The sequence below is a fragment of the Pseudomonas sp. MLB6B genome, assembly GCF_054508135.1.
Genome location: NZ_CP199313.1, coordinates 2,161,784 through 2,218,621 on the forward strand (window position 1 = coordinate 2,161,784; position 56,838 = coordinate 2,218,621).

A 56,838-nucleotide genomic window follows, 5' to 3' on the forward strand; every position below is an offset into this window, starting at 1 on the left:
GTGCGCAGCAACTGGCGAGCGCCGAGGCCGAGGCGGGCCAGCAACGTGCGCAGCGTGGCGGCGTCGGGCGGCGTTTCCAGGTAGCGCACTACGGTCGGCGCAAGGCCCCGGGCTTCGAGCAGCGCGAGGGCGCTGCGGGATTTCGAACAGCGGGGGTTATGATAGAGCGTCAGTTCAGTCATGACGGGGACCACAGGCAGCTGGAAATGCCGGCTAGTCTAACCGCTCATGCTGACCCACAGGCTGTTAACTTCGAGAAGGATTGACCCATGGCAAGGCGTTTGGCAGTGGCACTGGCCATCACCGCGAGCCTGTTGCTCGCCGGTTGCGGTGCGGACTATGGCGTGGACCAGAACGGCAAGACGGTGAAGACCGAACAACTCGACGGCCACTGGCTGGTGCTCAACTACTGGGCCGAATGGTGCGGGCCGTGTCGCACCGAGGTGCCCGAGCTCAATGCCGCCGCCAAGCAGTGGCAGGCGCAGAACGTCAAGGTGGTCGGGGTGAACTTCGACGGCCTGCAAGGGGCCGATCTGAAGGAGGCGGTGAACGCGCTGGGCATCGAGTTCACCGTACTGGCGCAGGACCCGGCCGAACGCTACGAGCTGCCCCGCAGCGAGGCCTTGCCGGTCACCTACATCATCGACGACAAGGGCAAGGTGCGCGAGCAGCTGCTCGGCGAGCAGACCCTCGAAGGCTTGCAAGACAAGCTCAAGGCGCTCAAGGGCGGCGCCTGAGCCCGCGTCCCCAGTGACGGCGCCCACGCGGCGCCGTCAGCCTTCCTCAGGCCAGAAGCGCAAGGCCTTGCCATCGTCCAGCCAGAAACGCACCTGCCCCTCACTCGACGTATCCCAGCGCTGCACTCGCTCCAGCGCCTTGAGAAAGCGCCCTTCCTGTTCCATCAGCGCCGGTGCGCACAGCTTGCGCGTGCTGCCCACCGGACCGAAGTGCAGTGCCTCGCCTTGCAAGGTATAGGGCGCGAACCAGTGGTTGCAGCCGGCATTGCCATACGCCCGGCCATCGCCACCCAGGGTCAGGCTGAGGTGGCTGTAATCCATGAGCGGGCGTTCGCCGATCCATTCCAGGGTATAGGCCTGGTCCTGTTGCAGCGGGGTGGGCGCGCTGGCGCAGCCGACCAGCGTTGCTGCCATCAACGCAACGGCCGCCAACGCTTTCACGACGCGCTCGCCTGGCAGCGTGGGCAGAGGTGACGCTCGCCTTGATTGCTCCAACCCAGCTCTTCGAGACGTGCATTGGCCGCTGGCTGACGCGCCGTGTTGCCCAGGGAGGAATCCACCGCGAACTCGAGGTTCAACGAAGTCTGGCAGCCGTCGCACTCGACCTGCCAGGTCAGAATCTCCAACTCCTTGAACGCCGGGCCATTGGCTGTGGCCACCCACTGCCCCTGCGGGTTGATCAGGTGGCGCACGGTCTGCACCGTCAGGCGCATGGACAGGGTCTTGCTGCCTTTGAGGCTGACCAGCAGGACATCGTCCTTTCTGATCGAACCGCCATTGCCGGTGACCTGGTAACGGCCCGGCACCAGTGCGCGGCACTCGATCAGGGTGTGTTGCGGGTTGAAAAGGGTGTAGCGGAAATCGTGCTCGACCATGGGTCCTCCAGAAATGCGGCGTATCCTAGCATCAACCCTCGACCAGATTCTGCGGATTGCCTGCCGCCCAGCCGATGATGTTGGCCAGGGTGGTGCCGGCGATGGCGTCCAGCGCTTCACGGGTGAGGAACGCCTGATGGGCGGTGACGATCACGTTGGGGAAGGTCAGCAGGCGTGCCAGCACATCGTCCTGCAAGGGGTGGTCGGAGCGGTCCTGGAAGAACAGCTGCGCTTCTTCTTCGTAGACGTCCAGCCCCAGGTAGCCCAAATGGCCGCTTTTCAGCGCCTCGATCAGTGCTGGGGTGTCGACCAGCGCGCCGCGGCCGGTGTTGATCAGCATGGCGCCGCGCTGCATCTGCGCCAGGGTACGGGCATCGATCAGGTGATGGCTGTCGGCGGTCAGCGGGCAGTGCAGGCTGACGATGCGCGACTCGCGCAGCAGCGCGTCCAGCGGCAGGTAGCGGGCGCCCAGGGCCAGCAGGCGTGGATTGGGGTAGGGGTCGTGGGCGAGTATCTGGCAGCCGAAGCCGGCCATGATGCGCGCGAAGGCCTCGCCGATCTGGCCGGTGCCGATCACCCCGACGGTCTTGCCGTGCAGGTCGAAGCCGGTCAGTCCGTGCAAGGTGAAGTCGCCTTCGCGGGTACGGTTGTAGGCACGGTGCAGGCGCCGGTTCAGGGCCAGCACCAGGGCCACCGCATGCTCGGCCACGGCGTGCGGCGAGTAGGCGGGCACGCGCACCACACTCAAGCCCAGGCGCTCGGCGGCTGCCAGGTCGACATGGTTGTAGCCGGCCGAGCGCAAGGCGATCAGCCGGGTGCCGCCCACAGCCAGTCGTTCGAGCACGGCGGCGTCGAGTTCGTCGTTGATGAACCCGCACACCACCTCGAACCCATGCGCCAGCGCAGCGGTATCGAGCGTCAGGCGAGTGGATTGGTAATGCAGATCCAGGGACAGCCCGGTGCCGGCGCGGGCGAAGCTTTCCTGGTCGTAATGCTGGCTACTGAACAACAGCACGCGCATGGGCGGCGCTCCTTGTGGCAGGGACAGGCCGGCGATGCGCAGGCCTCTCGGAAAGGTGAGCGGTTCAGGCGTCCAGATGCGCCTGGGTCGCGAGACGACCGATGGCCCGGTCCAGCTCGTCGAGGGCCTGCATCATCTGCGGGTGTTCCTGCTTGAGCAGGGTTTCGCTGCGCTGGCAGGCCGCGCGCAGCTGTGGCACGCCGCAATAGCGCGTGGCGCCGTTCAAGCGGTGCACACGCTCGATCATCGCCTGCCGATCGCCACTTTCACGGGCCTGGCGGATGGCTTCGCGGTCGCCTTCGAGCGAGGCCAGGAGCATGGCCAGCATGTCCGCCGCCAGGTCCGGCTTGCCGGCTGCGAGGCGCAGGCCCTCCTGGGGGTCGAGCACTTTCAGTTCGAGGTTGTCGGGAATGCGCTCCTGGGCGCGCTCGGGGGGCGGGGTGTCGAGGCTCAGGCCGGTCCATTTAAGCACCACCTGGGCCAACTGCCGTTCGCTGATGGGTTTGGTGAGGTAGTCGTCCATGCCGCTGTGCAGCAGCGCGCGCTTTTCGTTGGCCATGGCATGGGCGGTCAGGGCCACCACCGGCAAGGGCGGCTGGCCCAGGTCGGCCTCGCGGCGGCGGATCCGTTCGGTGCAGGCCGGGCCGTCCATGCCGGGCATCTGCACGTCCATCAACACCAGGTCGAAATGCTCTTCGTCGATGGCGCTCAAGGCCGCCTGGCCGTTGTCCACGGCCACCACCATGGCGCCCATGTCTTCGAGCAGGGTCTGCACCAGCAGCAGGTTGGCCGGGTTGTCGTCGACGCACAGGATGCGCGGCAGTCGCTGCCCGGTCAGGGGTTGCGAGGCCGGCCGCTGCTGATGCCGGGGTTGCACCAGGTCCAGCAGCACCCGGCGCAGCTTGCGCGTGCAGGCCGGCTTGGACAGCAGCTGGCCGTGGCCCTCGCTCAGGTGCGACTGGTACAAGCCCTGCTCGGTGGTGGGGCAGAACACCAGGCACTGGCAGCCGTGGCGCTCCAGCTGGTCGTTGATCAGGCCCAGTTGCTCGGGCGCCAAGCTGGCCAGGTTGATGCCGAGCACGGCGAACTCGAACGGCTTGCCGGCCAAGGCGGCCGCTTCGACGGCCTGGGTCAGGTGCTCGAAACTGCCGAACTGGGTCACGCTCAGGCCACAGTCCTGCAATTGATGCTCCAGCGCCTGACACGCCAGTTCATGGCTTTCGACGATCGCCACGCGCCGCCCCAGCAGGGCCTGCAAGGGCGCCTGGTCGATGTCATCGTGGGCCTTGGGCAGGGTCAGGGTGATCCAGAACTGCGAACCTTCGCCAGGCGTGCTGTCGACGCCGATCTCGCCGCCCATCTGCTCGATCAGGCGCTTGGAGATCACCAGGCCCAAGCCGGTGCCGCCAGGTTCGCGCGACAGTGAATTGTCGGCCTGGCTGAAGGCCTGGAACAGCGTGCGCACGTCGGCCGGGGTCAGGCCGATGCCGGTGTCGCGCACACTGATGCGCAGCTGCACGTTGTCTTCCTGTTCGTCTTCGAGCATGGCGCGGACCGCGATGGTGCCCTCGCGGGTGAACTTGATCGCGTTGCTCACCAGGTTGGTGAGGATCTGCTTGAGCCGCAGCGGGTCGCCGACCAGCGATAGCGGGGTATCGCGGTAGACCAGGCTGACCAGTTCGAGCTGCTTGGCGTGGGCCGCGGGCGCAAGGATGGTTAAGGTGTCCTGGATAAGATCGCGCAGGTTGAAGGGAATGCTGTCGAGCACCAGCTTGCCGGCTTCGATTTTGGAGAAGTCGAGGATCTCGTTGATGATGCCCAGCAAGTTGCCGGCCGACTTCTCGATGGTGCCAAGGTAGTCCTGCTGGCGCGGGCTGAGTTCGCCCTTCTGCAACAGGTGGGTGAAGCCCAGGATGCCGTTCAGCGGGGTGCGGATTTCGTGGCTCATGTTGGCCAGGAATTCGGACTTGATGCGGCTGGCCTCCAGGGCCTCCTTGCGCGCCATGTCCAGCTCTATGTTCTGGATCTCGATGGTTTCCAGGTTCTGCCGGACGTCTTCGGTGGCCTGATCGACGTTGTTCTGCAGCTCTTCGTGGGCGCTGTGCAGGGTCTGCGCCATGCGGTTGATGCCGGCGGCCAGCTCGTCCAGCTCGTGGCTGCCCATGGCCGGCAGCCGTTCTTCGAGGTTGCCGTCCTTGAGCTGGTTGACGGCGTCCTTGATGCGCTCCAGCGGCTGGTTGATGGCGCGGCTCATGCGCATCGCCAGCAGTACCGTCAGGCTCAGGCAGGCGAAGATCAGCAACATGCTGGTGAACAGGTTGCGGTAACCGCGCAGCAGGGTGCCGTCGTGGGACAGCTCCACCTCGACCCAGCCCAGAAGGCGCTCGGCCTCGGCTGGCACCGCGTCGGTGACCAGGTCGCGGTGGTGGCCGAACACCGGCATCAGGTAGCGGGTGGCATCCTTGCCGCTGCGATCGAGCAGCTGAGTACCGCTGCCGCCGCTGGGCGGCGGGTTGATCATGCTCGGGCCGGCGTGGGCCAGGCGCGTGCGGTCCGGGGCGAGAAAGGCTACGGCGCGCACGTCGACCTGCTCCAGCGCCTCGGCGGCGATGCGCTCGAGCTGGGCGCGCGCCTGGGTGTGCCTCGCCAGGGCCGGTGCGGCGAGCGGCGCCAGTTGCTCGGACACCAGCTTGCCGCGTTGCAGCAACTGCGTGCGCAGTTCGGCCTGCTGTTGCCAGTTGAAGTAGATGCCCAGGACCAGCGCCATCAGGCTGGCGGGGAGCAAGGCGAGGATAAGGACGCGGCTTCGTATTCCCAGACGATCGAGCACATTGTTCTCCTGTATGTGCCAGCGCAAGCAACGCGCTGCGAGCGCAAAGGTACTCCCGCTGGCCGAGGCTTGCACTGATTTGTGCCAGGGCCATGGGAAAGGCGGCAGGCGCGAACGAAACCCCACCGTGCGCATATAGCCAGCTGCTATAACCTCCAACCATTGCGAGATATGGCCTTGGCAGCTTTGCCGGTATGATAGGCGCCCCCTGTCGCCCGGAATGCGAAATACGCCATGACCTCGCAGTACCCAACCATCGCCGATTGCGTCGGCAATACGCCCCTGGTTCGTTTGCAGCGTCTGGGCGGCGATACCAGCAATACGCTGCTGCTCAAGCTCGAGGGCAACAACCCGGCAGGCTCGGTCAAGGACCGGCCGGCGTTGTCGATGATCGCCCGCGCCGAACAGCGCGGTCTGATCAAACCGGGCGACACCCTGATCGAAGCGACGTCGGGCAACACCGGCATCGCGCTGGCCATGGCTGCCGCGATCAAGGGCTACAAGATGATCCTGATCATGCCCGACAACTCCACTAACGAGCGCAAGGCGGCCATGACCGCCTACGGTGCCGAGTTGCTGCTGGTGACCAAGGAAGAGGGCATGGAAGGCGCCCGGGATCTCGCCGAAAGGCTCCAGGCCCAGGGCCGTGGCCGTGTGCTGGACCAGTTCGGCAATGGCGACAACCCCATCGCCCATTACCACGGCACCGGCCCGGAAATCTGGCAGCAGACCCACGGCAGCGTGACCCACTTCATCAGCTCCATGGGCACCACCGGCACCATCATGGGTTGCTCGCAGTACCTCAAGGAGCAGAACCCGGCCGTGCAGATCGTTGGCCTGCAACCCATGGACGGCTCGTCCATCCCTGGCATCCGCCGTTGGCCCGAGGCCTATCTGCCGACCATCTTCGATGCCAGCCGCGTCGACCAGGTACTGGACATGTCCCAGGAAGAAGCCGAGCAGACCATGCTGCGCCTTGCCCGCGAAGAGGGCATTTTCTGTGGCGTGTCCTCCGGTGGTGCGGTGGCGGGCATGTTGCGCCTGTCGCGCGAGCTGGAAAACGCGGTACTGGTGGCGATCATCTGCGACCGCGGTGACCGCTACCTGTCCACCGGCCTGTTCGACGCGCCGTGATGTCGAAGAAGAAAAGCAGCGGCGGCCTGCGCTTCCAGCCCACCGGGGGCGAGCGCGCCACGCAAGTGCCCGTGGGCAAGAAGCAGCGCCTGGACATCCAGCGCTTGGCCGGTGACGGTCGCGGCATCGCCTTCCATGAAGGGCGCACCTGGTTCGTCAGCGGCGCCCTGGCCGGCGAAAGCGTCGAAGCGCGGGTGCTCAACGCGCGCGGCAAAGTGGTCGAGGCCCGCCTGGAGCGGCTGTTCGAGGCCAGTGCCGAGCGCCGCGAAGCGCCATGCCGGCATTTCGATCGGTGCGGCGGCTGCAATTTGCAGCACCTGCCCCATGCCGCGCAATTGGCCCTCAAACAGCGCACCCTGGCCGAGCAGCTGCAACGCGTGGCGGGCCTGCAACCCGAGACTTGGGCCGAACCGCTGGCGGGACCGGAATTCGGCTACCGCCGTCGTGCCCGCGTGGCCGTGCGCTGGGATGCCAAGGCGCGCGAACTGCACGTAGGTTTTCGCGCCGAAGCTAGCCAAGACATCGTCGCCATCGAAGAATGCAGCGTGCTGGTACAGCCTTTGCAGTCGATCCTGCGCCATTTGCCGACCGTGCTGCGCAGCCTGAGCCGGCCGCAGGCGCTGGGCCATGTGGAGTTGTTCAGCGGCACGGCCGAGGCGGTGCTGGTGCGCCACGTCGCACCGTTGCCCGACGAAGACGTGCAGCGTCTGCAGGCGTTTTGCCTGGAGGCCGGGGCGCAACTGTGGTTGCAGGGCGAGGGCGAACCTGTGCCATGGGTGGCCGATACCCGTCTGGGCTTCAGCCTGGAACCCTGGCGGTTGCAGCTGGCCTGGCGCCCGGGCGATTTCGTGCAGGTCAACGCCGCGGTCAACACGGCGATGGTCGCCCAGGCCCTGGACTGGCTCGCACCGCAGGCGCACGAGCGGGTGCTCGACCTGTTCTGTGGCCTGGGCAACTTCGCCCTGCCGCTGGCGCGCGTGGCGCGTGAGGTGGTCGCAGTCGAGGGCGTACAGGCGATGGTCGAGCGTGCAGCGGCCAATGCGCGTCACAACGAAGTGCATAATGCAGCGTTTTTTCAGGCCGATTTAACCCAGCCTTTGGCCGGCGCCGAGTGGGCAGCCGAGGGCTTTTCTGCGGTACTCTTGGACCCACCGCGCGACGGTGCCTACGAGGTTGTGCAACACATCGCACAGCTCAAGGCGAAACGGTTGGTTTACGTCTCTTGCAATCCAGCCACCCTCGCGCGCGATGCTCAGGTGCTGGTCAACCAGGGGTACCGGTTAACGAGAGCCGGGATTCTCGACATGTTTCCTCAGACGGCGCATGTCGAAGCCATGGCGTTATTCGAAGCGGGCTAGCCAGTCTGGCCCCTCGGCGTGTCGTCCAGGGAATGGACGGCGCGCAGGTGATAGCCAGCGCGCCCGTGCGGCGCGCTGTATGGAAAGGTAGAACACAGATGGTACAGGTGAGAGTGCACCAGCCGGTCAACACCGACGGCACTATCAATCTCGAAGGATGGCTGGATCATGTAACCAGCGTCGATGCGGCGCTCGATCGCAATGAGCTGGCCCAGGCCTGCGAATTCGCCCAGACCGTCGAGAAGAACGGCAACCCGGCCAAGCATTCCTGGGCCGATGGCACCTCGAGTTTCCAAGCCGGGCTCGAAATCGCCGAAATCCTTGCCGACCTCAAGCTCGACCAGGACTCGCTGGTCGCGGCGGTCATCTACCGCGCGGTGCGCGAGGGCAAGGTGACCCTGGCCGAAGTCGGCGAACGTTTCGGCCCCGTGGTGGCCAAGCTGATCGACGGCGTGCTGCGCATGGCCGCCATCAGCGCCAGCCTCAGCCCGCGCCAGTCGATGGTGCTCGGCTCGCAGGCGCAGGTCGAGAACCTGCGCAAGATGCTCGTGGCCATGGTCGACGACGTTCGCGTGGCCCTGATCAAGCTGGCCGAGCGCACCTGCGCGATCCGCGCGGTCAAAGCCGCCGACGACGACAAGCGCCTGCGCGTCGCCCGCGAAGTGGCCGACATCTATGCGCCGCTGGCCCACCGCCTGGGCATCGGCCACATCAAGTGGGAACTCGAAGACCTTTCTTTCCGCTACCTCGAACCCGAGCAGTACAAGCAGATCGCCAAGCTGTTGCACGAGCGCCGGCTCGACCGCGAGCGCTTCATCAGCGACGTCATGGGCCAGTTGCAGAACGAGCTGCTGGCCACCGGCGTCAACGCCGACATCAGTGGGCGGGCGAAACACATCTATTCGATCTGGCGCAAGATGCAGCGCAAGGGCCTGGAATTCAGCCAGATCTACGACGTGCGCGCCGTGCGCGTGCTGGTCCCGGAAATCCGCGACTGCTACACCGCGCTGGGCATCGTGCACACCCTCTGGCGGCACATTCCCAAGGAGTTCGACGACTACATCGCCAACCCCAAGGAGAACGGCTACCGCTCGCTGCACACCGCGGTGATCGGCCCAGAGGGCAAAGTGCTGGAAGTGCAGATCCGCACCCACGGCATGCACGAAGAAGCCGAGCTGGGCGTGTGTGCGCACTGGAAGTACAAAGGCACCGACGTCAAAGGCGGCTCCAACCACTACGAAGAGAAGATCTCGTGGCTGCGCCAGGTGCTCGAGTGGCACGAAGAGCTCGGCGACATCGGCGGCCTGGCCGAACAGCTGCGCGTCGACATCGAGCCGGACCGCGTCTACATCTTCACCCCCGACGGCCATGCCATCGATTTGCCCAAGGGCGCGACGCCGCTCGACTTCGCCTACCGCGTACACACCGAAATCGGCCACAACTGCCGCGGCGCCAAGATCAACGGGCGCATCGTGCCGCTCAACTACGTGCTGCAAACCGGCGAGCAGGTCGAGATCATCACCAGCAAGCACGGCAGCCCCAGCCGCGACTGGCTGAACTCCAACCTGGGTTACGTCAACACCTCGCGGGCACGGGCCAAGATCGTCCATTGGTTCAAGTTGCAAGCGCGCGACCAGAACGTGGCGGCCGGCAAGACCCTCATCGAGCGCGAACTGAGCCGGTTGGGCTTGCCCCAAGTGGACTTCGAACGCCTGGCAGAAAAGGCCAACGTCAAGACCGCCGAGGACATGTTCGCCGCGCTCGGCGCCGGCGACCTGCGGCTGGCGCAAATGGTCAACGCGGCTCAGCAATTGCTCGAACCGGACCGCAGCGAGCAGGTCGAGCTGATCACCCGCAAGCCCACCAGCCGCTCCAGCAAGCGCGGCGACGTGCGTATCCAGGGCGTGGGCAACCTGCTGACGCAGATGGCCGGCTGCTGCCAGCCACTGCCAGGCGACGCCATCGTCGGCTACATCACCCAGGGCCGCGGCGTCAGTATCCACCGTCAGGACTGCGCTTCGGTGCTGCAACTGGGTGGCAAGGAGCCGGAGCGCATCATTCAGGTCAGCTGGGGGCCGATTCCGGTGCAGACTTACCCGGTCGACATCGTGGTGCGCGCCTACGACCGACCGGGGCTGCTGCGCGACGTGTCGCAGGTGCTGCTCAACGAGAAGATCAACGTGCTGGCGGTCAACACCCGTTCGAACAAGGACGACAACACCGCGCAGATGTCGCTGACCATCGAGATCCCCGGCCTGGACGCCCTGGGCCGCCTGCTCGGGCGCATCTCGCAGTTGCCCAACATCATCGAGACGCGGCGTAACCGCACGCCCTGAGCCCAGGCGGTCGCTTGCCCGGTCGGCCCTGTGGGCGGCCGGGCAACGCTGCCGTGAAGGAGTAGCGCCATGACCTATACCTTGCCTGACCTCCTGCACCTGATGGCGCGCCTGCGCGACCCGCAGCACGGTTGCCCTTGGGACTTGAAGCAGGACTACGCCAGCATCGTCAAGCACACCTTGGAAGAAGCCTTCGAAGTGGCCGACACCATCGAGCGTGGCGACTTCGAGCATTTGCAGGGCGAGCTGGGCGACCTGTTGTTCCAGGTGGTGTATTACAGCCAGCTGGCGCGTGAAGAAGGCCGTTTCGAGTTCGACGGCGTGGTCGACGGCATCACCCGCAAGCTGATCCGCCGCCACCCCCATGTCTTTCCCACTGGCGAGCTGTATGCGCCGCTGGACACCCCACACCTGAGCGAAGAGCAGGTCAAGTCGCGCTGGGAGGCCATCAAGGCCGAGGAGCGCGCGCAGAAGAGCGTGCCTGAGCAGCTGTCGCTGCTCGACGACGTGCCGGCCGCGCTGCCGGCCCTGTCGCGCGCGGCCAAGTTGCAGAAGCGCGCGGCCACCGTCGGCTTCGATTGGCCGGCGGCCCTGCCGGTGCTCGACAAGGTCCGCGAAGAGCTCGACGAAGTGTTGCAGGCCATGGCCGATGGCGATGCCGACGCGCTGGAAGACGAACTGGGCGATCTGCTGTTCGCCACGGTCAACCTGACGCGCCACCTCAAGCATGACCCTGAACAAGCGCTGCGTCGCGCCAACCGTAAATTCGAACGACGTTTCCGTTTCATCGAGCAGGCATTGCGCGAGCAGGGCCTGCCGATCGAAGATCGCACCCTCGACGAATTGGACGCCCTCTGGGGCGAGGCCAAACGTCAGGAAAAGAACCTGCCCAGCTGCGGCTGAGTCGATGCATAAGTGAGTAGACACCCATGAGCCTTTCCCTTCGCGACCAATTGCTCAAAGCCGGTCTGGTCAACCAGAAACAGGTTTCCCAGACCAACAAGGCCGAGAAAAAACAAAAACGCCTGGTCCACAAAGGCCAAGCCGAAGCCGATGACACCCAGCAGCGCCTGGCCAAAGAGGCCCAGGCGGAAAAGATCAAGCGCGACCAGGAACTCAATCGCGTCCAGCAGGAAAAGGCCGAAGTCAAGGCGCGCGCCGCCCAGGTCAAGCAGTTGATCGAGGCGACCCGCCTGCCCAAGCTGACCACCGAGGATTACTACAACTTCGTCGACGACAAGAAGGTCAAGCGCATCGCGGTCAACGCATTGATGCGCAGCAAGCTGAGCAATGGCTCGCTGGCTGTGGTGTCCCATGGCGGCGGTTACGAGGTGATTCCGCGTGAAGCGGCGGTGAAGATCCAGGAGCGTGATCCGCACCGTATCCTGCTGCTCAACACCCATGTCGAAGAAGCCGACGAGGCGGACGATCCGTACGCGGCGTACAAGATTCCCGACGACCTGATGTGGTGAGGCGCAGCTAGGTCTGGGTCTGGGTTGCCAGGGCAACACGCAATAGGGGTAGGCCGGTGTTCCGGTCTACCCCTATTGCGTTCAGTCATGCGTGTGCAGGGTCAATGCGTTTCGTCGCGCTGACGCTCCTGTTCGGCCAATTCGTTGCGGTACTGCTGGGCCTGCTGTTCGTCGTGGAACATGCCGACCAACTGCCCTTGCTGGTGCACATCCCAGATACGCACGCCGGCAGCCAGACCTTCGTGGGACATTTTCGACTCGTCGCGTTCGGTTACTTGAACTGTCATCGTCATACTCCCCTGTGGGTGGATTGCGACATTGTGTCGCACACCCCAGTTATAGGGTCCGATAGCAGCCTAAGTAAATAAACGCGCGATTAAACATCTTTCATGCAACCGCTCTGGCTCGGCTTGTGTCGCCACGCTGCTTCAGCAAAAGCGGGGCGACTGTACAAGGCTGGCAGGTGAGGTATCAGCGCATGTCAGGCAGACGCGCCTGGTTGCGCACTTCGGTCTTGGCGATGGCCTCAGGGGGCAGCACGATCCGCTGTTTGCTCAACAACTCGCCCATGTTCGCCAGAATCCGGTACATCGAATACTCCTCGGTGTAGCGCACTTCGGTGTAGCGGCGATTGGCGTTGTACAGCTCGTTCTCACTGTCGAGCACATCGAGCAGGGTACGTTGGCCCAGGCCGAACTGGTCCTGGTAGGCCGCGCGCACGCGCTGGGTGGTTTCGGCGTATTCCAGGGCGCTCGGGATCTGCTTGCGGGCGTTGTTCATGGCGTTCCACGACAGGCCCAAGTTCTCGTTGATTTCGCGCAGGGCGTTGTTGCGGATGTCCATGGCCTGGTTGATCTTGTAGGAATCGGACTGCAAGCGGGCCTTGTCGCTACCCCCGCGGAACAAGTTGTAGGTCAGCTCGACCCCGGCCTGCCAGTCGTTGTTGCTGTGGCCGCGCTCGCCGCCCTGGTTGTTGTTGGCGCCGGTGGCCAACACCGCGTCCAGGCGCGGATAGAACGGCGACTTGGCCACTTCGTATTGCTTCTCGGCCGACTCGACGTCCGCCTGCGCCGACTTCAGGTACGGGTTGTTTTCCAGCATGCCTTGACGGGCTTCGTCGAGGGTTTCGGGCACGATGGGTTTTACGGCAGTCGGCGCTTCCAGTTCGTCGGGCTGCACGCCGATGATGCTGAAGAAGTTGACTTCGGCATCCGCCAGATCGACCTCGGCGGTGTCCAGGTTATTTTCGGCGAGGGCGCGACGGGCGTGGGACTGATCGAGGTCGGCGGTGCTGCCGATGCCGCGTTCGCTGCGCAGGCCGATCTGGTCGTTGACGCGCAGGTGCGCTTGCAGGTTGTTCTTGGCCAGGGTCACCAGCTCGCGGCGCTTGAGCACTTCGAGGTAGACCTCGATGGCGCGCAGGGCAACGGTTTCTGCAGTGGCCTGGGTGTAGTAAGCCCGGGAATTGGCCACGGCTTGGGTGCGGCCCACTTCATTGGCGGTATTGAAACCGTCGAACAGCATTTGCCGCAGGCGCAGCTCGGATTGGGTGTAGTTCAGGGTTTCTTTATTGTGGTTGCGTGAACCGTCGGCGTTGAAACCGCGGGTATTGTTGTTGTCGGATCGTTGGCGCCCATATCCCGCCACCAAATCCACTGTGGGGAAGTATCCACCGCGGGCGAACTTCACGTCTTCGTCGGCCGACGAGCGACTATTACGGTATTCGCTGACTTCCGGATGTTTGTCGACCGCACTCTGAACTGCCTCGGTGAGCGACATGGCCTGCACCGACGCGCCTGTGGTGGCGAGCAAAATGGCAATGGTGAGCGGGGCTAAAACGCGCATGGGGTACTTCTCCCTAGATCTCGATTTGTCCAATATTCGCCAGAAAAATGGCGCAAAAAATGAGTGTAACCGTTTCATGTTTGTAACATCACAGCTAAGAACATACGACGCCGGAAATAAGAAGATTTTGGCATAACTATTGTTCCAAAAAAAACTTACACCATTGCGCTAATTCGCGACATTGTTTCTTTCAGTCTGAACGCCAAGTCTCTGTAAAACACGGTTTTCCGGCGTCAATTAAATTTTCCGTAAATTTGCAGCTGAGGATACAGGGGAGGACGGCGAGCACGGAATTGGGGCGACAGAATATTGTCACCTGCACCCGAATTCACGTACTCGTTGAACCTGCCGCCGGGGCGTTTTTCCCCGGCCATCGCAGCGGTAGCCAGGCCTTAGCGCCGGGCTGCTCCCGAAGTACCTGGCAACCCTTGATGCGAATCAACCACAGCAAGGGAGCAGTGTGCCATGGCGAAATCGATCGGTGTGGTCAGCCAGGTCATCGGAGAGGTGTTTGCAGTAGGTGCTGACGGCGCGCGGCGCCTCTTGATCGAAGGCGGTCGTCTGTACGTCGGCGACCAGTTGGAAACCGGAGTCGAAGGCGCAGTTGCGGTACGCCTGGACAACGGTGCGCAGTTGACGCTTGGGCGTGACAGCAGCCTGCTGTTGACCGCCCGGTTGCTGGATGACGCCGTGCCCGACATCGTCAGTCCTGACGCGCTGCCGAGCGAGGCAGCGCTCGCCGACGTCGTGCGTATCCAGCGGGCCATCGCCGCTGGAGCTGACCCCAGCCAGGAGGCCGAGGCTACTGCGGCCGGCGCGCCGCAACCGCTGGGCGGCGGCCATAGTTTCGTGCTGCTGACCGAAGTCGGCGATCGCGTGGACCCTGAGATAGGCTTCCCCACGGCGGGGTTTGTCTACCCGCCAGAGCCCGGCGGGCGTGAGATAGGTGGTCGCGACAACGGCGGTCGCTACCGGGATGGGCCACCGCTGTCGCCCCCCGACAGCCCAGGCACTGAGACACCCCCCGATTCAGGCACGCCGCCAGGCCCCGGCCCCGAAACGCCTCCCGATCCAGGGACGACACCTGGTCCTGGGCCCGAAACGCCTCCCGATCCTGGAACGCCTCCCGGTCCTGGGCCCGAAACGCCTCCCGACCCCGAAACACCTCCTGGCCCGGATCCGCAGCCGCCCCAGCCGCCGACCGATCATCCAGTGAGCCTGCGCGGTCTGGACATTGAACCAGCGGAACTGCTGCTCGACGAAGCCAATCTGCCGCAGGGTTCGGCCAGCGACGGTGCCGCGCTGACCCAACGTGGCAGCTTCACCGTGGTTGCCCCGGACGGCGTGTACGACCTCAGCGTCGGCGGTTTGGTGGTCATTGCCGCAGGTGTCGTGACAGGTGTCGGCCAATCGTTGGTGACCGCGCTGGGCAATACGTTGACCGTCACCGGCTATGACGCGCAGACGGGCCAGGTCAGCTACAGCTACACCCTCAACGGCGCGGACCGTCACCCCGATGGCGGTGGACGCAACACGCTCAGCGAGCAGTTTCTGGTGCGCGTCAGCGATGTCGATGGCGACACGGCCAGCGGTAGCCTGGACGTGATCGTCCGCGATGACGTGCCCACAGCGGTCGACGATCTCGACCCTGGTCTGGCCACTCCCACGGTCACGCAGCTGACGGGCAACGTACTCGACAACGACGTGCAAGGCGCCGACCGGGTCAGCGACGGCCAGCCCATCGTCGGCGGCACCTTCCAGGGCACCTATGGCACCTTGGTTCTGGCCGGCGACGGCAGCTACACCTATACCCTCGACTCCAACGCCTCGGCCTTCAAGCAACTGCCCGGCGCAGGGCGAGGGGTCGAGGTGTTCACCTACACGCTGCGCGATGCCGATGGCGACACCAGCAACGCGACCCTGACGCTGAACGTGCTGCGCCCGGACAACCCCGTGCAGCTGCAAGGACTGGATGTGCAGGGCGGGGAGCTGACGCTGTTCGAGCGCTATCTTGCCGACGGCAGCAGCCCCGATCCGGCCGCGCTGACCCAGACGGGCACGTTCCGGGTCGACGCGCCGGATGGGTTGTACAGGCTGAAGGTGGGCAGCATCGACGTAGTGAGCGACGGCGTGGCAGCCGGTTTTCCGCAAACGATGCTCACTGGATTGGGCAATCGTCTGACGATCACCGGCTACGATGCCGACACCGGTGTGGTCAGTTACCGCTATACCTTGCAGGACAACGCGACGCATCCGACCGGGAACGGTGCCAACGACCTGCAAGAGCAATTCAGCGTCATCGCCCAGGACACCGACGGCAGCACGGCGACCGGTAGCCTCGATGTGAACATCGTCGACGACGTGCCCCAAGCGACTTCCGATTCTGCCCAGGTGCGTGAAGGGGGAACGGTTAGCGGCAACGTGTTGCTCAATGACATCGTTGGCGCCGACGTGCGTACCGATGGTCAATACGTGGTGGGCGTCAGGGCTGGCAACGACACCAGTACTTCGGCTTCGGGCCAGGTAGGTGTTCAGGTGCAGGGCCAATATGGCTTCCTCATCATCGCCGCCGACGGCAATGCCACCTACCACGCCAACCCCAATAGCGTGGGCAGCACAGGCGGCCGTGACGTCTTCGTCTACACCATCCGCGATGCCGACGGCGACGAAAGCACTGCTACCGTCACGCTCGATGTCAGGGATAGCGGCTTGGTGGCGTGCCCGGATTGGGACATCAAGGTCTACGAAAAAGCCTTGGATTTGAACAAGGACGGCAACGACCTAGCCCCCGGTACCGTAACTGGCAGCAACCCTGGTTCCCGTGGCGAAACCGATACCGGCTCGCTGGTTGGCGCAGTTTCAGGCGGAGTAGGGGCGCTGACCTACAGCTTGGTCGGCAGCGCTATTGGTCAGTACGGCCAGATCCAGATTCAGCCGGATGGCACTTATACCTACACCCTGACCTCCACACCGAAAACACCCGGCAGCCCCAACAATGGTCCGGACATCCAGACCGAAACCTTCACCTACCAAGCCACCGACGGCAACGGCAACAACGTGACCGGCAATATCGTGGTGCGCATCGTCGACGACGTGCCTACTGCGCATTGCGATTCGGCCCAGGTGCGTGAAGGCGGTACGGTCAGCGGCAATGTGCTGCTCAACGACATCATCGGCGCCGACGTGCGTACCGATGGTCAATACGTGGTGGGCGTCAGGGCTGGCAACGACACCAGTACTTCGGCTTCGGGCCAGGTAGGTGTTCAGGTGCAGGGCCAATATGGCTACCTCACCATTGCAGCCGACGGCAATGCCACCTACCACGCCAACCCCAATAGCGTGGGCAGCGCAGGTGGGCGTGACGTCTTCGTCTACACCATCCGCGATGCCGACGGCGACGAAAGCACGACGACTGTAACCTTGGATATCAGGGATAGCGGTCTGATCGCCTGTGCGGACTGGGACATCAAGGTCTATGAAAAAGCCCTGGATTTGAACAAGGACGGCAATGACCTAGCTCCCGGTACTGTAATCGGCAGCAACCCTGGTTCGCGTGGCGAAACCGATACCGGCTCGCTGGTTGGCGCAGTTTCAGGCGGAGTAGGGGCGCTGACCTACAGCTTGGTCGGCAGCGCTGTTGGTCAGTACGGCCAGATCCAGATTCAGTCCGACGGCACCTACACCTACACCCTGACCTCAGCACCAAAAACACCCGGCAGCCCCAACAACGGTCCGGACATCCAGACCGAAACCTTCACCTACCAAGCCACCGACGCCAACGGCAACACTGTGACCGGCAGTATCATGGTGCGCATCGTCGACGACGTGCCCACAGCCCACTGCGATTCGGCCCAGGTGCGTGAAGGCAGTACGGTCAGCGGCAACGTGCTGCTCAACGACATCATCGGCGCCGATGTGCGTACCGATGGTCAGTACGTGGTGGGCGTCAGAGCCGGCAACGACACCGGTACCTCGGTTCTGGGCCAAGTCGGCACGCAGGTACAGGGCCAATATGGCTTCCTCATCATCGCCGCCGACGGCAATGCCACCTACCACGCCAACCCCAATAGCGTGGGCAGCGCAGGTGGGCGTGACGTATTCGTCTACACCATTCGCGATGCCGACGGCGACGAAAGCACCGCCACCGTCACGCTCGACGTAAGAGACAATGCGCCACCCCTGTGCGGCATCGCCTACGCTCAGGCGGCGCCCTTGCTTCTCGACCGTGCGGAACTCGCCAGGCCCATCGCGCGCGGCGATTTCGTCAGTACCCCCGGCAACCTGAGCGCCGTCTTGGTAGTGGCCGGGCTGCTAGGCGCCGCACAGGCGCACGAGCAGGCCGACCCGCAGCGTTTCACCGTGGATTTGCACCAAGGTGAACGGCTGAGCCTGAAGCAGGAGACGACCAGCGGCGAGGTCTCGCTGGCTTGGCAAGACCCCACTGGCCAAACCCACACCCTCGACGAACATGGCCAGTTCGTGGCAGCGCACGATGGCATTTACAGCCTGTTGGTTTCCAACACGGTCGACAGCGGCGCGGGCCATGTGCCGCAGGATTATCGCCTAAGCCTGGTGCTCGACCCTCCGACCCTGGCCGAGCAAGCCACGCAGCCGCTCGCCAGCCCGGCGGACGCGCATTCGGCCGCCGCCTTTGTCGCCGTAGCAGCGGCCGCCCACCCGCAATCGGCCGAGGCGAACGGCGCTGCGCAAGGTACCGAGATCGCCGCCGCGGCCGTGTACCCTGCCACGGGCGAACCCCTAGCCAGCACCCTAGGCGCCAGCGAGTTGCCTGAAGGCAGCGAGGTGTATGCGACCAACGCCCAGCCGGCAGGCACCGGCGCAACGGCCGATTCCTCCGGCGCACAGGCCAATCCGAACGCCGCTCGGCACGCAGTTGCACTGATCGACTTCGACGACGACAACGGTTTATTCGGCAGCAGCGATGGCACGCCGGGCTCACAAGGCCACGCGAACGGCATTGCTAGCGTCGACACCTCGGTCTGGCACCCCGTCGATGTAGAGGGGGCGCTTTCTGACGACGCGCTCGCCAGCACGCACCCGCTGGATCTGTCGCAGCTCCTGCAGGGCGAGGACGAGGGCGCCGATTGGTTGGAGGTTTACCTGCATTCTTCTGCTAGCGATGCGCCGCCGCACACCCGCGATCCGCTGCAAGCGAGCACCGAGCAGACGAGCCAGCCCGACCATCACCTGGCACCCCCATCCACGGTCGAGGCCACGCACCTGATCACTTCGGACAACGCAGCGCTGCTCAACACATTGTTCGGGACCTCACCGCCGCCGGTCGACAACGTTTGAGGCCCTGCGGGCGTTGTCAGGCCGTGCGCGGTTTGAGGATCAGCAAGGTCAGCAGACCGGCGACGATGCCCCAGAACGCCGAGCCGACCGACAGCAGGGTGAAGCCCGAGGCGGTGACCATGAAGGTGATCAGCGCCGCCTCGCGCTCGCGCGACTCGGCCATGGCGAGGTGCAGGCCGTTCATGATCGAGCCGAGCAGGGCCAGGGCGGCGATCGACAGCACCAGCTCCTTGGGCAGGGCAGCGAACAGCGCCGCCAGGGTCGCGCCGAAGATACCGGCCACACCGTAGAAGGCCCCACACCATACCGCAGCGCTGTAGCGCTTGGTCGAATCCTCGTGGGCTTGCGGGCCGGTGCAGATCGCCGCACTCAGGGCCGCCAGGTTCAGGCCATGGCCGCCGAAAGGCGCCACCAGCAGCGACGCCACGCCCGTGGCGGTGATCAGCGGCGAGGCCGGCACGTCGTAGCCATCGGCGCGCAGCACGGCCATGCCGGGCATGTTCTGCGAAGTCATCACCACCACGAACAGCGGAATACCGATGCTGATCGTGGCGGCCAGGGAGAAACTTGGGTTGGTCCACACCGGTGTCGCCACTTGCAGGTGGAAACCGCTGAAGTCCAGCAAGCCCAGACCGCCGGCCAGAGCCGTGCCGATCAGCAGTGCCGCCAGCACGCAGTAGCGCGGCGAGACGCGTTTGACCAGCAGGTAACTGAAGAACATGCCCACCACCAGGAGCGTCTGGTGCTGGGCAGCGACGAAGATTTCACTGCCGATGCGGAACAGGATACCGGCCAGCAGCGCCGAGGCCAGCGAGGCCGGGATGCGTCGCACCAAACGCTCGAAACTGCCGGTGAGCCCGCAGACCAGCACCAGCACCGCGCTGGTGATGTAGGCGCCGATGGCCTCGCTGTAGCTCACTCCACCCAGGCTGGTGATCAATAGCGCCGCGCCGGGCGTCGACCAGGCGATGGTCACCGGCGTGCGGTAGCGCAACGACAGGCCGATGCTGCACACCGCGATGCCGATCGACAGCGCCCAGATCCACGAGGAAATCTGCGCGCTGGTCAGGCCGGCCGCTTGCCCGGCCTGGAACATCAGCACCAATGAGCTGGTGTAGCCGGTGAGCATGGCGATGAAGCCGGCGACCACGGCCGATGGCGAGGAGTCGGCCAGCAAGCGTGGGTGAGCGGTTTTGGCGAGCGACATGGCGCGTTTCCTGAGCGGATGTAAGCAGTTCTTTCAAGACTAACGGCTGGGCGTGCGCCCCTTGCCATACAGCCAGGCGCGGGTTGGGCCGTACAGTGGCCGTGCATGGAACCGGATGGATAGACACCGGCCAGCGTTCGGTCGCGCTAGCGGCACCGAATTCGACAGGTGTGGAGGGAGGGCGTGTCACAGGCGATGCGTCAGGTTGCGGCAATGGCGGTAGACCATTGCCGCGACCGTACGCTGGCGGCGGGTTAGACGGTGCCGAAGCGCTGTTCGAGGTAGGCGATGATGTCCTTGGATTCGTACATCCAGCGCACCTGGTCAGCTTCTTCGATACGCAGGCACGGCACTTTGACGCGGCCGCCACCTTCGAGCAGGGCCTGACGGTGCTGCGGGTCGTGCTTGGCGTCGCGCAGGGTCACCGGCACGTTGAGGCGGTGCAGGGCGCGGCGGGTCTTGACGCAGAACGGGCAGGCATGGAACTGGTACAGCGCCAGGTGGCGCGCCTGTTCCTCAACCTGCGCCTGGGCGGCCGGGTCGCGTTTGCGCTTGGCCGGGCGGCTGATCCAGTCGCCGAAGACGATAAGCTGGCCGAGACCGACGCGCAGGGCTTTGACGATCATGGGGCACTCCTGAAAGCAGATAAACGAAAAAGCCGACCCAAGGGCTAATGCCCATCAGTTGAGCAATCGGGGCCGCGTTGCGGCCCATCGCGGCTGAAGCCGCTCCCACAGGGTTACGTCCTCACAGGATTACGCTTGTTCTGTTGGAGCGGCTTTAGCCGCGATAGGCTGCAAGGCAGCCCCAAGTAACTCTGATTCGGCTCAACTGGCGGTTATCGGCCCAAAGGCCGGCTCGCGCTCAGCGGACGATCACTTGATCAGGCTGAGGAATTCGGTGCGGGTGGCGGCGTTGGCGCGGAACTCGCCGAGCATCACCGAGGTGATCATGCTGGAGTTCTGCTTCTCGACACCGCGCATCATCATGCACATGTGCTTGGCCTCGATGACCACGGCCACGCCCGCAGCGCCGGTCACCTGCTCGATGGCTTCGGCGATCTGCCGGCTGAGGTTTTCCTGGATCTGCAGACGGCGGGCGAACATATCGACGATCCGCGCGACCTTCGACAGGCCCAGGACCTTGCCCTTGGGCAGGTAGGCGACGTGGGCCTTGCCGATGAAGGGCAGCATGTGGTGCTCGCACATCGAATACAGCTCGATGTCGCGCACCACCACCATTTCGCTGTTATCAGAACTGAACAGGGCGTTGTTGGTGACTTCTTCGAGGGTCTGCTCGTAACCGCGGCAAAGGTACTGCATGGCCTTGGCTGCCCGCTTGGGCGTGTCGCGCAGGCCCTCGCGGGAGATGTCCTCGCCGATCTGGCCAAGGATCTCGGTGTAGTTCTGTTCCAGGGACATGGATCTACCTGTGGGAATTTTCGCAAAAATGAAGGGTAAGTCGGAGGACGCAGCGCTGCAAGCGCGATGTTACTCGTCGCGGCCTTCGAGCATGGTGCGTTTGAGCATCACGTACACCGCGCCCGTACCGCCGTGGCGCGGCTGGCAGGAAACGAAGCCGAGCACCTGCGCATGCTGGCGCAGCCAGGTGTTGACGTGGCTCTTGATCATCGGTCGCTTGCCGTCCAGGCGCGCGGCCTTGCCGTGGGTGACCCGCACGCAGCGCACTTCCAGTTTGGTGGCTTCGGCGATGAAGTCCCAAAGGGTTTCGCGGGCTTTCTCCACACTCATGCCATGCAGGTCGAGGCTGCCCTCGAAGGCGATCTGGCCGAGCTTGAGCTTGCGCAGCTGGGCTTCCTGCACGCCGTCGCGACGCCAGAGCAGTTCGTCTTCGGCACCCACGTCGATGACGAACTGATCGGACAGCCCGTCGATCACCAACGGCTGGTCGCTGCGAATCGTCGCCTTCTGGCGCAAACCGGCCAACTGCTGGCGGTCGGCCTTGGGCTTGCCGACCTCAGCGCGGTCGTGGGTGATCGGCTTGACGCCGCGCACTTCGCTACGAAAGAGGGAAAAATCGTCGTCTTGCATGTTGCCTCCACCTGAGGCGGCCTAGTTTACGCCACTGCGCAGGGCAGCGGCAGTCCGGCCGCGACATGCGCAGGTGTCGGCCTCAGATCAGGCTTGCGGTCGGCGCCACGCAGGCGAAGTTGTCGGCCATCACCGCCATCTCGCACTGGTGGATCTGTGCGGCGGGAATCACGCCGTCCTTGAAGGCCAGGTCGCGGGTGGCGCTGGCGTCTTCGACCAGGGTGCAGCGGTAGCCGTAGTCCTTGGCGCGGCGCACGGTGGTGCTGACGCTGGAGTGGCTCATGAAGCCGCAGACGATCAGGTCGAGATGGCCGAGGCCCTGCAGGGTTTCATGCAGCTTGGTGTTCTTGAAGGCATTAGGCATGCGCTTTTCGATCACCACCTCGCCTTCGCGTGGCTCTAGCCCCGGAATGAATTCGCCACGCGGACCCTGCGGATCGAACAGGCCGCCCACGGTGCCCAGATGGCGCACATGGATGATCGGACGTCCGGCCAGGCGGGCGGCATCGAGCAGGCGGGCGATGTTGGCCGTGGCCTCGTCCATGCCCGACAGCGCCAGCGGACCGCTGAGGTATTCCTTCTGCGCATCGATGATGATCAGGCTGGCCTGGCTCAACTTGGCCGGCGGATAATCGCGACCGCTCAGACGCAGCATCGTGGTTGCAACGGACATCAAGGGCTCCTTTGGGATAGGGCTATTGCGCGCCATTGTCCTCTGCCGCGACGACAATGGGAATGCTTGACAGCGCAAGCGGCGCAGTTGCTGGCCTGTGGCTATATGACGGCACGCCTGGGGAAACATTTACAGGCGCAGACTGATAGACTTTCCCACTGCCTTCAAAGGAGTCCACCGTGATCACTTCCCGCCTGCGCACCTTGCGCGACCACATTCGCTGGGCGGTCAGCCGCTTCCATGAACACGACCTGTTCTTCGGCCACGGCGCCGACAACGCCTGGGACGAAGCGCGCCAGCTGGTGCTCGGCGCGTTGCACCTGCCGTTCGAAGTGGCCGACGCCTACCTCGACTGCCAACTCGAAGACGACGAGCGCGTGCGCCTGCAGCATCTGTTCAAGCGCCGCATCGAAGACCGCATCCCCACGGCCTACCTGCTGGGCGAAGCCTGGTTCTGCGGTTTGTCGTTCATCGTAGATGAGCGCGTGCTGATTCCCCGTTCGCCCATCGGTGAGCTGCTCGAAGCGCGCCTGGAACCCTGGTTGGGCAGCGAGCCGACACGCATCCTCGACCTGTGCACGGGCTCGGGCTGCATCGGTATCCTGGCTGCCGACGTGTTCCCGGACGCCGAAGTGGTCCTGGCCGACCTGTCGTTCGACGCTTTGGAGGTCGCCAACCAGAACATCGAGCGCCATGGCCTCGAAGAGCGCGTCTTCACCGTGCAGGGCGACGGTTTCGGCGGCCTGCCGCAGCAGCGCTTCGACCTCATCCTGTCGAACCCGCCTTACGTCGATGCGCAGGATTTCGCCGACATGCCGGCCGAATACCAACACGAGCCCGAGCTGGGCCTGGCCTGCGGTAACGATGGTCTGGACCTGGTGCGGCGCATGCTGGCCGAAGCGGCCGACCATCTGACCGAGAAAGGCCTGCTGATCGTCGAGGTCGGCAACAGCCAGGTGCACGTCGAACAGCGCTACCCGGAAGTGGACTTCGCCTGGCTCGAGTTCAAGCGCGGCGGCCATGGCGTGTTCATGCTGTCCGCCGAGCAGTGCCGCCAGCATCAGGATCTGTTCCGCGCGCGGGCCTGATGCGTTTGCTGCGCTCGCCGCGTTGGCGAGCGTCGTGCAGAGAGTGCTGTGCAAAGAGTGCCGTGCAGTGGGCGACATACAGCGGCGTGGCACAGCACTCGCAGTGTTCAGCGGGTCGCGATGAAAATCAGCAGGCCGGCCTGGAACACCGCGAAGGCCACCAGGCAGGTGATGGTGAAGCGCAGGCCGCTGTCTTCGCGCTCGACCCGCGCCATGCGTTCTTCCCGTTCGCGCAACTGCGCCGTCATCTCCTGCAGCTGCTGTTCGGCCTGCTGCAGCATCGCCGCGCTGTCGAGCACCTGCAGGGCCTGTACCTTTTCCTCGTTCCAGTAAGGCCGCAACTGGCTGACCACGCTGTCGAGGGTGTGACCCTTGGTCGGCTGGCCGTCGGCGTAGGCGATCTCCAGGCCGAAACTGCGCAGCACCTGATCACGGCGCAGGCGCAGGTCGTCGTTCATGGCGTCGCGCGCCGGCAGTTCAAGCGATTCGATCCGGTAATCGGGCCAGCGCCCTTGCAGCCATTTGCCGGCCTGGGCCAGCAGGAAACGACCCAGGCCGCGGTTGCTCGGCTCCAGGTTCAAGCTCTGGCCACCGCCCAGCAGCACCTGGCGCAGACCGTGGTCGACGCGCACGTCCAGGCGGTTCTGCTCCTTGTGCGTCATCTGACCTGGCAGGCGGATCTCCAGGCGCAGCAAGCTGTGGGCCGGGCTGTGCCTTTCCACATGGCCGAACTGCACGAAGCGCAGCGGGTGCGCGCCGTGGCGGTCGGTGGGCAGCGGGCTCAGGCGCAGTAGCTGGAAGTGTTCGGCGGCGGCGTCGGCCCAGGGCAGGGGCGCGCTGGGCGGGTCCTGCGGCGCGGCGGCAGGTTCAGCGCCGGTGGGGGCGGCGGTCATGGGAAATCCTCGAGTACAGGTCGGCGGTGCGTGGAGCAGGGCGGGGCGGCGCGCTCCAGCATCGATGCCGGGTTATCGGCCGCCCGCGCCGCAACCTGAGGGCTGCCGCTCAGTCCTGGGGCAGGGCGCGGATGAAGGCCACCACGCGCTCGCCCAGCTCTCGGGCCAGGGGCAGTTCCGGGTTGCTGTAGCTGTCGCGCTGTTCGCTCATGTCCCGTGGGCTGATGCGCAGCATGTGGTTCATGCCGTCGATCAACACCAACTGCGCATCGGGTTTGGCCGCTTGCAGCTTCTCGGCATCGAGCACTTCGACCTGTACGTCGTTGCGGCCCTGGACGATCAGGGCCGGTATCTTCAGGCGGCCGAAAGCGGCGGCGGGGTCCTGGCGCAACAGGGAAATCACGTAAGGCTGCACGCTTGGGCGGAAGGCCTGGCGCAAGGGTCTGGGCACATCGAGGCTGGTCTGGCCGGCTTGCAGGCGGTCGAGCAGCAGGTTGCCGCGCAGCATGTCGGCCGGGTTCAAGCGCTTGGCCAGTTGCTCGCGCAGCACCTGGGCGATGGGCCGACCGCTGCCGGCCAGGGTGATCACGGCGCTGGCGCCGGCGTCTTCGGCGGCGAGGCTGGCGATCAGCGCGCCCTCGCTGTGGCCGACGATGATCAGCGGTCCGAAGCGCGGATCGGCGCGCAACTGGCGGCCCCAGGCGACGGCGTCGGCCACGTAGCGCTCGACACTCAGGTCGCGCTCGTCGGGCGTGGCCGGCTGGCTCGCGGCAACGCCCCGTTTGTCGTAGCGCACACTGGCGATGTGCTGCTTGGCCAGTAGCAGGGCCAGACGCTTGAGGTTGTCGACCCGGCCCGAGGCGGGATTGTTGCCGTCGCGGTCGGTGGGGCCGGAACCGGGAATGATCAGCACCACCGGCGGTGGCGTGTCCTGCTGCGGCAACAGCAGGCTGCCATGCAGCACGCCCTGGCCGGTGTCGAGCTCGATCGGGCGTTGCGACACGGTCGGCGCCGCGGCGTAGGAGAGGGGGGCGAACAGGCACAGCAGGAGCACAGCGACGAGACGCGAAGGCATGGAAGGGCGCTACATGGAGAGATGCTGTTCTGACCGAGGCGCCTGCCGAAGGTTCTGGCGTGGGGTTCAGGCACCTGGGCCGAGTCAGGCCAGCATGACCAAACGGCAGCGCCGACCCCGGCCATTTTCCGTATACTGCTGCGCTTCGTTCACTTCAGGCAGATTCGCGGAGCGCCCATGTCCGGCAATACCTACGGCAAGCTGTTCACTGTCACCACCGCAGGCGAAAGCCATGGCCCGGCGTTGGTCGCCATTGTCGATGGGTGCCCTCCGGGCCTCGAACTGTCCCTGGCCGACCTGCAGCACGACCTCGATCGGCGCAAGCCCGGCACCAGTCGGCACACCACCCAACGCCAGGAAGCCGATGAGGTGGAAATCCTCTCCGGGGTCTTCGAGGGGCGCACCACTGGCTGCTCGATCGGCCTGCTGATCCGCAACACCGACCAGAAGTCCAAGGACTACTCGGCGATCAAGGACCTGTTCCGCCCGGCCCACGCAGACTACACCTACCACCACAAGTACGGCACCCGCGACTACCGCGGCGGCGGTCGCAGCTCGGCGCGGGAAACCGCCATGCGCGTGGCCGCCGGCGCCATCGCCAAGAAGTACCTGGCCACCCAAGGCATTCGGGTGCGCGGCTACATGAGCCAGCTCGGCCCCATCGAAATTCCGTTCAAAGGCTGGGACAGTGTCGAGCAGAACGCCTTCTTCAGCCCTGACCCTGCCAAGGTGCCGGAGCTGGAGGCCTACATGGACCAGCTGCGCCGTGACCAGGATTCGGTCGGGGCCAAGATCACCGTGGTGGCCGAGGGCGTGCTACCGGGGCTGGGCGAGCCGATCTTCGACCGCCTCGACGCCGAGCTTGCCCATGCGCTGATGAGCATCAACGCGGTCAAGGGCGTTGAGATCGGCGCAGGCTTCGCCAGCGTCGCCCAGCGCGGCAGCGAGCACCGCGACGAGCTGACCCCGGAAGGCTTCCTGAGCAACAACGCCGGCGGCATTCTCGGCGGCATTTCCTCCGGCCAGCCGATCGTCGCGCACCTGGCGCTCAAGCCCACATCGAGCATCACCGTACCGGGCCGCTCGATCGACGCCGACGGCAATGCCTTGGAGATGGTCACCAAGGGCCGCCACGATCCGTGCGTCGGCATCCGCGCCACGCCCATCGCCGAGGCAATGATGGCGATCGTGCTGATGGACCACCTGCTGCGCCACCGTGGCCAGAACGCCGAGGTGCGCGTCACCACCCCGGTACTCGGCCAAGCCTGAGCACAATCGGCAGGGCGGGCGAAGTCGGGCCTGCCGGCATCACCCTCGCGATGGCCCGCACCGGTCGTCGCCTTGCCCCGACGTGGAGCCCATGCCCAGCATTCCCTACTGGCGGCTGTCCAGCTTCTACCTCTGCTATTTCGCCCTGCTGGGCGCCACGGCGCCGTTCCTGGCGTTGTACTTCGACCACCTAGGCTTCGCTCCGGCACGCATCGGCGAACTGGTGGCCATCCCCATGCTGATGCGCTGCCTGGCGCCCAACCTGTGGGGCTGGCTGGGCGACCGGACCGGTCGGCGCCTGTTGATCGTACGCTTGGGCGCGTTGTGCACCCTGGCCAGTTTCTCGCTGATCTTCTTCGGCCACAGCTACGCCTGGCTGGCGCTGGTGATGGCCTTGCACGCGTTCTTCTGGCACGCGGTGCTGCCGCAGTTCGAAGTCATCACCCTGGCGCACCTGCATGGGCAAACGGGACGCTACAGCCAAGTGCGCCTGTGGGGCTCGGTGGGCTTCATCATTGCGGTGGTCGGCCTGGGTCGGCTGTTCGAATACGTGCGGTTGGACGCCTACCCCTGGACGGTGGTGGCGATCATGGGCGGCATTCTGCTCGCCAGCCTGTGGGTGCCCAACGCGCAGCCGGTGGAACAGGGCGAACGGCGCTGCGCCGAGGGTTTCGTGCGGCAGTTGCGCGCGCCAGGAGTGTTGCCGTTCTACGTCTGCGTGGCGCTGATGCAGCTCAGCCATGGGCCGTACTACACCTTCCTCAGCTTGCACTTGCAGCATTTGGGTTACGAGCGCGGCGCCATCGGCTTGCTGTGGGCGCTGGGCGTGGTCGCCGAAGTGCTGATGTTCCTGCTGATGGGCCGCCTGTTCGCCCGTGTGTCGATCCAAAGCCTGCTGCTGGGCAGTTTCCTATTGGCGGCGCTGCGTTGGGCATTGCTCGGCACCCTGGCCGACGTACCGGCCGTGCTGCTGCTGACGCAACTGCTGCACGCGGCGACCTTCGGCTGTTTCCACGCAGCCAGCATCGCTTTCGTGCAGGCCAGCTTCGGTGCGCGCCAGCAGGGTCAGGGCCAGGCCCTGTATGCCGCATTGTCCGGCACCGGCGGCGCCTTGGGCGCGCTGTACGCCGGTTACGCCTGGAATCTGCTGGGCGCCACCTTTACCTTCGCCGTAGCCAGCCTCGCTGCGCTGGCGGCCGCCTCGATCACCGCGTTCGCCCTGAACGCCACCCGGAGAACCCCGCGATGAGCATTCTCAGCGTCTATCACCGCTACACGCCCGAGCAACCGAACAAGGTCCTGACCCATGCCACCGACATCGCTGCCACCTTGGCCGAGCATGGACTGGAATTCAGCCAGCACGTGTTGGGCGCACGGCCTCGTCCCGGCGGTGGTCGCGAAGCGGTCGTCCAGGTGCTTGGGCATGAGCTTGAAGTGCTACTCGGTGCGCAAGGTTGCACAGCCTTCGATGTGCTCGACTGCGATGGCGATGAAGGCCGGCCGCAGGCAGGCGAAGAGGAACATGCATACCCAGTCGAGGAAGTTTTCGTAGTCGTCAGCGGGCGTGCGCAATTGGTGGTGCGCCATGGAGAGTGGGTATTTGCAGTGCTGTGCGAGCGCGGCGATTCCCTACGGATTCCCGCTGGCAGCGGTCGTTGGCTGAGCCTGGGAGATCGACCGTTCTGTGTCGCAGTGCGCTTGCTGGAGAAGGAGGGGGACAGCATGCTGGTATGTGGCAACGGTGCCAAGCCCAGTGAATTTCCTGGAATGGATGAACTCTGAAGCCTCTAAGGGGCCATAGACATGGCCCCACGTCATGCGCGGTAGAGCTTAGCGGTAGGTCGGCAGCGCAAAACGTTGTTGGCTTTGCAACATCGAGATCACCGGCAGTTCGCTGGCTTGTTCGGCCAGATCACGGCGGATGGCGCTGATGGCCCAGGACAATTGCTCGGCGCTGTGCAGTTGAGCGTAGGACAGCACGCGGCGGCTAACTTTGTTGTCGGCAGCGCGCAGGGTCAGCAGAACGCCGCCGTCCGGGCGAGGCTGGGTGCTGACTTGATAGCCTGGGAAGACGGAAGTGAATTTTTGCTGAATGAGGTCCATGGTGACTCCTGAGCGTTAGAGGTTGCAGATTCTGTCCTCTAACGTTGCAGTGACCATGCCAGCTTCGTATTCTTTAAAAATTCCAATAAAATCAATCGCTTGCAATGTTTCAGAAATGTGCGCCCCATGCAGGCTGCAAGGTCATGCATTTTGCACAGTGCATTTTGCAATGCTGCGATGTCAGATAGCCTGCCTCTTTCATTCCGATAGTTTCTGAACCTTTGTCCGTAGGCCGTGGCCTGACAGATCATTGGGTGAACAATCTGCCAGGAGAATCACGATGCAAGACGCTGCCCCTGCCACCATGACCGAAGAAGAAACCGCTGCGTTCGCCGAACAGGTGTTCAACTGTGCACGCAGTGGCGATGCCGACCTGCTGGAGCGTTTGCTCGACAGCGGCCTGCCGGTCAACCTGCGTAACGGCAAGGGCGACAGCCTGTTGATGCTGGCCAGCTACCACGGCCACTTCCAGGCAGTCCAGGTCCTGCTCAAACATGGCGCCGACCCACTGCTGGCCAATGACAACGGGCAAATGCCGATCGCCGGCGCTGCGTTCAAAGGCGATCTGCCGATGATCAAGCTGCTGCTCGAGCACGGCGTGCCGGTCGATGCCGCCGCTGCCGACGGCCGTACCGCCCTGATGCTGGCGGCGATGTTCAACCGTATGGACATCCTCGAGTTCCTGCTGAGCCGCGGCGCCGATCCCGCCCATCGGGACGCACGCGGTGCGACGGCCTTGGTTGCGGCGCAGACCATGGGGGCAGTGGAAGCCATGGCGCGCCTGCAAGCGCTGGCCGACTGACCCACCCAGGGGTATCCTTGGCGCCTTTTCACTTTGCCAGGCTACCCCCACATGAAGAACTCGTTGCGCGAACTCATCAGCCTCATCGGTGCGGGCTGCATGCCCGACGAGGACATCGACCGCATCGCCGACGAAGCGGCACAGGCCTACGCCGACCCAGCGGCTTTTCTTGCCGCCAACCCCGACATCAATTACGACGACAGCTTCCCCATGGCTTTGGGCGAGTGGGTCGTGGTCGGCAGCCTACCCGATACCGTGCTGTTCCAGGCCGAGACCTATCAGCAACTGTTTGAGGCCATCAGCGGCTCGTTCGACCAGGGTGTGGCGTTCAACCTCAAGCCCAAGCAACTGGCCCGTACGGAGCCATTGACCGCGCTCAACCGCATCCAGGTGCAGATGGCGGCGCTGAATAAAGAGGGTGGAGGCTATGTGCTGCTGAACTTTAGCCAACTGCTCGACGACCCGTTGCAGATGGTGATCGTGACACGCAATGACTTGCCACGTGTGCTGGAGCTTGCGACCAAAGTGGGTATCGTCGCCGAGCCTGCCCTGGATGCCTTGAAAGCGGCTCAAGCCTGAGCGGGCGCTTGTACGAACGGCCGGTCCGATGCTCCGAGCAGTCGAGAGGGTCGGCACGTTTGGCCTGAACCAACCTAGTAACGACGCAGTGCCAGGATTAGGGCCGCGTTGCGGCCCATCGCGGCTTAAGCCGCTCCCACAGTCCACAGTGCATCTTTGGAGATACACGCCTCCCTGTAGGAGCGACTTTAGTCGCGATAGGCGGCAAAAGCCGCCCCACAGTCCATAGTGCATCTTTGGAGGTACGCGCCTCCCTGTAGGAGCGACTTTAGTCGCGATGGGCGGCAAAGCCGCCCCAAATCCAAGCGCCGCTCACTTTCCGCTGGAGATAGTCGCGGCCACCGAGCCGGCGGTACCGGCCACCGCAGCCAATCGCAGCACCAAGCCGCCCGCCTCTACAGACGCTTGATCCCTTCCTCCAGACCTTGCAGGGTCATGGGAAACATCCGCCCCTCCAGCATCTCGCGCACCAGCCCGATCGAGGTCGTATAGTCCCAAGCGCGAGTGGGATAGGGGTTGATCCAGATGACCTTGCTGAATTTCTCCAGCACCCGCTGCATCCACACGTAGCCGGCTTCCTCGTTCCAGTGCTCGACGCTGCCCCCCGGCTGGGTGATTTCATAAGGCGCCATGGCCGCGTCGCCGACGAAGATCACACAGTAGTCGTCGCCGTATTTGTGCAGCAGGTCATAGGTGCCCATTCGCTCGCTGTTACGCCGCTGGTTGTTCTTCCATACCGACTCGTAGACGAAGTTGTGGAAGTAGTAGTACTCCAGGTGCTTGAACTCGCTGCGGCAGGCCGAAAACAGCTCTTCGCAGACCTGCACATGGGCGTCCATGGAGCCGCCAATGTCGAACAGCAATAGCAGCTTCACCGCGTTGCGCCGCTCGGGGCGCATCTGGATGTTGAGCAGCCCGCCGTCGCGCGCCGTCTGGTCGATGGTGCCGTCGATGTCGAACTCGTCCGCCGCGCCTTGCCGGGCGAACTTGCGCAGGCGGCGCAGTGCCAGCTTGATGTTGCGCGTGCCCAGTTCGACCTGATCGTCGAGGTTCTGGTAGTCGCGCTGTTCCCACACCTTGACCGCCTTGCCCTGGCGCTCGCCGGCATCGCCCACGCGGATGCCCTCGGGGTTGTAGCCCCCCGATCCGAACGGGCTGGTGCCGCCGGTGCCGATCCATTTGCTGCCGCCGGCATGGCGTTCCTTCTGCTCGGCCAGGCGCTGCTTGAACGCTTCGATCAGCGTGTCCAGGCCGCCCAGGGACTGGATCTGCGCCCGCTCCTCGGCGCTCAGCGAACGTTCGAACTCCTTGCGTAGCCAGTCTTCTGGAATCAGCGCTTCCAGATGCCGGTCGAGGTCGGTCAAGCCATCGAAATACGCGCCGAAGGCACGGTCGAACTTGTCGAAATGCCGCTCGTCCTTGACCAGAATGGTGCGCGCCAGGAAATAGAACTGCTCCATGTCGGCGAACACCACGTGCCGCTCCAGGGCAGCATGCAGGTCGAGCAGTTCGCGCAACGACACCGGCACCTTGGCCGCGCGCAGTTCGGTGAACAGGTTGAGCAGCATGGGCCAGGTTCCTCAGCGGTTGCCGCGACGGCTCATGAACGCCAGGCGCTCGAGCAGTTGCACGTCCTGCTCGTTCTTCACCAGGGCGCCTGCCAGCGGTGGAATCGCCTTGCTCGGGTTGCGCTCGCGCAGCACGGCCTCGCCGATGTTGTCGGCCATTAACAGCTTGAGCCAGTCGACCAGCTCCGAAGTGGAAGGCTTCTTCTTCAGGCCCGGCACCTTGCGCACGTCGAAGAACACGTCCAGCGCTTCGCTGACCAGAGACGTGCTGATGTTCGGGTAGTGCACATCGACGATGCGTTGCAGGGTGGCGCGGTCGGGGAAGGCGATGTAGTGGAAGAAGCAGCGGCGCAGGAAGGCGTCCGGCAGCTCCTTCTCGTTGTTCGAGGTGATGATGATGATCGGGCGATGGCGCGCCTTGATGGTCTCGTCGGTCTCGTAGACGTAGAACTCCATGCGGTCGAGTTCCTGCAACAGGTCGTTGGGAAACTCGATGTCGGCCTTGTCGATCTCGTCGATCAGCAATACCACGCGCTCGTCGGCCTCGAACGCCTCCCAGAGTTTGCCCTTCTTCAGGTAGTTGCGCACGTCGTGGACCTTGTCCACGCCCAGTTGCGAGTCGCGCAGGCGGCTGACCGCGTCGTACTCGTACAGGCCTTGCTGGGCCTTGGTGGTCGACTTGATGTGCCAGGTGATCAGGCGCGCGCCGAACGAGGCGGCCAGTTGCTCGGCGAGCAGGGTCTTGCCGGTGCCCGGCTCGCCCTTTACCAACAACGGGCGCTGCAAGGTGATCGAAGCGTTGACCGCGAGTTTAAGGTCGTCGGTGGCGACGTAGTCGCGGGTCCCTTCAAATTTCATCGAAACGGTCCTCGGGCGGAAATGGGCAATGGCAGCGACTATAACCGCCGCCGCCCAGGCTGCAAATGCGGCCTGAGCAGGTTGGCGGGTGGTCAGTCGGTGTCGGGCTTGGGCTGTTCGTAGCGGGCGTTGAACGCCTGCACGAAGCCGTTGCGCAAGATCTGCAGGAAGGCCTGGAAGGCGCTGATGTCCTGCTGGTGCACGCTGCCGCTTAGGTTCACGCGGGTGGCGAACTGGTTCTTGGGTTGGTTCTTCAGCACGTTCTGGCCGGCGCCGACCACTGCTTCCCAGATCGAGCGGAAGAAACCCTTGTCCTTGTTTTCGACGTCCTGCTGCCAGTCGAACACTTCCACATCGCGCAGTAGGGGTTTGATGTAGCCGCTCAGGCGGCCGTCCTCGGCCTGGGCTTCGATCACCACTTCGCCGTGGCCGGCGTTGAAGTCGAACTTGCCGTAGGCGCTGGCGAAGTCGTTGAGCTGGCGCAGGGTGATGTCGCTGGCGCGCAGGCGGAACTCGAAGTCGTCGAAGTCGCTGAACGGGTCGAATGTAGCGCTGCTTTCCACCCGCGCATCGCCGAACAGCCGCGCTTTGGCGTCGAAGCTGGCGTCACGCCGCCCTTGCTGGTCGCGCACGTTGGTCAGGTTACGGATGCTCGCGTCGAGCTGAGTGGCCTGCAAGCGTACGGGCGGCTTGGACTGGAAATTGCGAAAGCTGAGGGTGCCGTTGTGGATCAACACTTCGTTGAGGGTGATGGGCAACAGCTTGTCCAGTTGCTGGCGCCAATCGGTGCCGCCACCAGACTGCGACGCCTGCTTGCTGCCGCCGTCGACGAAGTTGATCACCGGTTGGTCGAAGGTCACCTTGGCCACCACGGCCTGGTCGTACCACAGCGAATGCCAGCTCACCGAAATGTCGATCACCGGTGCTTCGAGCAGTGGCACCGGCACCTTGCCGCTGGTCTTGACGATCTTCAGGCCGTTGATCTGATAGGCACCGCGCCACAGCGCGATGTCCACGTCGCTGACCTGGCCGCGGTACTCGCCCATGTCGGCGAGTTTGTCGTTGAGGTAGTCGCGCACCAGTGTCGGCAGCGCCACGTGCAACGCCACCAGCAGCACGACCAGGGTGGCCACGCCGATCAGCGGCCAACGGTAGCGGGCTTTCATCGACAACTCTCCATCATCCATTGCCTGAAGCGACAAGGCGGTTGACCTTGGACGCGCCGCGCGAGTTCGAACGGGCTTTACGGGCTACCGGGGCAGGCTTACCCTTGGCGGCTCAACCGCCTGCACAAGGACCCAGCATGAGCCGCATCTACGCAGACAATGCCCACTCCATCGGCAACACGCCGCTGGTGCAGATCAACCGCATCGCGCCGCGCGGCGTGACCATCCTGGCCAAGATCGAAGGGCGCAACCCCGGTTATTCGGTCAAGTGCCGGATCGGCGCGAACATGGTCTGGGACGCGGAAGCCAGCGGCAAACTCAAGCCGGGCATGACCCTGGTCGAGCCCACCTCGGGCAACACCGGCATCGGTCTGGCGTTCGTCGCCGCCGCGCGCGGCTACAAGCTGCTGCTGACCATGCCGGCCTCGATGAGCCTGGAGCGGCGCAAGGTGCTCAAGGCGCTGGGCGCCGAGCTGGTGCTCACCGAGCCCGCCAAGGGCATGAAAGGCGCCATCGAGAAGGCCTCCGAAATCGTCGCCTCCGATCCCGCTGCCTACTACATGCCGGGCCAGTTCGAAAACCCGGCCAACCCGGCCATCCATGAAAAGACCACCGGCCCGGAAATCTGGAACGACACCGACGGCGCGGTCGACGTGCTGGTGGCCGGTGTCGGCACCGGCGGTACCATCACCGGCATTTCCCGCTACATCAAGCACACCCAAGGCAAGCCGATCACCAGTGTGGCTGTAGAGCCCGCCAGCTCGCCGCTGATCACCCAGACCCTGGCCGGCCAGGAACTGCAACCCAGCCCGCACAAGATCCAGGGCATCGGCGCCGGCTTCGTGCCGCAGAACCTCGACCTGTCGATCGTCGACCAGGTGGTGACGGTCACCGACGAGGAGTCCAAGGCCATGGCCCTGCGCCTGATGCAGGAGGAGGGCATCCTCTGCGGTATTTCCTGCGGTGCAGCGATGGCGGCGGCCGTGCGTCTGGCGGAGAAACCGGAGATGCAGGGCAAGACGATCGTGGTGGTCCTGCCCGACTCCGGCGAGCGCTACCTGTCGAGCATGCTGTTCAGCGACCTGTTCAGCGAGCAGGAAAACCAGCAGTAGGCCCCACCTCGCGCAAGGCCACTGATCCGGCGCAATGCGGCAGTGGTCGGTAACCCGCACACTCCTGCCCCGACCCATCCGTCCCCGGTTGTTTTGCCAGCGGGCGGATGGGTTTATGATGTCCGGCGATTTTTGGCAGCCATCGCCCGTTTTTCCTCTCCAAGGAGTGTTGCATGACGTTTTCCTTCATCGCCAAGGCGGGTGTCCTGCTGGTGTTCTTCGCCAGCGTGCTGTACGTGCACCTGCGCGGCAAGGCGCGTTTGCCGGTACTGCGCCAGTTCGTCAACCATTCGGCGCTGTTCGCGCCGTACAACGCGTTGATGTACTTGTTCTCCGGCGTGCCGTCCAAGCCCTACCTGGACCGCCAGCGCTTTCCCGAGCTGGACGTGCTCAAGGACAACTGGCAGGAAATCCGCGTCGAGGCCATGCGCCTGTTCGACGAGGGCTACATCCGCGCCGCCGAAAAAGACAACGACGCAGGCTTCGGCTCGTTCTTCAAGAAAGGCTGGAAGCGTTTCTACCTGAAGTGGTACGACAAGCCGCTGCCGTCGGCCGAGGCGCTGTGCCCGCGCACCGTCGAGCTGGTCAGCAGCATTCCCAACGTCAAGGGCGCGATGTTCGCCCTGCTGCCCGGCGGCAGCCACCTCAACCCGCACCGCGATCCGTTCGCCGGTTCCCTGCGCTACCACCTGGGGCTGTCCACGCCCAACTCGGATAACTGCCGCATCTACGTCGACGGCCAAGCCTATGCCTGGCGCGACGGCGAAGACGTGATGTTCGACGAGACCTACGTGCACTGGGTGAAGAACGAAACCGACATGACCCGGGTGATCCTGTTCTGCGACGTCGAGCGCCCGCTCACCAGCCCGTTGATGACCCGCCTCAACCGCAAGGTCAGCGCCTTCCTGGGCCGCGCCACCGCACCGCAGAACACCGACGACGAGCGCGTCGGCGGCATCAACCAGGCCTATGCCTGGAGCAAGCGTTTCAGCAACCGGTTCAGCGCCCAGGTGAAGCAGTTCAAGCGCGCCAACCCCAAGGCCTACCGCATTCTGCGGCCGATCCTGGCGGTGCTGGTGGCGTACTTGCTGTATCGCTGGTTGTTCTGATCGATCGGTCTTGATCGACCGGGTCCGATCGATCCTTCCTGTTCTACCACGCTAGCCGGGCGGCAATCCGTCCGGCAGCGCATGACGCAACGCCCCTTCCTCGAAATCCAGCACGCCGATCTCGCGTTGTACCAATAGAAAGTACAGCAGCGGGTCGATGCTGACCTGCGCCGGCACATGGATCGCCAACAGGCGCGTGGAGCGCTCCAGCTCGCAAGGGCAGGCGAAGGCTTGCAGCGCGGTCTGCATGTCGTCCAGCGCTTCGCCTGCCTTGACCCGGACCCGCAGCATGGAGCCGCCGATGGCGTGCAGTACTTCGTCCACCCACAGCACCTGGCCTTCGCGGCGTACGCTGACCAGGTCGCCTGGGGCGATGTCGTAGGCATGGAACGGCAGGCTGTCGATCCGGTACACATCGTTCAGGCAGTGTGCCCACAGCCCTTCCACCGACGACGTGGGGTAGCCGTTGGCATCGTGCGGCAGGCGCACCAGCACTTTGTAGAAGCCTGGATCGGCGTGCTCGCTCATGCTTGGGCCAGGCGTCTGGCCCGCGCCGGGCGCAGCACCAGCCACAGGGCGATGGCGATCAGCACGCCGCCGTACAGGTGGCCGAGCGACAGCGGCTCGTCCAGCAGCCACGCGCCCCACAGCACGCCGAACACCGGAATGAGGAAGGTCACGGTGCTGGCCTTGACCGGGCCAATCTCGCCCAGCAGGCGGAAATACAGCACATAGGCGAAGGCCGTGCACACCAGGCCCAGGCCCAATAGCGAACCCCAGACTTGCCAGCCGCCCCAGCTGGCGGGGGGCCGTGTGGCGATGCTCCAGACGAAGGCCGGGGTCAGCAGCAGGGTGGCACCGAGCATGCTGCCCAGGGCCGACAGGCGACTGTCCAAGGCGCCGACCCAACGCCGCGCCAGGTACCCGGCGAAGCCATAGCAGGTGGTCGCCGCCAGGCAGGCGAGGGCGCCTTGCAGCAAGGTCGCGTCCAGCGCCACCGGCCCTGCGCCGCTGAGCACGCCGACGCCGAGCAGGCCCAGCACGATGCCGCACAGTTTGGCGGGGGTCATGGCTTCCTGGAAGAACAGTGCGCCGATCAGCACGCCCATCAGCGGCGTAGTGGCATTGAAGATCGCCGAATAGCCGGCCGGCAGCACTTGCGCAGCCACCGCGTAGAAGGTCGCCGGAATGCCGGAGTTGATCATGCCCAACAGCAGGCAGGCCTTGAGCTTGCCCTGGAAGTGCCAGCCAGCGGGCGAGGCGGCGACGATGGCGATCAGGCCCAGGCAGGCGATCGACACGCGAAAGAACGCCGTAGGCAGGGCGCCGAGTTCCGGCGCGATGATGCGCATGAACAAAAAGCTCGCCCCCCAGACGGCGGCGAGCATGAGCAGGCGAACAAGAGCGATGGCGGGCAAAACGAACTCCGGGGAATAGGGGCGCAAGCTAGCCACCCCTGGCATCTAGGCTTACTGCGCGTTGAGCGCCTGGCCGTTCACGGCCTTGCTGTCTGGCCCCATCAGGTACAGGTACACCGGCATGATCTCTTCGGGCAGCGGGTTGTTCTGCGGGTTTTCGCTGGGGTAGGCCTGGGCGCGCATGCTGGTGCGCGTACCGCCTGGGTTGATGCTGTTGGAACGCACAGGAGCCACGCCTTCGAGTTCGTCGGCCAGGGTCTGCATCAGACCCTCGGTGGCGAACTTCGACACGCCATAGGCGCCCCAGTAAGCCCGGCCCACACGCCCCACGCTGCTTGAAGTGAACACCACCGACGCGTCCTGGGACAGCTTGAGCAGCGGCAGCAGGGTGCTGGTGAGCATGAAGGTGGCGTTGACGTTGACGTGCATCACCCGCATGAAGTGGTCGCCCGACAACTGCTCCAAAGGCGTGCGCGGGCCGATGATCGAGGCGTTGTTGAGCAGGCCGTCGAGGCGCCCGAACTGCTTCTCGATCATGACCGCCAGCTCGTCGTACTGGTGCGGCAGTGCGGTTTCCAGGTTGAACGGAATGACCACCGCTTCGGGGTGGCCGGCCGCCTGGATCTGGTCGTAGACCTCGTTCAGGTTGGCCTCGGTCTTGCCCAGCAGCAGCACGGTGGCACCCAGCGCCGCATAGGCCTTGGCGGCCGCGGCGCCGATGCCGCGCCCGGCGCCGGTGACCAGGATCACGCGGTCTTTGAGCAGCTCGGGGCGGGCGGTGTAGTCGAACATGGCGGGTGTCCTTGCAATCGGGTGAACGTGAAGGGGCTCAGCAGCCGCACAGGGCGCTGTCGAGCACCTTGCGCAGCTCCAGCGGATGGTCCACCACCACGTCGGCGCCCCAGTGGTTGGGGTTGTCGTCGGGGTGGATGTAGCCGTAGCGCACCGCAGCGGTACGGGTACCGGCATCGCGGCCGGACTCGATGTCGCGCAGATCGTCGCCGACGAACAAGACGCTGGCCGGGTCCAGATCGAGGGTGGCGCAGGCCAGGGTCAGCGGCTCGGGGTCGGGCTTGCTGCGTTTGACGTGGTCCGGGCAGATCAACAGGGCAGAGCGTTCGGCCAGGCCCAGGCGCTGCATGATCGGTTCGGCGAAGCGCAGAGGCTTGTTGGTCACCACGCCCCACAGCAGGTTGCCTTTCTCGATGTCGTCGAGCAGGGCCTCCATGCCATCGAACAGGCGACTGTGCACCGCGCAATCGCGCTGGTAGCGCTCGAGAAACTCAAGACGCAGCGGCTCGAAGGTCGGATCGTCCGGTTCGATGCCGAAGGTCGTGCAGACCATCGCCCGCGCGCCGCCGGAGATCACGTCACGCACCACTTTATCGGCCACCGGCGGCAAACCGCGGTCGGCGAGCATGGCCTGGCTGATGGCGATGAAGTCGGGCGCGGTGTCCAGCAGGGTGCCGTCCATGTCGAAGAGTACCGCTCGCAAACGCATGCTCATTCCTCGCGCAGGGTCTGGATCATGTAGTTGACGTCCACGTCGCTGCTGAGCTTGTAGTGCTTGGTCAGCGGGTTGTAGGTCAGGCCGATGATGTCCTTGACCTCGAGCCCTGCGCTGCGGCCCCAGGCGCCCAGCTCGGACGGACGGATGAATTTCTTGAAGTCGTGGGTGCCGCGCGGCAGCATCTTGAGGATGTACTCGGCGCCGACGATGGCCAGCAGATAGGCCTTGGGGTTGCGGTTGATGGTCGAGAAGAACACCTGGCCGCCGGGCTTGACCAGGCGTTTGCAGGCCTCGATCACCGACGACGGGTCGGGCACGTGCTCGAGCATTTCCAGGCAGGTGACCACGTCGAATTGCCCCGGCTGCTCGGCGGCCAGGGCCTCGGCGGTGATCTGCCGGTATTCGACCTGCACGCCCGACTCGAGCTGATGCAGGCGCGCCACCGACAACGGCGCCTCGCCCATGTCGATGCCGGTCACGCTGGCGCCGCGCAGGGCCATGGCTTCGCTGAGGATGCCGCCGCCGCAACCGACGTCGAGCACCTTCTTGCCGGCCAGGCTCACGCGTTCGTCGATCCAGTTGACGCGCAGCGGGTTGATGTCGTGCAGTGGCTTGAACTCGCTCTCGCGGTCCCACCAGCGGTGGGCCAGGGCTTCGAACTTGGCGATTTCGGCGCGATCGACGTTGCTCATGGAAAGGGTCCTCGGAAGAGCTTCATTAATAAGGGTGGCCAACGGCGGTGGTCATGGGCGTTCCGCGCGCATGCGCTCGCCCCAGGTGCGCGCCATGGCGGCCAGGGCGTCGGCGTCCATGCGCGTCAGGCGGCGGTCGTCGAGCAGTTGTTCGCCTTCGACCCACACATGGCGTACACAATCCCGGCCAGTGGCATAAATAAGTTGCGAAACCGGATCGTGCACCGGTTGTTGGGCAAGGCCCGAGAGGTCGAAGGCCACCAGGTCTGCGGCCTTGCCGGTTTCCAGCGAGCCGACGCAGGCCTCCATGCCCAAGGCACGCGCGCCATTGAGCGTGGCCATGCGCAGCGCGCGGTGGGCGTCCAGGGCGCTGGCCGAACCGGCGACGGCCTTGGCCAGCAGCGCGGCGGTGCGGGTTTCGCCGAGCAGGTCGAGGTCGTTGTTGCTGGCCGCACCGTCGGTGCCGACCGCCACGTTGACGCCCGCCTGCCACAGCCGCTCCACCGGGCAGAAACCGCTGGCCAGCTTCAGGTTGGATTCTGGGCAATGCACCACGCTGGTATTGCTTTCCACCAGCAGCGCCAGGTCGTCGTCGTTGACCTGGGTCATGTGCACCGCCTGCATGCGTGGGCCCAGCAGGCCCAGGCGCGACAGCCGCGCCAAGGGGCGTTCGCCGTGCTCTTCGACGGCCTGCTCGACTTCGCGGGCGGTCTCGTGCACGTGCATCTGCAAGGGTGCATCGAGCTGGTCGGCGATGACGCGGATCTTTTCCAGGTTGGCGTCGCTGACCGTGTACGGCGCATGCGGGCCCAGGGCGATGTTGATGCGCGGGTGGTGGCGCAGGTCGCCGAACAGCTCGATGGCCTGGTGCAGGCCGTCTTCGGGGGTGCGCGCGCCGGGGATGGCGAAGTCCAGCAAGGGCACGGCGATCTGCGCGCGCATGCCACTGCGGTGCACGCGGTCGCAAGCTTCGCGGGGGAAGAAGTACATGTCGGCGAAACAGGTGACGCCGCCCTGCAGTTGCTCGGCGATGGCCAGGTCCGTGCCGTCGCGTACGAAGGCTTCGTCGACCCAGCGGCTTTCCGCCGGCCAAATGTGCTGTTCGAGCCAGGTCATCAGTGGCAGGTCGTCGGCAAAGCCGCGCAACAGGCTCATGGCGGCATGGCCGTGGGCGTTGATCAGCCCGGGAGCGAGCAGGCAGTCGGGCAGTTCGCGCACCTCAGCGGCCACCGGCGCCCGATGGCGCGGGCCGATCCAGGCGATCAGGCCGTCGCGCACGCCCAACGCATGCTCGGTGAGCACGACACCCGCAGGTTCGACCGGTACCAGCCATTGCGGAACGAGCAGCAGATCGACGGGGGGTACGGCGCTGGGCATGCAGGGTGTACCTGGTTCTAGGCGAAGCGCGCAGTATACCGCAATGGCAGAGGGTTGAGCTTCCCGCGCAGGCCGCAGCGCGAGGCGGCTCGACGGTTTCCCGAGCACCCCTGGAAACAGCTCGGTATACTCCGCCGTTTTTCACAGGCGAACGGCGGGGAAAGGCAATGCGCGAGCGACTCTTGGCGGCAGAGAAGGTGGTCAGCATCCGCTGGCGCGACGGCGCGCTGCACCTGCTCGACCAGCGCCTGTTGCCCGCGCAGGAGCAGTGGTTGGCGTGCACCGAGGTGGCGCAGGTGGTGTCGGCGATCCAGGGCATGGCCGTGCGCGGCGCCCAGGCCATCGGCATCAGCGCGGCCTACGGCCTGGTGCTGGCGATGCGCGAGCGCTTGGCCGAGGGCGACGATTGGGAGCAGGCGCTGGAGGAAGATTTCCTGGCCCTAGCCGAATCGCGGCCCACCATCGCCAACCTGTTCTGGGCGCTCAACCGCATGCGCGAGCGCTGGCTGCGCGTGCGCCCTGGCGAAGACCCGGTCGCCGCCCTGCTGGCCGAAGCCGTAGCCATCCACGACAGTGACCGTGAAGCCAACCTGACCATGGCCCAGCACGGCGTCGAGCTGATCCGCCGGCACCAGGGCAGCGAGCAGATCTTCTTCACCCACGGCAATGCCGGCGCCCTGGCCTGTGGCGGTATCGGCACCGCCCTGGGGGTGATCCGCGCGGCGCAGCTTGAAGGTATGGTCGAGCGGGTGTATGCCGACGAAACCCGACCCTGGTTGCACGGCTCGCGCCTGACCGCCTGGGAGCTGGCCAACGAAGGCGTGGCCGTGACCCTGTGCGCCGATTCCGCCGCCGCGCACCTGATGAAGACCAAGGGCATCACCTGGGTCATCGTCGGCGCCGACTGCATCGCCGCCAACGGCGACGTCGCGGGCAAGCTCGGCACCTACCAGCTGGCCGTCGCCGCCATGCACCACGGCGTGCGTTTCATGGTGGTGGCGCCCAGCACCAGCATCGACCTGAACCTGGAAAGCGGCGAAGACATCCCGCTGGAAGAGCGCTATCCCGACGGGTTGCTGGAGGCGCCGGGCGAGCGCATGGCGGCGGTCGAGGTGGTCAACCCGGTGTTCGATGTGACGCCGGCCGACCTGATCGATGCCATCGTCACCGAGCGCGGGGTCATCGAGCGCCCCGACACGGCCAAGATCGCACAGCTGGTATGCCGCAAACGTCTGCACTGACGCACCGGCAGGGGCGGGTGGCGCTGCGCGGACGGCAGGCTTCGCATGCCTGGCGCATCTCCCATCGCCCCGGTCGTTGTGGTAACATCCGGCAGTTTCCAAGGCGGCCCATGTCGGCCGTCCTCATTGCGCAGATCCATGTCACAACTCATTGATTTGTCGTAAGTCGTCGCACCCTTGTGCGTTGCGGCGGCGAGCTTCGTTCGTCCCAGGTGGGATTTGACGGAGTTTCACCAGAAAAAGGAATCAGGCTTCTCATGGGCGAACTGGCCAAAGAAATCCTCCCGGTCAATATCGAAGACGAACTGAGACAGTCTTACCTCGACTACGCGATGAGCGTGATTGTCGGGCGAGCGCTGCCCGATGCGCGTGACGGCTTGAAGCCCGTGCATCGCCGCGTTCTGTTTGCGATGAGCGAGCTGGGCAACGACTGGAACAAACCGTACAAGAAATCCGCCCGTGTGGTCGGTGACGTCATCGGTAAGTACCACCCCCACGGCGACACCGCCGTGTACGACACCATCGTGCGCATGGCCCAGCCATTCTCGCTGCGCTACCTGCTGGTCGACGGCCAGGGCAACTTCGGTTCGGTCGACGGCGACAACGCCGCAGCCATGCGATACACCGAAGTGCGCATGTCCAAGCTGGCCCACGAGCTGCTGGCCGACCTGCACAAGGAAACCGTCGACTGGGTGCCCAACTACGACGGCACCGAGCAGATCCCGGCGGTCATGCCCACGCGCATCCCCAATCTGTTGGTCAACGGCTCCAGCGGCATCGCCGTGGGCATGGCCACCAACATTCCGCCGCACAACCTGGGCGAAGTCATCGACGGCTGCCTGGCGCTGATCGACAATTCCGAGATCACGGTCGATGAGCTGATGCAGTTCATCCCGGGTCCGGACTTCCCCACCGCAGGGCAGATCAACGGTCGCCAGGGCATCATCGAGGCCTACCGCACCGGTCGCGGGCGCATCTACATGCGCGCACGCTCCAGCTTCGAAGACATCGACAAGGTCGGTGGCCGTCAGCAGATCGTCATCACCGAGCTGCCCTACCAGCTGAACAAGGCGCGTCTGATCGAGAAGATCGCCGAGCTGGTCAAGGAGAAGAAGCTCGAAGGCATCACCGAGCTGCGCGACGAGTCCGACAAGGACGGCATGCGCATCGTCATCGAGCTGCGTCGCGGCGAGGTGCCGGAGGTGGTGCTCAACAACCTCTACTCGCAGACCCAGCTGCAAAGCGTGTTCGGCATCAACATCGTCGCCCTGATCGACGGCCGTCCGCGCCTGCTCAACCTCAAGGACCTGCTCGAAGCCTTCGTCCGCCACCGCCGTGAAGTGGTGACCCGGCGTACCGTCTTCGAGCTGCGCAAGGCCCGCGAGCGCGGCCACATCCTCGAAGGCCAGGCGGTCGCGCTGTCCAACATCGATCCGGTGATCGCGCTGATCAAGGCCTCGCCGACCCCGTCGGAAGCCAAGGAAGCGCTGGTCTCCACGCCGTGGGAATCCTCGGCCGTGCAGGTCATGGTCGAGCGTGCCGGCGCCGAGTCGTGCCGCCCCGAAGACCTGCCCGAGCAGTACGGCCTGCACGAAGGCAAGTACTGGCTGTCGCCGGAACAGGCCCAGGCCATCCTCGACCTGCGCCTGCACCGCCTGACCGGCCTGGAGCACGAGAAGCTGCTGGCCGAGTACCAGGAGATCCTCGCCCAGATCGGCGAGCTGATCCGCATCCTCAGCAGCGCCCAGCGCCTGATGGAAGTGATCCGCGAAGAGCTCGAGGCCATCCGCGCCGAATACGGCGACGTGCGCCGCACGGAAATCCTCGACGCCCGCCACGACCTCAACTACGGCGACATGATCCCGGAAGAAGAGCGCGTGGTGACCATCTCCCACGGTGGCTACGCCAAGACCCAACCGCTCACCGCCTATCAGGCCCAGCGCCGTGGCGGCAAGGGCAAGTCGGCGACCGGCGTGAAGGACGAGGACTACATCGAGCATCTGCTGGTCGCCAACAGCCATGCCACCCTGTTGCTGTTCTCCAGTAAGGGCAAGGTGTACTGGCTCAAGACCTACGACATCCCCGAAGCCTCGCGCGCCGCGCGCGGCCGGCCGATGGTCAACCTGCTGCCGCTCGAAGAGGGTGAGCGCATCACCGCGATGCTGCAGATCGACCTCGAGGCCCTGCAACAGCAGGCCGACCCGGACGAAGAGCTGGAAGAGGGCGACGACACCGTGCTCGAAGGCGAAGTCATCGAGCCCGAAGAAGTCGACGAAGAAGACGGCGACACCGCCGAACTGGTGGCCGAGCCGACTGGCGCGTTCATCTTCATGGCCACCGCCCTCGGTACGGTCAAGAAGACGCCCCTGGCCCAGTTCGCCCGTCCGCGCAGCAGCGGCCTGATCGCCGTCAAGCTCAAGGAAGGCGACACCCTGATCGCTGCAGCCATCACTGACGGTGCTAAAGAAGTCATGATGTTCTCCAGCGCCGGCAAGGTGATCCGCTTCGCCGAAGGCGTGGTGCGGCAGATGGGCCGTAGCGCCCGTGGCGTGCGCGGTATGCGCCTGCCGAAAGGGCATGAAGTCATTTCGATGCTGATCCCCGAGTCCGGCGCGCAGATTCTCACCGCCTCCGAGCGCGGCTTCGGCAAGCGCACCCCGCTGTCCAAGTTCCCGCGTCGCGGCCGCGGTGGCCAGGGCGTCATCGCCATGGGCACCAAAGGGCGCAACGGCAACCTCATCGGCGCTATTCAGGTACACGAAGGCGAGGAAATCATGCTCATCTCCGACCAGGGCACCCTGGTGCGTACCCGCGTCGGCGAAGTGTCGAGCCTGAGCCGCAACACCCAGGGCGTGACCCTCATCAAGCTGGCCAGCGACGAGACCCTGGTGGGCCTGGAGCGCATCCAGGAGCCTTCCGAAGACTTGGACGAGCTGATCGAGCTGGACGAAGAAGGGCTCGAGCCATCGGCGCCCGAGGGCCAGGACGAAGACGGCCAGGCGGCTGCCGAAGAGCCCGGCCAGGAATAACGTGTAGCAAACCCGACGGGGCGACAAAGGTCGCCCCGTTGACTGACCAGAGCAGAGCGAGAGTGGATGTGAGCAAACGAGCCTTTAACTTCTGCGCAGGCCCTGCTGCGCTTCCTGACGCCGTCCTGCAGCGTGCCCAGTCGGAAATGCTCGACTGGCATGGCAAAGGCCTGTCGGTGATGGAGATGAGCCACCGCAGCGACGACTACGTCGCCATCGCGGAAAAGGCCGAGCAAGACCTGCGCGATCTGCTGTCCATCCCCTCGAACTACAAGGTGCTGTTCCTTCAGGGCGGCGCCAGCCAGCAATTCGCCGAAATTCCACTGAACCTGCTGCCGGAGAACGGCACGGCAGATTACGTTGAAACCGGCATCTGGTCGAAAAAAGCCATCGACGAAGCGCGCCGCTTCGGCAACGTCAACGTCGCGGCCACTGCCAAGCCCTACGATTACCTGGCCATCCCCGGCCAGAACGAGTGGCAGCTGACGCCCGATGCGGCCTACGTGCACTACGCCTCCAACGAAACCATCGGCGGCCTGCAGTTCGACTGGGTGCCGGCGACCGGCGACGTGCCGCTGGTGGTCGACATGTCGTCCGACATCCTCTCCCGTGCGATCGACGTGTCGCAGTACGGCCTGATCTATGCCGGCGCGCAGAAGAACATCGGCCCTAGCGGCCTGGTCGTGGTGATCGTGCGTGAAGACCTGCTCGGCCGTGCCCGCAGCAGCTGCCCGACCATGCTCGACTACAAGATATCGGCCGACAACGGCTCGATGTACAACACCCCGGCCACCTATGCCTGGTACCTCTCGGGTCTGGTCTTCGAGTGGCTGAAGGAGCAGGGCGGCGTCCAGGCCATGGAGCAGCGCAACCGGGCCAAGAAAGACCGCCTGTACGGCTTCATCGACACCAGCGCGTTCTACAGCAACCCCATCGCCCACAACGCCCGTTCCTGGATGAACGTTCCGTTCCGCCTGGCCGACGAGCGTCTGGACAAGGCCTTCCTGGCCGGCGCCGACGCCCGTGGCCTGCTCAACCTCAAGGGCCATCGTTCGGTGGGCGGCATGCGCGCTTCGATCTACAACGCCCTGGGCCTGGAAGCGGTCGAGGCGCTGGTGGCCTACATGGCCGAGTTCGAGAAGGAGCACGCCTGATGTCCGAGCACGAACTCAAGGCGCTGCGGGTGCGCATCGACAGCCTCGACGAAAAGATCCTCGAGCTGATCAGCGACCGCGCCCGCTGTGCCCAGGAAGTCGCCCGGGTCAAGACCGCCAGCCTCGCCGAGGGCGAGCAGCCGGTGTTCTACCGTCCCGAGCGCGAGGCGGCGGTGCTCAAGCGCGTGATGGAGCGCAATCCTGGGCCACTGGGTAACGAAGAAATGGCCCGGCTGTTCCGTGAAATCATGTCCTCCTGCCTGGCCTTGGAAGAACCGCTGAAAGTGGCCTACCTCGGCCCAGAAGGCACCTTCACCCAGGCCGCGGCCATGAAGCACTTCGGTCACGCGGTGATTAGCCGACCCATGGCGGCCATCGACGAGGTGTTCCGCGAAGTGGCCGCCGGTGCGGTCAACTTCGGGGTGGTGCCGGTGGAAAACTCCACCGAAGGCGCCGTCAGCCATACCCTCGACAGCTTCCTCGAACACGACATGGTCATCTGCGGCGAAGTCGAGCTGCGCATCCACCATCACCTGCTGGTGGGCGAGAACACCAAGACCGACAGCATCACGCGCATCTACTCCCATGCCCAGTCCCTGGCCCAGTGCCGCAAATGGCTGGACGCGCATTACCCGAACGTCGAGCGCATCGCCGTGTCGAGCAACGCCGAAGCGGCCAAGCGCGTCAAGGGCGAATGGAACTCTGCGGCGATCGCCGGTGAGATGGCGGCCAACCTGTACGGGCTGAGCCGTCTGGCCGAAAAGATCGAGGACCGCCCGGACAACTCCACGCGCTTCTTGATGATCGGCAACCAGGAAGTGCCGCCGACCGGCGACGACAAGACTTCGATCATCGTCTCCATGAGCAACAAGCCCGGCGCGCTGCACGAACTGCTGGTGCCGTTCCACGAGAACGGCATCGACCTGACGCGCATCGAGACGCGCCCTTCGCGCAGCGGCAAGTGGACGTACGTGTTCTTCATCGATTTCGTCGGCCACCACCGCGATCCGCTGATCAAGGCCGTGCTGGAAACCATCAGCCAAGAGGCGGTGGGCTTGAAGGTGCTGGGCTCTTATCCGAAGGCCGTGCTGTGAAAGCGCAGGGCCGGCCCATGAGCGCCGGCCAGCAAGGGGCCTCGATGGCCGTACGGAACAGGATGTGCACGCGTGGTTGAAGTGGTAGTGAAAGCAGCGGACCCGATCGTCGGTCGGTTGGTCGTCGTCGGCCTCGGCCTGATCGGTGGCTCGTTCGCCAAAGGTTTGCGCGAAAGCGGCGTATGCCGGGAAGTGGTGGGTGTCGATCTCGACGCCGAGTCACGTCGTCAGGCGGTCGCTTTGGGCGTGGTGGATCGCTGCGAAGCCGATCTGGCGCTGGCCTGCGTCGGTGCCGACGTGATCCAGTTGGCGGTGCCGATCCTGGCCATGGAAAAGGTGCTGGCCGTGCTGGCTACGCTTGACCTGGGCCGGGCGGTGATCACCGACGTCGGCAGCGCCAAGGGCAACGTGGTGCGCGAAGCGCAGCGGGTCTTGGGCGAGCGCCTGGCGCGTTTCGTGCCGGGCCACCCCATCGCCGGCTCCGAGCAGAGCGGCGTGGAGGCGTCGAACGCGGCGCTGTTCCGCCGCCACAAGGTCATCCTCACGCCCCTGGCGAACACCGAGCATGATGCCCTGCAGGTGGTCGATCGGCTATGGCGCGTGCTGGAGGCGGACGTCGAGCACATGACCGTGGAACGCCACGACGAAGTGCTGGCGGCCACCAGCCATTTGCCGCATCTGCTGGCGTTCGGTCTGGTCGATTCGTTGGCCAAACGGAATGAAAACCTGGAGATCTTCCGCTATGCGGCAGGCGGTTTCCGTGATTTCACCCGGATCGCAGGCAGCGATCCGATCATGTGGCACGACATCTTCCTCGCCAACCGCGAGGCCGTCCTGCGCACATTGGACACATTTCGCAGCGATCTCGACGCCTTGCGCGACGCGGTCGATGCTGGGGATGGGCACCAGCTGCTGGGTGTATTCACCCGCGCCAAGGTCGCCCGCGAACATTTCAGTACAATCCTGGCCCGCCGGGCCTATGTGGACGCTATGAACGCCAACGACCTGATCTTCCTGGCCCAACCGGGTGGCCGCCTGTCCGGGCGTATCCGCGTACCGGGCGACAAATCCATTTCCCACCGCTCGATCATGCTCGGCTCGCTGGCCGAAGGCACGACCGAGGTCGAAGGCTTCCTCGAGGGCGAAGACGCCTTGGCGACGCTGCAGGCCTTCCGTGACATGGGCGTAGTCATCGAAGGCCCGCACCATGGCCGCGTGACCATCCACGGCGTCGGCCTGCACGGTCTCAAGCCGCCGCCCGGGCCGATCTATCTGGGCAACTCCGGCACCTCCATGCGCCTGCTGTCCGGGCTGCTGGCCGCCCAGCCGTTTGACGTGACCATGACCGGCGACGCCTCGCTGTCCAAGCGTCCGATGAACCGTGTGGCCAACCCGTTGCGCGAGATGGGTGCAGTGGTCGAGACCGGCCCGGAGGGGCGTCCGCCACTGACCATTCGCGGCGGGCAAACCCTCAAGGCGCTGGACTACACGCTGCCGATGGCCAGCGCGCAGGTCAAATCCTGCCTGCTGCTGGCCGGCTTGTATGCACAGGGCCGCACCACCGTCACCGAACCTGCGCCGACCCGCGACCACACCGAGCGCATGCTGCGCGGCTTCGGCTATGCGGTGGACTCGAACGGCCCGGTGGCCTCGCTGACTTCCGGCGGCACGCTGCGCGCGACCCGCATCGAAGTGCCGGCCGACATCTCCTCGGCGGCCTTCTTCCTGGTGGCGGCTTCCATCGCCGAAGGCTCGGAGCTGGTTCTCGAGCATGTCGGCATCAACCCGACCCGAACGGGCGTGATCGACATCCTGCGCCTGATGGGCGGTGACATCGCCCTGGAAAACCAGCGCGAAGTCGGCGGCGAGCCGGTGGCCGACCTGCGCGTGCGCGGCGTCAAGCTCAAGGGTATCGAGATTCCTGAAGAGCTGGTGCCGCTGGCCATCGACGAATTCCCGGTGCTGTTCGTGGCGGCGGCCTGCGCCGAAGGACGCACGGTGCTGCGCGGCGCCGAAGAACTGCGGGTCAAGGAATCGGATCGCATCCAGGTGATGGCCGATGGCTTGATCGCTCTGGGCGTCAAGTGCGAACCCACGCCGGACGGCATCGTCATCGAAGGCGGCAGCATCGGCGGTGGCGAAGTGCACGGCCACGGCGACCACCGCATCGCCATGGCCTTCAGCGTCGCTTCGCTGCGCGCCACTGCGCCGATCCGCATCCACGATTGTGCCAACGTCGCTACGTCGTTCCCCAACTTCCTCAGTCTGTGCGCCGAAGTCGGCATCCGCGTGGCGGAAGAGGGCAAGTCGTGATCGCCCCGGTCATCACCATCGACGGCCCGAGCGGTTCGGGCAAGGGCACGGTAGCCGGTTTGCTGGCGCGCGAGCTGGGTTGGCGGCTGCTCGACTCGGGCGCGCTGTACCGTCTGCTCGCATTCAACGCGTCCAACCATGGCGTCGACCTGACCAACGAGGAGTCGCTCAAGATTCTGGCGGCCCACTTGGACGTGCAGTTCGTGGCGGCCCAGCCGGGCGGGCTGCAGCAGATCATTCTCGAGGGCGAAGACGTCAGTGGCGTCATCCGCACCGAAACGGTCGCCGCCGGCGCTTCGGCGGTGGCTTCGCTACCGGCCGTGCGCGATGCGCTGTTGCAGCGCCAGCGGGCGTTCCGCGAGCTGCCGGGGCTGATCGCCGATGGTCGGGACATGGGCACGGTGGTGTTCCCCGATGCGCCGCTGAAGATTTTCCTCACGGCCAGTGCCGAGGAACGGGCGCGCCGTCGTTACCTGCAGTTGAAGGGCAAGAACGAAGCTGTTAGTCTGTCGAGTCTGCTAGATGAGATACGGGCACGCGACGAGCGTGACACCCAGCGTGCAGTGGCCCCGCTCAAGCCGGCGGCCGATGCCATACAGCTGGACTCTACCGAGTTGTCCATCGACCAGGTGCTGCAACGTATCAGAAGCGAGATCGCGCTACGCGATCTGGCCTGATCACCAGGAAAGCCGTCAGGTGCACCAGTCATCGTCCTGCCGGTTTTTCTTTATCTAAACGAAACCCACATTGTCTGGAGTGTGGCGATGGGCGTCTGTTTCGCCCAAATCTACAGGAATGAAAATGAGCGAAAGCTTTGCAGAACTCTTTGAAGAAAGCCTGAAAACCCTCAATCTTCAGCCGGGTGCAATCATCACCGGTATCGTTGTCGACATCGACGGCGACTGGGTTACCGTTCACGCTGGCCTGAAGTCCGAGGGCGTCATCCCGCTCGAGCAGTTCTTCAACGAAGCTGGCGAGCTGACCATCAAGGTCGGTGACGAAGTTCACGTTGCGCTGGACGCGGTCGAAGACGGCTTTGGCGAAACCAAGCTGTCCCGTGAAAAAGCCAAGCGCGCCGAGTGCTGGATTGTTCTGGAAGCTGCTTTCGCTGCCGAAGAAGTGGTCAAGGGCGTTATCAACGGTAAGGTTAAAGGCGGCTTCACTGTCGACGTTAACGGCATCCGTGCGTTCCTGCCGGGCTCCCTGGTCGATGTCCGCCCAGTGCGCGACACCACCCACCTCGAAGGCAAAGAGCTGGAATTCAAGGTCATCAAGCTGGACCAGAAGCGCAACAACGTTGTCGTTTCCCGTCGCAGCGTCCTGGAAGCCGAGAACAGTGCAGAGCGCGAAGCGCTGCTGGAATCGCTGCAGGAAGGCCAGCAGGTCAAGGGTATCGTCAAGAACCTCACCGACTACGGCGCCTTCGTGGACCTGGGCGGCGTCGACGGCCTGCTGCACATCACCGACATGGCCTGGAAGCGCATCAAGCATCCTTCCGAGATCGTCAACGTTGGTGACGAGATCGACGTCAAAGTCCTGAAGTACGACCGTGAGCGCAACCGCGTTTCGCTGGGTCTGAAACAGCTGGGCGAAGATCCATGGGTCGCTATCAAAGCGCGCTACCCAGAAAGCACCCGCGTGACCGCGCGTGTCACCAACCTGACCGACTACGGCTGCTTCGCTGAGCTGGAAGAAGGCGTCGAAGGTCTGGTACACGTTTCGGAAATGGACTGGACCAACAAGAACATCCACCCGTCGAAAGTCGTTCAGGTTGGCGACGAAGTGGAAGTCATGGTTCTGGACATCGACGAAGAGCGTCGTCGTATCTCCCTGGGCATCAAGCAGTGCAAGTCGAACCCATGGGAAGACTTCTCTGGCCAGTTCAACAAGGGCGACAAGATCTCCGGCACCATCAAGTCGATCACCGATTTCGGTATCTTCATCGGTCTGGAAGGCGGCATCGACGGTCTGGTTCACCTGTCCGACATCTCCTGGAACGAAGCCGGCGAAGAAGCCGTGCGTCGCTTCAAGAAGGGCGACGAGCTGGAAACCGTCATCCTGTCGGTTGACCCAGAGCGCGAGCGCATCTCCCTGGGCATCAAGCAGATGGAAGACGATCCGTTCTCCAACTTCGTTGCTGTCAACGACAAGGGCGCTATCGTCAAAGGTATCGTCAAGGAAGTTGACGCCAAAGGCGCTATCGTGACCCTGGGCGACGACATCGAAGCTTCCCTGAAAGCCTCCGAAATCAGCCGTGACCGCGTTGAAGACGCGCGCAACGTTCTGAAAGAAGGCGAAGAGATCGAAGCCAAGATCATCAGCGTCGACCGCAAGTCCCGCGTCATCAGCCTGTCCATCAAATCGAAGGACGATGCTGAAGAGCGCGAAGCGATCCAGAGCCTGAAAGCCGCTCCGGAAGCCGCTGCCGATACCACCATGGCTGCGCTGCTGCGCGAAGCGATGGCTAAACAGAACTAAGTTCTGTTCGGTACGAAAAAAGGGTGACTTCGGTCACCCTTTTTTTGGTCCATGTTTTGTCCGCACTCGATCTTTATTACCAATATGGCATTGAAGGGCGAACCTTTGGTTATCGATTCGGGTCTGTTTGCAGGCGCTCGCAACGCTGTTCTTGAAATTTTCACTCAAGTCAAGAAGCGGTCTGTTCAAATCCGGCCGAGCGTGCTACAACCTGAGTAAGCAATGATCTAGCTGCTTGATAACGAAGGGAAAAACATGACGAAGTCGGAGCTGATCGAACGTATTGTTACCCACCAGGGGCTGCTCTCGCCTCGGGATGTGGAGCTTGCAATCAAGACCATGCTTGAGCAAATGTCGCAATGCCTGGCCACTGGGGATCGTATCGAGATCCGTGGTTTTGGCAGCTTTTCTCTGCACTATCGCTCCGCGCGAGTAGGGCGTAATCCCAAGACCGGGCAGTCGGTCAGCCTTGACGGCAAGTTCGTCCCGCATTTCAAGCCGGGCAAAGAACTACGGGACCGAGTCAACGAAGATGAGCACGAGGCGCAAGCCCTGAGTGCCGCAAGGAATGCCTGATGCGTAATCTCAAACGTGCCCTGGTGGCAGTGCTGGTGTTGTTGCTGGCAGCGATCGTGTTGTTCTTCGTGCTCGAGAACCAGCATGAAGTGTCGCTGGGCTTGTTTGGCTGGGTATCTCCGGCCATGCCGGTGGCCGTACCGGTCCTGGCCGCGCTAATCGTCGGCTTGGCTATCGGTCCATTGCTGGGCAGTTATGCCGTGCTGCGCACGCGCCGACGCATTCGTCTGCAAGCCCGTGAAGCCGCGCTCGCCGGAAAGTAAGAAAACGCCTACGCAATTAAGAATGGGGTCTGATTTCAATTGGATCCCCTTCCTGCCCTAATACCGCGCCCTGTCTTAGCGGAGCGCGAACTGCCATGCATTATCCCAGTCTGTCCCATCATGGCGGAGATCAAACGGTCACCGGTTCCTGCCATCAACTACACCTCGATGCCACCACCAGCCTGCTTGTAGATTGCGGCTTGGAGCAAGGCACGCATGTGGCCCCGGGCCTGCCGGGTATCGCGTTCGACGTCACCGGTATAGAAGCCGTCGTGCTTACCCATGTTCACCTGGATCATGTCGGTCGCCTGCCTGCGCTGTTCGCAGCGGGTTATCGAGGGCCGATCCTGTGTAGCGAAGCGTCGGCCAAGCTCCTGCCATTGGTGTTGGAGGATGCCTATAGGCTGGGCGTCAGCAACGACCCCACCGAGATTGCCCGTTACCTGGCATTCGTGCAGGTGCGTTTGCAGCCCTTGCCGTTCGATCATTGGCACAGCCTCGTCGAGCGTCCGGGCTTGGTGTGTCGTGTGCGCCTGCGACGAGCTGGGCATCTACTCGGCTCGGCCTATGTGGAGTGCGACGTGCTCGATTCGGCGGGCGAGCAGGGTACTCGAATCGTATTTTCAGGGGATCTGGGTGCCAGCGATAGCGCCATGCTGCGCCCAGTCGAGCCACCCGAGCGGGCGGATGTGCTGGTCCTCGAAAGCACCTATGGCGATAAGCTGCACGGTGCTCGCGGGGAGCGTCGCGATGCCCTCGAAGCCATCATCGATCGAGCGCTGGCCGACCGGGGCACCGTGTTGATTCCTGCATTCAGTTTAGGGCGTACGCAAGAGCTGCTGTTCGACCTCGAGGACATCCTGCATCGCAAGGCGCTACGCCAGCAGGGCCAGGCCCGCCCCTCCGACGACCCGCTGGACGTGCTGGACTGGGCGCAGCTGCCGATCATCCTCGACTCGCCGCTCGCCCAACGCATCACCCAGGTCTATCGCGAACTGAGCGACCACTGGAACGATCAGGCAAGCCAGCGTTTGCGGGCGGGGCGGGCGCCGCTGGGTTTCGAGCAGTTGATCGGTATCGATACCCACGGCCAGCACCAGCGGGTGGTCAACTATCTCAAGAGCACGGGCAAGCCTGCGATCGTCATTGCCGGCAATGGCATGTGTTCGGGCGGGCGCATCGTAGCGTACCTGAAAGCCATGCTGGGCGATCCTCGGCATGAGGTGGTGTTCGTTGGTTTTCAAGCCAAAGGCACCCCTGGTGCCGTGATGCAGGCCAGTGCCGGCGCGGCTGGTTTCGTATCGATCGACCTGGACGGGCAGCCTTACGAGATTCGCGCCAAGGTGTTTACGGTGCCGGGCTACTCGGCACATGCTGACCAGCAGGGGTTGGTCGATTTCGTCACCGGCATGGCCGTGTGGCCGGCACGCATCCGTCTCGTGCATGGCGATCCGCCTGCTCGGCGCGCGCTGGCGACACGGCTGCGCGAGATTTATGCAAAAAAAGCACTCGACGTACAGATCGAATGACTCTCATTGCTGTCCAAGGCGCAGCAACGGATAGCCCAATTGCCCCTCCCGTGAGCAAGCCTCAAGCAATGTTCTCTGATATTCTTGTGCCCCTCGAATTCTGGGATGTGCCTGCCTCTATGCTCGCTTGGAGCCAAGCAGCTGGATCAACAAGGAAACTTGAACGTTAAAGATGCGAAGCGGCAAACCGTTGCTGAAGTACTTTGCGTTTCGTCTATGTGCCATGCCAATGGCTAGCAGGATTATAAGATATGGACTTGATACCCGTAATTTTGTCAGGCGGCGTGGGCAGCCGGTTGTGGCCCGTTTCGCGTGAGGCCCACCCCAAGCCATTCATGACCTTGCCCGATGGTCAGAACCTGATCCAGAAGACGTTCCTGCGTGCTTCGAATCTGCCAGGCGTCTCGGAAGTGCTGACCGTCACCAACCGCGAATTGCTGTTCAAGACCGAAGACGAATACCGCGGCGTTCAACAGAATGGCCTTGCGCAAGCCTTCATCCTCGAGCCTTTCGGCCGCAATACGGCAGCCGCCGTGGCGCTGGCCGCCTTGCAGCTGCGTGACAGCCATGGCGCCGATGCGCACATGCTGGTACTGGCCGCCGATCACCTGATCCAAAACGAGACCGCCTTTGCCGAAGCCGTTTCCAAAGCGGTCGAGCTGTCGAGCGATGGCTGGTTGGTCACCTTCGGCATCAAACCCCAGTATCCCGAAACCGGCTTCGGTTACATCGAGGCGGGCCAGGCAGGCGAGCTGCCACAGGGCCTGAAGGTGGCACGTTTCGTCGAGAAGCCGAACCTCGAGCTAGCCGAATCCTACGTGGCCGCCGGCAACTACTTCTGGAACTCCGGCATGTTCTGCTTCCGCGTCGGCACGGTGCTCGAAGAGTTCGAAAAGCATTCGCCAGACGTACTGGAAGCCGCTGCCCACGCCAAGCGCCAGTCGCGTCTGGCCGAGGGCAAAGACTACAGCTGCTTGAGCGTAGACCCAGACAGCTTCGCCCAAGTCCCGGACATTTCCATCGATTACGCCCTGATGGAGCGCTCCGAGCGCGTTGCCACCGTGCCGTGCGACATCGGCTGGAGCGACATCGGCTCGTGGAACGCCGTCAGCGAACTCACCCCGGCGGACGCCGATGGCAACCGCTTCGAAGGTGAAGTGCTGGCACACGCCTCGCGCAACAACTACGTCAACAGCGAAGACCGCCTCACCGCCCTGGTCGGTGTCGAGGACCTGCTGGTGATCGACACCCCTGACGCGGTGATGATCGCCCACAAGGACCACGCCCAGGACGTCAAGCACATCGTCGGCCAGCTCAAGAGCAAGGGTCATACCCTGCACCAGCTGCACCGCACCGTGCACCGCCCTTGGGGTACCTACACCACCCTGGAAAACGGTGACCGCTTCAAGATCAAGCGCATCGTGGTCAAGCCCAAGGCGTCGCTGTCGCTGCAGATGCACCATCACCGCAGCGAGCACTGGATCGTGGTCAGCGGTACTGCCGTGGTGGTCAACGACGACAAGCAGATGATGCTGCACACCAATGAATCCACGTTCATTCGTGCAGGGCACACGCACCGACTGGAGAACCCGGGCGTCATCGACCTGGTCCTGATCGAAGTGCAGAGCGGCGACTACCTCGGCGAAGACGACATCGTCCGTTTCGAGGACATCTACGGTCGTTGCAC

Annotated in this window: 50 protein-coding genes (2 of these 50 only partly in view); 26 read left to right on the forward strand and 24 right to left on the reverse strand. The window is 64.4% G+C overall.

What is annotated here, in order from left to right:
• Window positions 1–182 carry the 5' portion of an arsenate reductase (glutaredoxin) gene (gene arsC / locus ACSMEV_RS09535; protein ID WP_459208168.1) on the reverse strand. Its footprint begins 172 nt before the window's first position, so only the first 182 of its 354 coding nucleotides appear in the window; the start codon lies at window positions 180–182; its stop codon lies off the left edge, out of view.
• An 87-nt stretch (window positions 183–269) separates the two neighbouring features.
• Between arsC and ACSMEV_RS09540 the strand changes: the two genes are divergently transcribed.
• Complete coding sequence (locus tag ACSMEV_RS09540; protein WP_313739534.1) at window positions 270–737, forward strand: TlpA disulfide reductase family protein; 468 nt, start codon at window positions 270–272, stop codon at window positions 735–737.
• A gap of 36 nt (window positions 738–773) precedes the next feature.
• On the opposite strand, the gene ACSMEV_RS09545 is transcribed toward ACSMEV_RS09540, so the two are convergent.
• From ACSMEV_RS09545 to ACSMEV_RS09560, 4 genes are all read right to left on the reverse strand, one after another.
• Window positions 774–1,178, reverse strand: coding sequence for an META domain-containing protein (locus ACSMEV_RS09545; RefSeq protein ID WP_459208169.1), 405 nt, complete (start codon window positions 1,176–1,178; stop codon window positions 774–776).
• Window positions 1,175–1,612 (reverse strand): hypothetical protein, encoded by a 438-nt coding sequence (locus tag ACSMEV_RS09550; protein WP_459208170.1) that lies wholly within the window; start codon window positions 1,610–1,612, stop codon window positions 1,175–1,177. Before ACSMEV_RS09550 ends, ACSMEV_RS09545 begins: the two co-directional genes overlap by 4 nt.
• A gap of 31 nt (window positions 1,613–1,643) precedes the next feature.
• Window positions 1,644–2,633, reverse strand: coding sequence for a 2-hydroxyacid dehydrogenase (locus ACSMEV_RS09555; protein ID WP_459208171.1), 990 nt, complete (start codon window positions 2,631–2,633; stop codon window positions 1,644–1,646).
• Between the two features lie 64 nt (window positions 2,634–2,697).
• The gene (locus tag ACSMEV_RS09560; protein ID WP_459208172.1) at window positions 2,698–5,463 is read right to left on the reverse strand and encodes a response regulator; all 2,766 of its coding nucleotides are present in this window, start codon (window positions 5,461–5,463) and stop codon (window positions 2,698–2,700) included.
• 234 nt (window positions 5,464–5,697) lie between these two features.
• On the opposite strand from ACSMEV_RS09560, the gene cysM reads away from it, so the two are divergent.
• The 5 genes from cysM (at window position 5,698) to ACSMEV_RS09585 (ending at window position 11,763) form a co-directional block, all read left to right on the forward strand.
• Window positions 5,698–6,597, forward strand: a complete 900-nt coding sequence (gene cysM, locus ACSMEV_RS09565) for a cysteine synthase CysM (protein WP_459208173.1) — start codon at window positions 5,698–5,700, stop codon at window positions 6,595–6,597.
• Window positions 6,597–7,955, forward strand: coding sequence for a 23S rRNA (uracil(1939)-C(5))-methyltransferase RlmD (gene rlmD, locus ACSMEV_RS09570; RefSeq protein WP_459208174.1), 1,359 nt, complete (start codon window positions 6,597–6,599; stop codon window positions 7,953–7,955). Before cysM ends, rlmD begins: the two co-directional genes overlap by 1 nt.
• 98 nt (window positions 7,956–8,053) lie before the next feature.
• Window positions 8,054–10,291 (forward strand): GTP diphosphokinase, encoded by a 2,238-nt coding sequence (gene relA / locus ACSMEV_RS09575; RefSeq protein WP_459208175.1) that lies wholly within the window; start codon window positions 8,054–8,056, stop codon window positions 10,289–10,291.
• 69 nt (window positions 10,292–10,360) lie between these two features.
• Complete coding sequence (mazG, locus tag ACSMEV_RS09580) at window positions 10,361–11,194, forward strand: nucleoside triphosphate pyrophosphohydrolase (RefSeq protein WP_459208176.1); 834 nt, start codon at window positions 10,361–10,363, stop codon at window positions 11,192–11,194.
• Window positions 11,195–11,220: 26 nt separating this feature from the next.
• Complete coding sequence (locus ACSMEV_RS09585; RefSeq protein ID WP_459208177.1) at window positions 11,221–11,763, forward strand: DUF2058 domain-containing protein; 543 nt, start codon at window positions 11,221–11,223, stop codon at window positions 11,761–11,763.
• Window positions 11,764–11,864: 101 nt separating this feature from the next.
• Here ACSMEV_RS09585 and ACSMEV_RS09590 read toward each other — a convergent pair whose 3' ends face one another.
• Both ACSMEV_RS09590 and ACSMEV_RS09595 read right to left on the reverse strand, forming a co-directional pair.
• Complete coding sequence (locus ACSMEV_RS09590) at window positions 11,865–12,050, reverse strand: hypothetical protein (protein WP_413046584.1); 186 nt, start codon at window positions 12,048–12,050, stop codon at window positions 11,865–11,867.
• A gap of 184 nt (window positions 12,051–12,234) precedes the next feature.
• The gene (locus ACSMEV_RS09595; protein ID WP_459208178.1) at window positions 12,235–13,608 is read right to left on the reverse strand and encodes a TolC family outer membrane protein; all 1,374 of its coding nucleotides are present in this window, start codon (window positions 13,606–13,608) and stop codon (window positions 12,235–12,237) included.
• A gap of 465 nt (window positions 13,609–14,073) precedes the next feature.
• Here ACSMEV_RS09595 and ACSMEV_RS09600 point away from each other — a divergent pair, with 465 nt between their 5' ends.
• A complete protein-coding gene (locus tag ACSMEV_RS09600) occupies window positions 14,074–18,924 on the forward strand; it encodes a retention module-containing protein (RefSeq protein ID WP_459208179.1) in 4,851 nt (1,616 codons plus the stop codon).
• Between the two features lie 16 nt (window positions 18,925–18,940).
• Here ACSMEV_RS09600 and ACSMEV_RS09605 read toward each other — a convergent pair whose 3' ends face one another.
• From ACSMEV_RS09605 to ACSMEV_RS09625, 5 genes are all read right to left on the reverse strand, one after another.
• Complete coding sequence (locus tag ACSMEV_RS09605; RefSeq protein WP_459208180.1) at window positions 18,941–20,131, reverse strand: benzoate/H(+) symporter BenE family transporter; 1,191 nt, start codon at window positions 20,129–20,131, stop codon at window positions 18,941–18,943.
• A gap of 254 nt (window positions 20,132–20,385) precedes the next feature.
• Window positions 20,386–20,757, reverse strand: a complete 372-nt coding sequence (locus ACSMEV_RS09610; protein ID WP_459208181.1) for a glutaredoxin family protein — start codon at window positions 20,755–20,757, stop codon at window positions 20,386–20,388.
• Between the two features lie 249 nt (window positions 20,758–21,006).
• On the reverse strand, window positions 21,007–21,552 hold the full coding sequence (folE, locus tag ACSMEV_RS09615; protein WP_313739521.1) for a GTP cyclohydrolase I FolE: 546 nt from the start codon (window positions 21,550–21,552) through the stop codon (window positions 21,007–21,009).
• 69 nt (window positions 21,553–21,621) lie between these two features.
• A complete protein-coding gene (locus tag ACSMEV_RS09620; RefSeq protein ID WP_459208182.1) occupies window positions 21,622–22,182 on the reverse strand; it encodes a Smr/MutS family protein in 561 nt (186 codons plus the stop codon).
• 82 nt (window positions 22,183–22,264) lie between these two features.
• A complete protein-coding gene (locus ACSMEV_RS09625) occupies window positions 22,265–22,855 on the reverse strand; it encodes a cysteine hydrolase family protein (RefSeq protein WP_459208183.1) in 591 nt (196 codons plus the stop codon).
• A 179-nt stretch (window positions 22,856–23,034) separates the two neighbouring features.
• Between ACSMEV_RS09625 and prmB the strand changes: the two genes are divergently transcribed.
• Window positions 23,035–23,943: a 50S ribosomal protein L3 N(5)-glutamine methyltransferase gene (prmB, locus tag ACSMEV_RS09630; protein ID WP_459208184.1), complete on the forward strand. Its 909-nt coding sequence runs from the start codon at window positions 23,035–23,037 to the stop codon at window positions 23,941–23,943.
• A gap of 107 nt (window positions 23,944–24,050) precedes the next feature.
• Here the strand turns inward: prmB and ACSMEV_RS09635 are convergent, their stop codons facing one another.
• Window positions 24,051–24,836, reverse strand: coding sequence for a hypothetical protein (locus ACSMEV_RS09635; RefSeq protein ID WP_459208185.1), 786 nt, complete (start codon window positions 24,834–24,836; stop codon window positions 24,051–24,053).
• A gap of 109 nt (window positions 24,837–24,945) precedes the next feature.
• A complete protein-coding gene (locus ACSMEV_RS09640; protein ID WP_459208186.1) occupies window positions 24,946–25,911 on the reverse strand; it encodes an alpha/beta hydrolase in 966 nt (321 codons plus the stop codon).
• A 177-nt stretch (window positions 25,912–26,088) separates the two neighbouring features.
• Here ACSMEV_RS09640 and aroC point away from each other — a divergent pair, with 177 nt between their 5' ends.
• From aroC to ACSMEV_RS09655, 3 genes are all read left to right on the forward strand, one after another.
• On the forward strand, window positions 26,089–27,180 hold the full coding sequence (gene aroC / locus ACSMEV_RS09645; RefSeq protein WP_459208187.1) for a chorismate synthase: 1,092 nt from the start codon (window positions 26,089–26,091) through the stop codon (window positions 27,178–27,180).
• A gap of 91 nt (window positions 27,181–27,271) precedes the next feature.
• Entirely contained in the window at window positions 27,272–28,429 is a 1,158-nt protein-coding gene (locus ACSMEV_RS09650; protein WP_459208188.1) for an MFS transporter, read from the forward strand.
• Window positions 28,426–28,962, forward strand: coding sequence for a cupin domain-containing protein (locus tag ACSMEV_RS09655; RefSeq protein ID WP_459208189.1), 537 nt, complete (start codon window positions 28,426–28,428; stop codon window positions 28,960–28,962). The genes ACSMEV_RS09650 and ACSMEV_RS09655 overlap by 4 nt, the downstream gene beginning before the upstream one ends.
• 48 nt (window positions 28,963–29,010) lie before the next feature.
• Here ACSMEV_RS09655 and ACSMEV_RS09660 read toward each other — a convergent pair whose 3' ends face one another.
• Window positions 29,011–29,283, reverse strand: a complete 273-nt coding sequence (locus ACSMEV_RS09660) for a DUF3509 domain-containing protein (protein ID WP_296265188.1) — start codon at window positions 29,281–29,283, stop codon at window positions 29,011–29,013.
• A 280-nt stretch (window positions 29,284–29,563) separates the two neighbouring features.
• Here ACSMEV_RS09660 and ACSMEV_RS09665 point away from each other — a divergent pair, with 280 nt between their 5' ends.
• Entirely contained in the window at window positions 29,564–30,085 is a 522-nt protein-coding gene (locus ACSMEV_RS09665) for an ankyrin repeat domain-containing protein (RefSeq protein WP_459208190.1), read from the forward strand.
• Between the two features lie 51 nt (window positions 30,086–30,136).
• A complete protein-coding gene (locus ACSMEV_RS09670; protein ID WP_459208191.1) occupies window positions 30,137–30,664 on the forward strand; it encodes a hypothetical protein in 528 nt (175 codons plus the stop codon).
• Between the two features lie 395 nt (window positions 30,665–31,059).
• On the opposite strand, the gene ACSMEV_RS09675 is transcribed toward ACSMEV_RS09670, so the two are convergent.
• From ACSMEV_RS09675 to ACSMEV_RS09685, 3 genes are all read right to left on the reverse strand, one after another.
• Window positions 31,060–32,232, reverse strand: a complete 1,173-nt coding sequence (locus tag ACSMEV_RS09675; protein ID WP_459208192.1) for a vWA domain-containing protein — start codon at window positions 32,230–32,232, stop codon at window positions 31,060–31,062.
• Window positions 32,233–32,244: 12 nt separating this feature from the next.
• Entirely contained in the window at window positions 32,245–33,090 is an 846-nt protein-coding gene (locus ACSMEV_RS09680) for an AAA family ATPase (protein WP_459208193.1), read from the reverse strand.
• A gap of 92 nt (window positions 33,091–33,182) precedes the next feature.
• Window positions 33,183–34,256, reverse strand: coding sequence for a DUF748 domain-containing protein (locus ACSMEV_RS09685; protein WP_459208194.1), 1,074 nt, complete (start codon window positions 34,254–34,256; stop codon window positions 33,183–33,185).
• A 137-nt stretch (window positions 34,257–34,393) separates the two neighbouring features.
• Between ACSMEV_RS09685 and cysK the strand changes: the two genes are divergently transcribed.
• Both cysK and ACSMEV_RS09695 read left to right on the forward strand, forming a co-directional pair.
• On the forward strand, window positions 34,394–35,368 hold the full coding sequence (gene cysK / locus ACSMEV_RS09690) for a cysteine synthase A (protein ID WP_459208195.1): 975 nt from the start codon (window positions 34,394–34,396) through the stop codon (window positions 35,366–35,368).
• A gap of 173 nt (window positions 35,369–35,541) precedes the next feature.
• Window positions 35,542–36,477 carry an aspartyl/asparaginyl beta-hydroxylase domain-containing protein gene (locus ACSMEV_RS09695; RefSeq protein ID WP_459208196.1) on the forward strand — a complete coding sequence of 312 codons (936 nt, stop codon included), beginning with the start codon at window positions 35,542–35,544 and terminating at the stop codon, window positions 36,475–36,477.
• Window positions 36,478–36,528: 51 nt separating this feature from the next.
• On the opposite strand, the gene ACSMEV_RS09700 is transcribed toward ACSMEV_RS09695, so the two are convergent.
• From ACSMEV_RS09700 to ACSMEV_RS09725, 6 genes are read right to left on the reverse strand one after another with little or no spacing between them, the layout of a single operon-like run.
• A complete protein-coding gene (locus tag ACSMEV_RS09700) occupies window positions 36,529–37,005 on the reverse strand; it encodes a DUF4265 domain-containing protein (RefSeq protein ID WP_459208197.1) in 477 nt (158 codons plus the stop codon).
• A complete protein-coding gene (locus tag ACSMEV_RS09705) occupies window positions 37,002–37,895 on the reverse strand; it encodes a DMT family transporter (protein ID WP_459208319.1) in 894 nt (297 codons plus the stop codon). The genes ACSMEV_RS09700 and ACSMEV_RS09705 overlap by 4 nt, the downstream gene beginning before the upstream one ends.
• Window positions 37,896–37,946: 51 nt before the next feature.
• Entirely contained in the window at window positions 37,947–38,687 is a 741-nt protein-coding gene (locus tag ACSMEV_RS09710; protein WP_459208198.1) for a YciK family oxidoreductase, read from the reverse strand.
• 37 nt (window positions 38,688–38,724) lie between these two features.
• Window positions 38,725–39,396 (reverse strand): N-acetylmuramic acid 6-phosphate phosphatase MupP, encoded by a 672-nt coding sequence (gene mupP, locus ACSMEV_RS09715; RefSeq protein WP_459208199.1) that lies wholly within the window; start codon window positions 39,394–39,396, stop codon window positions 38,725–38,727.
• Between the two features lie 2 nt (window positions 39,397–39,398).
• On the reverse strand, window positions 39,399–40,097 hold the full coding sequence (gene ubiG / locus ACSMEV_RS09720) for a bifunctional 2-polyprenyl-6-hydroxyphenol methylase/3-demethylubiquinol 3-O-methyltransferase UbiG (protein ID WP_314490307.1): 699 nt from the start codon (window positions 40,095–40,097) through the stop codon (window positions 39,399–39,401).
• 51 nt (window positions 40,098–40,148) lie between these two features.
• On the reverse strand, window positions 40,149–41,474 hold the full coding sequence (locus tag ACSMEV_RS09725) for a TRZ/ATZ family hydrolase (protein ID WP_459208200.1): 1,326 nt from the start codon (window positions 41,472–41,474) through the stop codon (window positions 40,149–40,151).
• A gap of 167 nt (window positions 41,475–41,641) precedes the next feature.
• On the opposite strand from ACSMEV_RS09725, the gene mtnA reads away from it, so the two are divergent.
• From mtnA to ACSMEV_RS09780, 11 genes are all read left to right on the forward strand, one after another.
• Window positions 41,642–42,715 (forward strand): S-methyl-5-thioribose-1-phosphate isomerase, encoded by a 1,074-nt coding sequence (gene mtnA, locus ACSMEV_RS09730; RefSeq protein ID WP_459208201.1) that lies wholly within the window; start codon window positions 41,642–41,644, stop codon window positions 42,713–42,715.
• Between the two features lie 257 nt (window positions 42,716–42,972).
• The gene (gene gyrA / locus ACSMEV_RS09735) at window positions 42,973–45,744 is read left to right on the forward strand and encodes a DNA gyrase subunit A (RefSeq protein ID WP_459208202.1); all 2,772 of its coding nucleotides are present in this window, start codon (window positions 42,973–42,975) and stop codon (window positions 45,742–45,744) included.
• A 68-nt stretch (window positions 45,745–45,812) separates the two neighbouring features.
• Window positions 45,813–46,898 carry a 3-phosphoserine/phosphohydroxythreonine transaminase gene (gene serC, locus ACSMEV_RS09740; protein ID WP_459208203.1) on the forward strand — a complete coding sequence of 362 codons (1,086 nt, stop codon included), beginning with the start codon at window positions 45,813–45,815 and terminating at the stop codon, window positions 46,896–46,898.
• Window positions 46,898–47,992 (forward strand): prephenate dehydratase, encoded by a 1,095-nt coding sequence (gene pheA / locus ACSMEV_RS09745; RefSeq protein WP_313740163.1) that lies wholly within the window; start codon window positions 46,898–46,900, stop codon window positions 47,990–47,992. Before serC ends, pheA begins: the two co-directional genes overlap by 1 nt.
• Window positions 47,993–48,064: 72 nt before the next feature.
• Window positions 48,065–50,305 (forward strand): bifunctional prephenate dehydrogenase/3-phosphoshikimate 1-carboxyvinyltransferase, encoded by a 2,241-nt coding sequence (locus ACSMEV_RS09750; RefSeq protein ID WP_459208204.1) that lies wholly within the window; start codon window positions 48,065–48,067, stop codon window positions 50,303–50,305.
• Window positions 50,305–50,982 (forward strand): (d)CMP kinase, encoded by a 678-nt coding sequence (cmk, locus tag ACSMEV_RS09755; protein ID WP_314490592.1) that lies wholly within the window; start codon window positions 50,305–50,307, stop codon window positions 50,980–50,982. The genes ACSMEV_RS09750 and cmk overlap by 1 nt, the downstream gene beginning before the upstream one ends.
• Window positions 50,983–51,106: 124 nt before the next feature.
• A complete protein-coding gene (gene rpsA / locus ACSMEV_RS09760; protein WP_296265350.1) occupies window positions 51,107–52,783 on the forward strand; it encodes a 30S ribosomal protein S1 in 1,677 nt (558 codons plus the stop codon).
• A gap of 255 nt (window positions 52,784–53,038) precedes the next feature.
• Window positions 53,039–53,359 (forward strand): integration host factor subunit beta, encoded by a 321-nt coding sequence (gene ihfB / locus ACSMEV_RS09765; RefSeq protein WP_459208205.1) that lies wholly within the window; start codon window positions 53,039–53,041, stop codon window positions 53,357–53,359.
• Window positions 53,359–53,622 (forward strand): lipopolysaccharide assembly protein LapA domain-containing protein, encoded by a 264-nt coding sequence (locus ACSMEV_RS09770; RefSeq protein ID WP_459208206.1) that lies wholly within the window; start codon window positions 53,359–53,361, stop codon window positions 53,620–53,622. Before ihfB ends, ACSMEV_RS09770 begins: the two co-directional genes overlap by 1 nt.
• 95 nt (window positions 53,623–53,717) lie before the next feature.
• The gene (locus ACSMEV_RS09775) at window positions 53,718–55,151 is read left to right on the forward strand and encodes an MBL fold metallo-hydrolase RNA specificity domain-containing protein (protein WP_459208207.1); all 1,434 of its coding nucleotides are present in this window, start codon (window positions 53,718–53,720) and stop codon (window positions 55,149–55,151) included.
• A 251-nt stretch (window positions 55,152–55,402) separates the two neighbouring features.
• Window positions 55,403–56,838, forward strand: the 5' portion of a protein-coding gene (locus ACSMEV_RS09780) for a mannose-1-phosphate guanylyltransferase/mannose-6-phosphate isomerase (RefSeq protein WP_459208208.1). Its footprint extends 7 nt past the window's final position; only the first 1,436 of its 1,443 coding nucleotides appear in the window; the start codon lies at window positions 55,403–55,405; the stop codon falls past the right edge of the window.

What these genes read in the sequence shown, in the direction of transcription:
- ACSMEV_RS09675 (WP_459208192.1), bottom strand. Translation starts at nt 32,232, where the DNA reads ATGCTGCTCAACCTGTTCACCGAACTGCGCGCGGCCAAGGTGCCGGTG.
- cysM (WP_459208173.1), top strand. Translation starts at nt 5,698, where the DNA reads ATGACCTCGCAGTACCCAACCATCGCCGATTGCGTCGGCAATACGCCC.
- ACSMEV_RS09590 (WP_413046584.1), bottom strand. Translation starts at nt 12,050, where the DNA reads ATGACAGTTCAAGTAACCGAACGCGACGAGTCGAAAATGTCCCACGAA.
- ACSMEV_RS09605 (WP_459208180.1), bottom strand. Translation starts at nt 20,131, where the DNA reads ATGTCGCTCGCCAAAACCGCTCACCCACGCTTGCTGGCCGACTCCTCG.
- ACSMEV_RS09635 (WP_459208185.1), bottom strand. Translation starts at nt 24,836, where the DNA reads ATGACCGCCGCCCCCACCGGCGCTGAACCTGCCGCCGCGCCGCAGGAC.
- gyrA (WP_459208202.1), top strand. Translation starts at nt 42,973, where the DNA reads ATGGGCGAACTGGCCAAAGAAATCCTCCCGGTCAATATCGAAGACGAA.
- mtnA (WP_459208201.1), top strand. Translation starts at nt 41,642, where the DNA reads ATGCGCGAGCGACTCTTGGCGGCAGAGAAGGTGGTCAGCATCCGCTGG.
- rpsA (WP_296265350.1), top strand. Translation starts at nt 51,107, where the DNA reads ATGAGCGAAAGCTTTGCAGAACTCTTTGAAGAAAGCCTGAAAACCCTC.
- ACSMEV_RS09640 (WP_459208186.1), bottom strand. Translation starts at nt 25,911, where the DNA reads ATGCCTTCGCGTCTCGTCGCTGTGCTCCTGCTGTGCCTGTTCGCCCCC.
- ACSMEV_RS09670 (WP_459208191.1), top strand. Translation starts at nt 30,137, where the DNA reads ATGAAGAACTCGTTGCGCGAACTCATCAGCCTCATCGGTGCGGGCTGC.
- mazG (WP_459208176.1), top strand. Translation starts at nt 10,361, where the DNA reads ATGACCTATACCTTGCCTGACCTCCTGCACCTGATGGCGCGCCTGCGC.
- ACSMEV_RS09600 (WP_459208179.1), top strand. Translation starts at nt 14,074, where the DNA reads ATGGCGAAATCGATCGGTGTGGTCAGCCAGGTCATCGGAGAGGTGTTT.
- ACSMEV_RS09660 (WP_296265188.1), bottom strand. Translation starts at nt 29,283, where the DNA reads ATGGACCTCATTCAGCAAAAATTCACTTCCGTCTTCCCAGGCTATCAA.
- folE (WP_313739521.1), bottom strand. Translation starts at nt 21,552, where the DNA reads ATGTCCCTGGAACAGAACTACACCGAGATCCTTGGCCAGATCGGCGAG.
- mupP (WP_459208199.1), bottom strand. Translation starts at nt 39,396, where the DNA reads ATGCGTTTGCGAGCGGTACTCTTCGACATGGACGGCACCCTGCTGGAC.
- ACSMEV_RS09655 (WP_459208189.1), top strand. Translation starts at nt 28,426, where the DNA reads ATGAGCATTCTCAGCGTCTATCACCGCTACACGCCCGAGCAACCGAAC.
- ACSMEV_RS09555 (WP_459208171.1), bottom strand. Translation starts at nt 2,633, where the DNA reads ATGCGCGTGCTGTTGTTCAGTAGCCAGCATTACGACCAGGAAAGCTTC.
- ihfB (WP_459208205.1), top strand. Translation starts at nt 53,039, where the DNA reads ATGACGAAGTCGGAGCTGATCGAACGTATTGTTACCCACCAGGGGCTG.
- ACSMEV_RS09710 (WP_459208198.1), bottom strand. Translation starts at nt 38,687, where the DNA reads ATGTTCGACTACACCGCCCGCCCCGAGCTGCTCAAAGACCGCGTGATC.
- ACSMEV_RS09700 (WP_459208197.1), bottom strand. Translation starts at nt 37,005, where the DNA reads ATGAGCGAGCACGCCGATCCAGGCTTCTACAAAGTGCTGGTGCGCCTG.
- ACSMEV_RS09665 (WP_459208190.1), top strand. Translation starts at nt 29,564, where the DNA reads ATGCAAGACGCTGCCCCTGCCACCATGACCGAAGAAGAAACCGCTGCG.
- relA (WP_459208175.1), top strand. Translation starts at nt 8,054, where the DNA reads ATGGTACAGGTGAGAGTGCACCAGCCGGTCAACACCGACGGCACTATC.
- ACSMEV_RS09680 (WP_459208193.1), bottom strand. Translation starts at nt 33,090, where the DNA reads ATGAAATTTGAAGGGACCCGCGACTACGTCGCCACCGACGACCTTAAA.
- ACSMEV_RS09770 (WP_459208206.1), top strand. Translation starts at nt 53,359, where the DNA reads ATGCGTAATCTCAAACGTGCCCTGGTGGCAGTGCTGGTGTTGTTGCTG.
- ACSMEV_RS09550 (WP_459208170.1), bottom strand. Translation starts at nt 1,612, where the DNA reads ATGGTCGAGCACGATTTCCGCTACACCCTTTTCAACCCGCAACACACC.
- ubiG (WP_314490307.1), bottom strand. Translation starts at nt 40,097, where the DNA reads ATGAGCAACGTCGATCGCGCCGAAATCGCCAAGTTCGAAGCCCTGGCC.
- ACSMEV_RS09650 (WP_459208188.1), top strand. Translation starts at nt 27,272, where the DNA reads ATGCCCAGCATTCCCTACTGGCGGCTGTCCAGCTTCTACCTCTGCTAT.
- ACSMEV_RS09595 (WP_459208178.1), bottom strand. Translation starts at nt 13,608, where the DNA reads ATGCGCGTTTTAGCCCCGCTCACCATTGCCATTTTGCTCGCCACCACA.
- ACSMEV_RS09620 (WP_459208182.1), bottom strand. Translation starts at nt 22,182, where the DNA reads ATGCAAGACGACGATTTTTCCCTCTTTCGTAGCGAAGTGCGCGGCGTC.
- ACSMEV_RS09610 (WP_459208181.1), bottom strand. Translation starts at nt 20,757, where the DNA reads ATGATCGTCAAAGCCCTGCGCGTCGGTCTCGGCCAGCTTATCGTCTTC.
- rlmD (WP_459208174.1), top strand. Translation starts at nt 6,597, where the DNA reads ATGTCGAAGAAGAAAAGCAGCGGCGGCCTGCGCTTCCAGCCCACCGGG.
- cysK (WP_459208195.1), top strand. Translation starts at nt 34,394, where the DNA reads ATGAGCCGCATCTACGCAGACAATGCCCACTCCATCGGCAACACGCCG.
- ACSMEV_RS09695 (WP_459208196.1), top strand. Translation starts at nt 35,542, where the DNA reads ATGACGTTTTCCTTCATCGCCAAGGCGGGTGTCCTGCTGGTGTTCTTC.
- aroC (WP_459208187.1), top strand. Translation starts at nt 26,089, where the DNA reads ATGTCCGGCAATACCTACGGCAAGCTGTTCACTGTCACCACCGCAGGC.
- ACSMEV_RS09775 (WP_459208207.1), top strand. Translation starts at nt 53,718, where the DNA reads ATGCATTATCCCAGTCTGTCCCATCATGGCGGAGATCAAACGGTCACC.
- ACSMEV_RS09685 (WP_459208194.1), bottom strand. Translation starts at nt 34,256, where the DNA reads ATGAAAGCCCGCTACCGTTGGCCGCTGATCGGCGTGGCCACCCTGGTC.
- ACSMEV_RS09540 (WP_313739534.1), top strand. Translation starts at nt 270, where the DNA reads ATGGCAAGGCGTTTGGCAGTGGCACTGGCCATCACCGCGAGCCTGTTG.
- pheA (WP_313740163.1), top strand. Translation starts at nt 46,898, where the DNA reads ATGTCCGAGCACGAACTCAAGGCGCTGCGGGTGCGCATCGACAGCCTC.
- ACSMEV_RS09625 (WP_459208183.1), bottom strand. Translation starts at nt 22,855, where the DNA reads ATGTCCGTTGCAACCACGATGCTGCGTCTGAGCGGTCGCGATTATCCG.
- ACSMEV_RS09585 (WP_459208177.1), top strand. Translation starts at nt 11,221, where the DNA reads ATGAGCCTTTCCCTTCGCGACCAATTGCTCAAAGCCGGTCTGGTCAAC.
- ACSMEV_RS09725 (WP_459208200.1), bottom strand. Translation starts at nt 41,474, where the DNA reads ATGCCCAGCGCCGTACCCCCCGTCGATCTGCTGCTCGTTCCGCAATGG.